The following is a 57,671-nucleotide window of genomic DNA, read 5'->3' as shown; positions in this document are numbered from 1 at the left end:
TGCGCGATTGGGCCGAAGGCAAGCACCAGATTACCGATGATGTTCCGTACGGCGGCGGCGAAGGGATGGTTCTAAAGCCGGAACCCGTTGCGCGGGCATTGCGAGACCTCCGGCAGCGGCGGCCGCACAGTCGCGTTCTGCTGATGACACCCCAGGGTAAGCCTTTCTGCCAGGAATCGGCACGGCAGCTTGCAGGTGAGGAGTCGCTTGTTTTTGTCTGCGGGCGCTACGAAGGCTTCGATGAGCGTATTCGCTCCATGGTTGACGACGAGTTCTCGCTCGGGGATTTCGTTCTGACCGGCGGTGAGCTGGCAGCTATGACGATTATCGATGCGGTGGGCCGTCTGGTGCCCGGCGTGCTCGGTAATCGTGACAGTGCAGCGAGCGATTCCTACAGTGACGGGTTGCTGGAGTACGCCCAATACACCCGGCCTGCAGAATTTGAGGGCATGAAGGTCCCTGATGTGCTGTTGTCCGGCAATCATGCCGCCATTGCGCGCTGGCGTCGACAGCAACAGCTGTTGCGTACCTGGCTTAGGCGTCCCGATCTTCTGGAGCGTGCCTGTCTTAGTGATGAAGATCGCCGCATGTTGCAGGAACTGCAGCGTCAAGCGGATAGCGGTGAACAGTAAATGAGTACGCCCGTGGCCGTTGCCTTGGTACATTACCCTATCGTGGATCGACGCGGCGATACGGTGAGTACGGCGGTTACCAATCTTGATCTGCACGATATCGCCCGTACCGCCAGAACGTATGGCGTCGATCGATTTTACGTTATTACGCCGGTCGTCGAACAGCAGACCCTGGTCCGGCGTATTCTTGCCCACTGGCACGAAGGACACGGCGCCGCATACAATCCTCACCGCGGCGAGGCGCTGTCCCTGATCAGGGTTGTCGCTTCCCTGGATGAGGCGCTTGCGGATTGGCGATCATTCGCCGGGCCAACCGCTGAGCCCGTGCTGACCGGCGCCTCGCGCACCGACGGGATCGGCGTGGACGCATGCAGGGCCTTGCTCGATAAGATTCCGCTGATGCTGGTGTTTGGTACCGGCTGGGGACTGGCACCGGAGCTTTTCGAGTGCGGCTGGAAGGTGCTCGAACCGATTCGGGGACGGGGCGTATATAACCATTTGCCGGTGCGTGCAGCCGCCGCGATCATACTTGATCGGCTGCTTGGCACGTCGGCCTAAAATCAAAATCACTGAATGCAAAGACTCGCTCTAGAGGAGGATGAGAATGAATATTATTGACCGTTTGGAAATGGAACAGATGAAGAAGGATATCCCTGCCTTCAAAGCCGGTGATACTCTCAGGGTCCACGTTAAAATCGTGGAAGGTGATAAGCGGCGTATCCAGGTTTTTCAAGGCGTTTGCATCAAGCGTCACAATAAAGGATTGGGTTCGACGTTTACCGTGCGCAAGATTTCCGATGGCATGGGTGTGGAGCGTGTTTTCCCTCTGCATTCACCCAATATCGACAAGATCGAAGTCATGATGGTCGGTCGTGTGCGTCGCGCCAAACTGTACTATCTGCGTAAACTGCAGGGCAAGGCTGCTCGTATTCGCGAGAAGCGTAGCCTCTAATCGTTTGTCATACCGCAAAAGCCCCGGTTGTTATGCCGGGGCTTTTGTTTTTTCGGCCCTGCCTGTTGCTCGATAGAGGGACCGTTATGCTCGAGCTTTTTCCTTCTGAAGATGTATCACCCCTGTACTTTGAACAACGCCTGAGCCGTCAGGGGTACCGCAGGATTGCCGGTATCGATGAAGCCGGTCGGGGTCCCTTGGCCGGGCCGGTGGTCGCCGCCGCTGTTGTTCTCCCGCCCGTATTCGATCTTCCCGGCCTGAACGATTCCAAAAAAATATCCGCCAAACTTCGCGAAAAGCTGTTTCCGCAGATCCGCCGACAGGCCCTCGATTACGGTATCGGACTCGCCAGTGCGCAGGAGGTTGATGGGCTCAACGTTCTGCAGGCGACTTTGTTGGCCATGCGGCGTGCCCTCGACCGCCTGGCCCAACCCGCCGATTATCTGCTGGTCGATGGCATTACCCCGGTGCCCTTGCCGCTACCGCAGAAAACCCTCAAGCAGGGGGATAGTCGATCCTTGTCTATCGCCGCCGCTTCGGTGCTGGCTAAAGTGGTGCGTGATCGTTTGATGACGACCTACGATGCGCGTTTTCCCGAATATGGATTTGCCGGACACAAGGGATATGGCAGTGCCGCGCACCGTGCAGCCATTGCGCGGTTGGGTCCCTGTCCGTTGCATCGCGCAACCTTTCGCGGCGTGCGAGAATACCTGTGACCTACCAACGCTTAAGCCTCGGACGTTGGGGCGAAGATATCGCTGCCGGGTATTTGCGGCGCCAGGGTATGAAGATTCTGGACCGCAACATACGTACCCCGGTCGGCGAGCTCGATATTGTTGCCCGGCACAAGCGCATGCTGATCTTCGTCGAAGTCAAAACTCGTCGCGGCATTTCCCACGGTTACCCGCAAGAAGCGGTCGGGGCCGCCAAACAACGTCAGATTCTGCGAGCCGCACAGTGGTATCTGGCCGAGCGTCGGTTGGATCGCCTGCAACCGCGTTTCGACGTGATTGCGGTGCGGAGACGGGGTGACGAGGCCGAGGTCGAACACTTTCCCGGTGCTTTTGATGTCGATGGCTGGTAGCCTGTATGTTCCGTCTGTGGGGAAACGGTTGGTTTTTTTCTCGTTAGGCGGTTAGAATGCCGGAGTTCGGAAAACTCAGCGATTTTCGGTGATACAGGGACTCTCTCTTGGAATGTAGAAAAGGATAGATTGTTATGGAAATTCGTATGGCATCCCATGGATTTGTCAGGATCGGCGTATGTACGCCGGCTACCAAGGTGGCGGATGTTGCCTATAACTGCGAACAAATCCGCAAGCTGGTCGCGGAGACTCCGGACTGTCGTTTCTTTCTGTTTCCCGAGTTGTGTCTTACCGCCTATACCTGTGCCGACCTCTTTTTTCAACCGCTGCTTGTGGATCAGGCGCGTAAGGCCATCGTTCAGTTGGCCGAGTTTACCGCTGAACATCGGGTGACCATGGTGGTCGGAGCGCCGATCGCTCATCGCGGCAGACTGTTCAATTGCGCGGTATTTCTGTCTGGGGGGCGGATTCTCGGGATTGTGCCTAAACGGTTTTTGCCCAATACCCAGGAGTTTTACGAAGAACGCTGGTTTTCCTCTGCTGCGGATCTGACCGCGACGGAGTTGATGTGGGACGGTGAATCTATTCCCTTTGGTAACGATCTGCTGTTTCGTGCCGAGGGACTGCCCGATTGTATGATCGGTATCGAAATTTGCGAGGATGTGTGGGTTGCCAATCCGCCCAGCGGGCAACTGGCTGTGGCTGGGGCCAATGTATTGTTGAATCTTTCGGCTAGCCCTGAATTGCTGGGCAAGATGGAATATCGTCGCGCCCTGGTGCAGAACCAGTCGGCACGTTGTCTTGCCGCTTATGTCTATGCTTCCTCCGGCCCCGGTGAATCAAGTACCGATCTGGTGTTTTCCGGACATTCACTGATCGCGGAGAACGGTACCATTTTGGCCGAAACGGAACGTTTCCGGTTTGACAGCCAGATCGCAGTGGCGGATGTCGATATTGAGCGGTTGGTCAACGAACGTTTCAAAAACAACAGTTACGGAGGGGCCCGGTCGGATGCCTCGTATCGGGTTATCGACTTTCTTCTGACCGATGTGACTACCGAGCGACTGCGGCGGCCTGTCGCCGCCACACCCTTTGTGCCGCCGGTCGAGGAAGAGCGGGCCCATCGTTGTCATGAAATTTTCGAGATTCAGACCACCGGGCTGGCCAAGCGCTTGCTGCACACCGGCGCCAAGCGTGTCGTTATCGGCATATCCGGCGGTCTCGATTCGACCCTGGCTTTGTTGGTGACGGTCAAAGCCTTCGATAAATTGGGCTATGACCGTTCGGGTATCGAGACCATTACCATGCCCGGTTTCGGAACCACGCAACGTACCCGCGGCAATGCCGAACGTCTGGCGGAATTGCTTGGGACCGGATTGCGGGTGATCTCCATCGATGCTGCGGTGCGCCAACACTTTGCCGATATCGGGCATGACGAGACGGTGCACGATATTACCTATGAAAACTCCCAGGCCCGCGAACGTACCCAGATCCTGATGAATGTCGCCAATCAGGTCGGAGGCCTGCTTATCGGCACCGGCGATCTGTCGGAACTGGCCCTGGGGTGGTGTACCTACAACGGCGATCATATGTCCATGTATGCAGTCAATACCGGCGTACCCAAGACCCTGGTGCGTTACCTGGTGGCCTGGTGTGCGGATGCGGAATTCTCCGGCGATATCTCCGCCATTCTGCACGATGTCTGCGATACCCCCGTGTCGCCGGAATTGCTGCCTCCGCATGAAAACGGTGAAATCAAGCAGCGTACCGAGGATAAGGTTGGCCCTTATCTGCTGCACGATTTCTACCTCTATCATGTGGTGCGCCTGCAGCATCGGCCGTCGAAAATTTTTTTCCTGGCTCGTCAGGCGTTTGGCGATCAGTTCACCGCCAGGGAAATTCTGCATTGGTTGCAGACCTTTTATCGGCGTTTTTTCTCCCAGCAGTTCAAACGCTCCTGTCTGCCCGATGGACCTAAGGTCGGTAGCGTCGTGCTTTCGCCGCGCGGTGACTGGCGTATGCCCAGTGATGCCAATGCAGCTGTGTGGCTTAACGATTTGAAGCAGCTTGAAGGAGTGGTGGGTGAAGAATGAAGCCGTGAATCCCGGGGTTCTTTATCTGGTGGCGACGCCCATCGGAAACCTGGAGGATCTGACCTTTAGAGCCTTACGCGTGCTGAAGGAAGTTGACCTGGTAGCTGCCGAGGATACGCGTCACAGCCGCAAGTTGTTCAGCCATTACGGCATAACCACCGCTCTGACGTCCTATTTCGCTCACAATGAGAGTGTCAAGGGGGAGCGCATTCTGGAAATGTTGCGGCAAGGAAAATCGGTAGCCTTGATTACCGATGCCGGAACGCCGGCCATTTCCGATCCCGGATTTTTGCTGGTGCGGGCCTGCCGCGACGAAGATCTGCCGGTCACCGCGGTGCCGGGGGCTTCCGCCGTGATCGCCGGTCTTTCCGTGGCCGGCCTGCCGACGGAGCGCTTTGCCTTTGAGGGGTTTATCCCACCCAAAAGCACGGCGCGACGCAAACTGTTCAAAACCCTGAGTGCGGAGAAGCGTACCCTTGTTTTTTATGAGGCGCCCCATCGTCTGGTGGCCTGTCTGGCCGACCTGATGGAGGAACTCGGCGACGAACGGGAGATCGCGGTGGTTCGCGAATTAACCAAGCTGCACGAAGAGGTTTTTCGCGGTACCGCCAGCGAAGCTCTTGCGCATTTCGCGCAGGGCAGGGTACGCGGCGAGATCGTGCTGCTGGTAGGGCCGGCTCCCGAGGAACAGCAGCAGGAGACGGTACAGGAGGCGTTGCTTCGATGGCGCAGGGATACCGACCTGCCCATGCGCCAGATTGTCAAGGAGGTGGCCCGGCAGTTCGGACTGCCTGGCAGTGACGTGTATAAGGAAAGCCTTAAGTTGCGAGATGAAGATCAGGCGTAACACCGCTTCTTACCCTTGGTGTTCCTCATTTTCGATATCCATCGAGACCTTTGTGTCCTTGCTGCTGAAAGCAGGAATGGTTATCTTGACCAGACCGCAGCAGGGACCGCGTTCAGAATCTTACCTCGAAGCGCTCGAAAACGCCTTCGACGATTTCCCGCTGAATGGTCAGCCCTGCAACCTTGCTGGCCGGGGGCCCTTTTTTGAGCGCAGCCAGCCATTCTTCCACCTGTTGTCGGGGGCCTTCCGCAACGGCCTCGACGCATCCATCCTCCAGGTTTCGCACCCAGCCGGTCAGCTCGAGGCTGATGGCTGTTTTGTAGGTGAAGTGGCGAAATCCGACCCCTTGCACGCGACCGTTTACTTTGACCTTTACCCGTATCGGTTTCATGCCTCCTCCAGTGTGTCGATCATCTGCAGGAACTCTTCTTCGCTGAGAATCTGGATGTTGAGTTGACGAGCCTTTTCCAGCTTGCTGCCAGCGGCTTCACCGGCAACCACGCAGTCAGTTTTTTTGCTGACGGAACCGCTGGCGCGTCCACCCAACCGTTCCACCATTTCCTGCGCCTGTTTGCGTGAGAAACGGGTCAGGCTACCGGTAAATACGAAGGACTTGCCAGTCAGGGGGCCGCCGCTGCGCTTCTCTTCCGCTTGCGGTGCAACCCCGGCGCGTTGCAGAGCAGCGAGAATCTCGCGGTTGCGCGATTTGGCAAAAAAATCGGTGACGCTGTCGGCGACCTGGGGACCGATCTCGTGTATGGCCAGCAGTTCCTCGCGGGTGGCGTGCGACAAGGCATCCAGAGAGCCGAACTGCCGGGCCAACAGACTGGCCAGGTGTTCCCCCACGTGGCGAATGCCCAGGGCAAAAAGGAAGCGACCCAAAGGGCGGGTTTTGCTTGCGGCGATGGCGGTCAACAGTTTTTCCGCCGATTTGTCCGCCAGGCGTTCGCAAAGCAACAGGTCTTCTTTGGTAAGATGGTAAAGATCCGCCACACTCTTGATGAGCTCCCGTTTCAGCAGTTGCTCGATGGTGCGTTCACCGAGGCCATCGATATCCATGGCGCGACGGGCGACGAAATGTTTAATCGATTCGCGCAGGCGCGCCGGGCAGGACATTTCCTGGCAACGCGGCACCACTTCACCTTCGAGCTTGACCACCGGTCCGCCGCAAGCCGGGCAGCTTTGCGGTAGGGGCACGCTGCGCTCTTGGCCGTTACGGTGTTCCGTCAGTACCTTGACGACATCGGGGATGACGTCGCCGGCGCGCTCGACAACCACCGTGTCGCCTATCAGAACGTCGAGGCGCGCGATTTCATCCCAGTTGTGCAGACTGGCGCGCGATACCGTGACACCGCTGACCTCAACGGGTTTCAGTTGCGCCACCGGCGTTATGGCACCGGTACGCCCGACTTGCAGCACGATATCTTCAACCACAGTAACCGCTTGACGGGGGGGGAACTTGCAGGCAATGGCCCAGCGGGGGGTACGGGTTTTTTCCCCCAATTCGCGTTGCAGGGCCAGATCGTCGACTTTGACCACCATGCCATCGATCTCGTAGGGGAGTTCGTCTCGGCGCTGTTGCAGCTGACGGAAATAGTCCGTGACTTGTTCGATGCCTTCAAGGGTGCGCGAGTGTTCCAGATTGACGCGCAGTCCCCACCGATGCATGCACTTCAGCAATGAGTGGTGGCTGGCGGGATGTTCTCCGGAAAGCTGGCCGATGCCGTAGCAGAATATTTTCAGTGGTCGCTTGGCGGTGACTGCGGAGTCGAGTTGGCGCAGACTGCCGGCGGCGGCGTTGCGCGGGTTGGCAAATACCTGTAAGCCTTCTTCCTCGCGCTCATGGTTAAGTTTTTGAAAGTCGTCCAGGTCGATATAGACCTCGCCGCGAACTTCCAGAAGCGCAGGCGCTTCGCCGCTCAGTACCAGAGGTATGGAGGGGATCGTGCGCAGGTTTTCGGTGATGCCCTCGCCGGTGGTCCCGTCGCCGCGGGTGGATCCGACGGAGAGGATTCCGTCTCTATAGACCAATTCGACCGCTACCCCATCCATTTTTAGCTCGCAAACGTACCGCACCGGTGCATCGCTGGCCAGAAGTTTCCGGATGCGGGCGTCGAAGTCATAAAGTTCATCTTCGGTCAGAGCGTTTTCCAGGGACAGCATGGGGCGGCTGTGGGGTACTGGCGTGAATTGCGACAGAGGCGAAGCGCCTACGCGCAGGGACGGCGAAGCGGCCGTCACCAGCTCGGGATACGCTTTTTCCAACTCAAGCAGTTCCCGAAACAGGCGGTCGTATTCCGCGTCGGTTATTTCAGGGCGATCATAGGTGTAGTAAAGCCTGCTGTGGCGATGCAGTTCGTCACACAGTTGTTGATAACGGCGGATTCGTTGTGCCTTGTCCATAAATACCTCGCAGGTGGCGTTGCTTGGCAGGTTTAACTGCAGAGCGCTTATAGCACAGCGCGAAGTGTATTTCAAACCTGTCAATTGTAATCCGGGCAGGCATGAGGTAGAATCGCAAAACTTTTTATGTACGAATATTCATAGTGTGGAAAGGTTATGAATGCAAGATTCAATTCTCTATGTCGGCGGCCTGACTTTGCTGTTATTCATGTCGGCTTTTTTCTCCGGTTCGGAAACAGCGCTGCTGTCTCTGGATTCTCTGCGGGTCAAATACCTGGTACACAAAAAGAAACGCGGTGCCAAGCAACTTGAACTGGTTCTCAGCCGGCCGGACAATCTGCTGGGCGCCATTCTGGTGGGAAATAATCTTGTCAATATCGCCGCGTCGGTGTTTGCCACGACCTTTTTCGTCAAGCTGTTCGGTGCGCGCGGCGAGCTCATGACCATCGTTATCCTTACGCCGCTGCTGCTGGTGGTATCCGAAGTCTGTCCCAAGACCTTCGCCGCACGCTATCCGGAACGGGTGTCGTTTTTAGTGTTGCGGCCGATCATGTTCATCATGATGCTTTTGCGTCCGGTGGTCTGGTTGGTGACCGGCTTTTCACGTTTGTTGACCCTGTTTGTCAAAAGTGAACCGCAACCGGTTATTTCCGAGGAGGAGATTCGCACTCTGATCACCGTCGGTGAGCAAAGCGGTGTGGTCGGCAAGGACAAACGAAAGATGCTGGACGGCATTTTCGACCTTTCGCAGATTTGTGTCCGGGATGTCATGATCCCTCGTACCGAGATAGCGGCACTGGATGTTTCATTTTCTTTTGCCGAGGTTTTGCGACTGGTGCAGCAGTCCAGTCATTCGCGATTCCCGATTTACGAAGGATCGCTCGATAATGTCATCGGGATCATTCATTCCAAAGATATTTTGCGTTATGTGCATATCTCAGAAGAATTTTCCCTGGAGAAGCTGGCCCGCAAGCCTTATTTCGTTCCCGAATCCAAGCGCATCAATACCCTGCTGCCGGCTTTTCAGCGGCGCCAGGTGCACATGGCGGTGGTGGTTGATGAATATGGCGGTGTTGAGGGGTTGGTGACGCTGGAGGATGTGGTCGAAGAGATCGTCGGCGAAATCCGGGATGAATACGATATCGATGAGGACATGGTTTGCGAGTTGCGGCCCGGACGTTATCTGCTGGACGCCAGCATTTCCCTGCGTGCGGTTAATCAACGTTTTGGCCTCGAATTGTCGGAGGAGCATGCCTCGACACTGGCCGGTTTTCTGCTGGGCGTGCTGGGCAGTATCCCGCGCGTCGGAGACAGTTGCGAGGTGGATAAAAGTCATTTTATCGTGCGCAAGGTCATTCACCATCGTATCGAGGAAATCGAATTGCTTCTGCCGCCCGATTCGCCCGATCCCTGAAACTGCTTCCGCTTTTTCGGCGCGTGCAAGTCGGGTTAACCCCCGGTTTTCTGAAGCATGTCGGGGCTGGCCGCCAAATGCCGGGTGCGCCGAGATTGCTTACGACATAGATCCGGGTTGAATCTTCCTACCACTGTTTACCACCTAAAATGCACAAACGCAGCAATATTTCTGTTTCAACTTTCTTAACCCTGAAAAAAGCCCCTCCAAAAGGGGCTTTTTTGTTGCAGCGGGGATGCCCTAAACCCTTAAAAAATTAGAATAAACGCCTTGACAAGGTGGGGGGTGCTCGTTATAGTTGGCCCAAAGTGTAAAATCGTGTCAAATCAGGCCTAGGGTAATCCATGCGATTCAAGGGTGAATTTTTTAATGCGATCGACGCCAAGGGCAGGGCGAGCATTCCGGCCAAGTTTCGGGAAACGCTGAGTTCTGTTTATGGCGACGAACGTCTGATCGTCACGCAAAGCGATGGCGGTCTGGCGGCATATCCCTACCAGGAATGGCACAAGATGTTGGAAAGAGTCGAGGCCTTACCGTCCAACGACTTGAAAGAAGCTATCAATCTGGCGATTATTTCTCCTGCTGTTGAGTGTTCGTTCGATAAGCAGGGCCGCATCCAGTTGCCCAAGGCGCAACGTTGCTATGCCGGTCTCGAATCGGAAATTCGTGAGATTGTGGTGGTCGGGGCCATCGACAAAATCATGATATGGAACCGTACCAAGCACATCGAGCGGCGTGAGCAGGCCGAAGCGTTTCTTCGGGCACAGTCGCAGGAACTCAAAAATCTCGGGTTTTAGACTATGACGCGTGAGGTGTTTCAACATAGCTCGGTAATGCCTGAAGAGGTGCTGGAGTGTTTGCGGCCACAGCCGGGCGAGGTGTTTGTCGATGGTACGGTCGGAGGGGGCGGACACGCTCGTCTGATTCTGGAGGCGACGGCTCCGGATGGATTGCTCGTAGGTCTTGATCGGGATCGGGAGGCCCTTGAAGAGGCGGGGCGACAGCTTGCATCCTTCGGCGAGCGGGTTCTGTTGCGTCACGGCAATTTCGCCGATGCCACCCGGATTCTGGCCGAACTGGACATTGCCACCGTGGATGGCATTCTGCTCGACCTTGGCGTCTCCTCCTTTCAACTCGATACGGCGCGAAGGGGATTCTCCTTCCAGTCCGATGCGCCCCTCGATATGCGCATGGATACCTCCGCAGGCATGACTGCCGCGGATGTGGTCAATGCTTTGTCCCCGGAGGAGTTGGCTCGGATTTTTAGGGAATATGGGGAGGAGCGTTATGCACGCCGCATTGCGCGCCGCATCGAAAAGGTGCGGGCCGACGAACCGTTGATGACCACCAGACAGTTGGCCGAACTGGTTCGCGATGCGGTTCCGGGAGGGCATGTGCCATCACGGATACATCCGGCCACGCGGGTTTTTCAGGCCCTGCGTATCCATGTCAATGCCGAGTTGGACAGCTTGCGGGAAGGTTTGCGGCGGTCGTTGGCATTGCTGAAGCCCGGCGGAAGAATGGCGGTGATCAGTTTTCATTCCCTGGAAGATCGTATCGTTAAACAGTTTTTTCGCAGTGAAGTCCAAACCTGTATCTGTCCGCCCGGTTTGCCGATCTGCGCTTGCAATCGTAAGCCTGGCGTGGCGTTGCTGACGCGCAAGGGTCTGAAGGCCTCCGAGTCTGAAATTGCGGCCAACCCCCGCGCACGAAGCGCGGTACTGCGGGCGATTCGACGTCTTTGAAATGTTGTTCCTCCGGGTGCCCCGGATGGGACAAGCTTTTTTATCTGGGAAATTGATGCTTATTAGCCGCATCTGCGGTTTGCTGAAATGGCTGGAGGTGTAAAATGTCCTTTTCTTCTCAACGGGCCCTGCCCGGCGTCGGTAGCGGAAGTGCGTTCTGGCAACGGTTCTCGGTAGGGCAATTCCTTTTATTTCTGGTCGCTCTGGTCGGCGCAGGGGTGTTCTACATCTGGTCCTGCAGTCAGCTTATCGAGTTGGGTTACGCTATTTCCAGTTGTGAGAGCCAGCTTCTGGAGCTGCAGCGCGAAGAGAACTGTTTGCGCTTGGAAGTCGCGACCCTTAAGAACCCGGCGCATCTCGAACGTGTGGCCAGTCGAACCCTCGATCTCCATTACCCCGAACCGCATCAGGTGATTATCGTCCGATGAAATTGTCGCCGGAAAAAAGCAGCAAAATCCGCATTGCTTTAATGGGGGTGGTGTTTACGCTCTTTTTTCTGGCGGTTGTAGGGCGGGGCTACTGGCTTCAGGTCATTCAAAACGAAGAAACCGTTGCCCGCGCCCGTCGGCAATACAAGAGGATCATTCCGCTTACACCGCGCCGTGGCGCCATCTATGATCGCAACGGGGCGGCGCTTGCCCGTAGCACCAGTGTCGATTCGATTTTTGCCGAGCCTTTTCGCGTCAGCGATGTCGATGCCAGTGCGCGCGTCCTGGCCAAGCCTCTCGGCATGACCCGCGCGGCGTTGCGCAAAAAACTGGCCTCCAAGCGCCGTTTCGTCTGGCTGCAACGCAAGGTGCAGCCGGATCAGAGCGCCATGGTCCGCAAGCTCAAGCTTCGTGGCATCGCTTTTACCAAGGAGCACCAACGATTTTACCCCAATGGCCAACTGGCCGCGCAATTGCTGGGATTCACCGGGCTCGACCCCAAGGGTCTGGAAGGACTGGAAAAATACTACGATAGCCAGTTGTTGGGGCAGGAAGGTTTTCTGGTGGCTGCGAAGGACGGTCGTCGCAAAGGTTTGGGAGCCAGCGATAAAGTCATTCAGGGCGGCAGTCACGGGAACAGCCTTTACCTTACCATCGACCGTAATCTCCAATACCTTGCCGAAAAGGAACTGGCCGTTGCGCTGAAAGATGCCAAGGCGCGAGCCGGCAGCGTGGTTATGCTCGATCCTGTCACCGGTGAGATTTTGGCCATGGCCAACCAACCGACTTATAACCCCAATGCCTACGGGCGGTTTCCGGCGGCATACCGGCGCAACCGCGCCGTGTGTGACGAGTTTGAGCCGGGCTCGACCCTTAAGGTGTTTTTGACGGCGGCTGCTTTGAATGAAAACCTGGTGCAGCCCCAGCGGTTGGTCGATTGTGAAAAGGGTGCCTTTCGGGTTGGCGGCATGACCATCCATGATCATCACCCCTATGAACAGCTGACCGTGACCGAAGTGTTGAGCAAAAGTTCCAATATCGGGTCAGCCAAGATCGGGAAGATCCTGGAGCGTCAACGATATTTCGACTATCTGACGCATTTCGGGTTCGGCGAAAAAACCGGCCTCGATTTTCCAGGCGAAGCTTCGGGGCAGTTGCGCAGACCGAACCAGTGGTTCGAGGGCGATCTGGCCGCTATATCTTTTGGCCAGGGCATGACCGTAACGGCTTTGCAGTTGGCGCGTGCCACCGCGGCTATTGCCAATGGTGGCGTGCTCATGGAGGCCGACCTGGTGAAGCAGGTGGTCGACGACCGGGGTGAAATTGTTGAACGGCGATCTCCCAAGGTTGCCCGACGCGTGGTTTCCCAAAAGGCGGCAGCACAGGTTCGGGCGATGATGGAGCTTGTTACGCAGGAGGGCGGCACCGGCACCCTGGCTGCCGTTCCGGGTTACCGCGTCGGCGGCAAGACAGGCACGGCCCAGAAGGTCGATCCGGTTACCGGCGGATATTCGGCGGACAAACGGGTGGCCTCCTTTGTCGGTTTTGCCCCGGCGAATCACCCAAGAATCGTTATCCTGGTGGTCATCGACGAGCCAAAGACCCAGGTCTACGGCGGTTTGGTTGCGGCACCGGTTTTTTCGCGATTGGCCGGGCAGGCTTTGCTCTATCTCGGTGTTCCGCCGACCGAAAGGGATATGGAGGCGCCATTGCCGCCGGAAACTCTGGAAACGGAAGTGGCGATATCGACCGGCGTTGCGCAACCCGAGCGTATCGGGAAGGGGGGGATTCCTTATATGCCCCATTGTCTTGGCATGAGTTGTCGGCAGGTGTTGCAGACGATGCAGGCGCAGGGAATCGATATCCGGATTAAAGGCTCCGGCAGGGTTGTGGAACAATCTCCGGCACCTGGACAGGCTATAAGCTTCGGCGATGAAGTCTGGGTGAAGTTGAAACCGCCGACATGAAAAATTCTCTTTGACTTTTTTTCCTCAGGGAAGGAAAATTGCCGGTTCTATGAACATTTCCGTCCTTTGCCAGATACTCGATCCGAGTGCCGTTAGCGGTTCGACCGACGGTGTCGTAAGTGGTTTGTATTATGACTCCCGGCGTGTCCAGCCGGGCGGGTTGTTTTTTGCCCTGCGGGGAGCCAGTGTGGATGGACACCGGTTTATCGAGGATGCTCTTGCGCGCGGTGCCGTGGCGGTTGTGATGGAGTCGCCCCATACCTTGCCGACCGGGGTAACCGGTATCCTGGTCAAAGATGGCCGACGGGCCATGGCCTTGGCGGCGGCGGCATATTTCGGCGATCCCAGCAAGGACATGTTGGTGGTCGGGATAACGGGAACCAACGGCAAAACCACCGTAAGCTATCTCGTCGAATCGATTCTGCTAGCCGCCGGTTATCGGCCGGCCGTGCTGGGAACCGTCGATTATCGGTTTGAAGGTGCGCATCTGCCGTCGAGTCATACCACCCCCGAGTCCGTCGATTTGATGGAAACCATCGCAGACTTCAGAGGTCGCGGTGCCGATGCGCTTGTTCTGGAGGTGTCTTCCCATTCCCTTGAGCAGCGTCGTGTTGACGGAGTGTGGTTTGACGTTGGCGTTTTTACCAACCTGACCCCGGAACATCTCGATTACCACGGTGACCTGGAAACCTATTTCGGTGCCAAGCTCAGGCTTTTTAACGGCCTCGGCGATCGGTCCCCCCGACAGGTGGTGGCCAATTCCGACGATAGCTGGGGCGCACGTCTGGGGGCGATGCTGCCCGCGGTCATTCGTTGCGGACATGCTTCCGAATGTGACGTCACTGCCGACGATGTGACGATTTCCGTCGCCGGCATTGCGGGCTCATTGCGTACCGCTCGCGGAACGGCTGCTCTGCAATCGCCACTGGTCGGGGACTACAATCTGCAAAATCTGTTGTGCGCCGCCGGGGTTGGGGCTGCGCTCGATATGGTGCCGGCAACCATCGCCAAGGCTTTGGCCCAAGCGCCGCAGGTGCCGGGACGACTGGAAAGCATAGCCAATGAACGGGGTGCTCTGGTGTTGGTCGATTATGCCCACACCGGCGATGCCCTGGAAAACGTGCTGGTAACATTGCGTCAGTTGCAGCCGCGTCGCCTGCTTTGCGTATTCGGCTGCGGTGGCGATCGCGATGCGGGTAAACGGCCGGTCATGGGTGAAATAGCCGCCCGTCTGGCCGACGTGGCTATTTTGACCTCCGATAATCCGCGTAGCGAGGATCCGTTGGCCATTATGCAACAGGTTGAAAGCGGGCTGCGCCGTATTCACGAGGAGCCCTGGTCGTTGCAACAGGCCCGACAGGCCGCCGGTAGAGGATACCTGAGTCTTAGCGACCGGCGCGAAGCGATATGTTTTGCGGTGAGTCTGCTGCAGCCGGACGATGTGCTGTTGGTTGCCGGTAAGGGGCATGAGGACTATCAGATCATTGGCAGGCAGCGTCTGCATTTCGATGATCGCGAAGAATTACGCAAGGCCCTGACGGCCGCCGCGGAGGAACCATGCGACTCGATCTGACCCAAATTATGACCATCACCGGTGGCGACCTGACACCCGAACGTGCCGACGGTGTCGTTACCGGAGTGTCCACCGACAGCCGCTCCCTGCGTGCCGGAGATCTGTTCGTGCCGTTGCGCGGTCCGCGTTTTGACGGTCACGATTTTATCGCGCAGGCCGTGCAAAGTGGCGCGGTTGCCTGCCTGAGCGAAGAAGTTATTGCAGGATTGCCGGTACCGGTGATCCGCGTGACCGATACCCTGCGGGCCCTTGGTGATCTGGCCGCTGCGGTGCGGCAGGCGTTTGATGGGCCGGTGGTGGCGGTAACCGGCTCCTCCGGTAAAACCACGACCAAGGAGATGCTGGCCGGTATCTTGGCTTTGCGGGGTGAAGGTCTCAAAACCGAAGGGAATTTCAATAATCTGATCGGTCTGCCTCATACGCTTTTTCGCCTTGAAGCCGACCATCATTGGGCGGTGCTCGAACTCGGCATGAGCGCCCGCGGTGAAATTGCCCGGCTGGCGGAAATCAGTCGGCCCGATATCGGCGTTATCACCAACGTGGGACCTGCTCATCTGGAGACTTTACACAACCTGCAGGGCGTGGCGCGCGCCAAAGGCGAACTGTTCGCCGCCCTGCCTGCCGGGGGTACGGCCGTGATCAACGGCGACGATCCTCGCGTTTTGCAGCTGCCGGTCGCCAACGGCGTGCGCCGGCTTATTTACGGTTGCGGTTCCGATGCCGAAGTACGTGCCGAAGACATTGCCGTGGATGGACACGGAACCCATTTTTGTCTGCTATTGGCCGGAGAAAGCTGGCCGGTTCATTTGTCGGTTCCCGGTCGATATAACGTGCACAATGCCTTGGCCGCTGCCGCCGCCGCCCATGCATTGAAGGTAGGCGGGGCGCAGATTGTCGAAGGGTTAGAGGCCTTTCGTTCTTGTGCCGGTCGTATGGCCGTGGCGGAGCTTGCCAGTGGGGCGACGTTGCTGGAGGACTTTTACAATGCCAATCCTCTGGCCGTTAAGGCGGCCCTGTCCGCACTGGACGAAATGCCCGGTAGTGGCCGCCGCATCGCTGTTTTGGGCGACATGCTGGAGCTGGGCGATGCCGCGTCGGAAATGCACCGTCAGACCGGCCTGGATGCTTCGAAGTGCGTCGATCTGTTGATTCTGCTCGGGGAACGGGCTGAGGATACGGCCGCCGGTGCACGGCAGGGCGGCATGCCGCCCCAGTCGGTGTGGGTGGTGAAAAGTCACGACGAGGCCGTGCAGTTGCTCGCGGGAATACTGCGACCCGGCGATCGCGTGTTGGTCAAAGGCTCTCGCGGCATGACCATGGAAAAAATCTGTAACGCCTTGCGCGCCAGTGATGGGCGGCCATCCGCCGGCCATTAGGAGAAGACTGGATGCTGTATCATTTACTTTATCCGCTGCATGAACAGTTTTCGGTGTTGTACATTTTTCGCTACATCACCTTCCGGGCTATTTATGCGACCATTACCGCCCTTATGATCGCCTTTATTCTCGGGCCCTGGCTTATCGACAAGTTGTCCCGGTTGCAGATCGGGCAAAGTATACGCAAGGACGGTCCGCAGTCCCATTTCAAGAAGGAAGGGACGCCCACCATGGGTGGTACCCTCATCCTGCTGGCCATCGTGTTGCCGACCCTGCTGTGGACGGATCTCACCAACGTCTATGTCTGGGTAACGTTGTTGGTGACCGTCGGGTTTGGTGCCGTCGGTTTCGTCGACGATTACCGGAAGGTAAAGCTGCGCAACAGCGCAGGGCTGTCTGCGCGACAAAAAATGCTATGGCTGATGCTTATCGCCGGCACCGCCGGAGTCATGTTGTATTCGTATCCGCCGTTTCAGACGACTTTGGCCTTTCCGTTTTTCAAGGGCTTGCGACCGGAGCTGGGATTGTTTTATATCCCCTTTGCGGTGCTCGTTATTGTCGGCGCAAGCAATGCGGTGAATCTCACCGACGGCCTGGACGGGCTGGCCATCGGGCCGACCATCATCGCCTCGGGCACCTACCTGCTGTTCGCTTATCTGGCCGGTAATGCGCGGCTGGCCGAGTATCTGCAGATCAGCAGCGTGCAGGGAGCCGGAGAACTGGCCGTCCTGTGCGGTGCCATGGTGGGTGCCGGGCTCGGATTCCTGTGGTTCAATACCTATCCCGCCCAGGTATTCATGGGGGATGTCGGCAGTCTTTCGCTCGGCGGCGCTTTGGGCACCATCGCGGTGATCACCAAGCAGGAGATCGTGCTGGTTATTGTCGGTGGGATTTTTGTGGTCGAGGCGCTGTCGGTTATCGTGCAGGTTTCGTCCTTCAAACTGCTCGGCAAGCGGATTTTTCGGATGGCGCCGATTCATCACCACTTCGAACTCAAAGGTTGGGCCGAGCCGAAGATCATTGTGCGTTTCTGGATTATCAGCATCATTCTGGCACTTGTGGCGTTGTCCACGTTGAAGCTGAGGTAGCCGATGGCCGAGTATAGCGGAAAACACGTGGTTGTTGTCGGTGCGGGATGCACCGGGCTGGGCCTGGCAAGGTTTTTTCTCGACCGCGGCGCCCTGGTGACCCTGTCCGACAGCCGCAGCCGCGAAGAACTCGTCGATGTGGCGGAACTGGCCGATCATGGTCTGCGCTTCGATTGCGGCGGCCACGATGCCGCATTGCTGGCCGGCGCCGATCTTATTGCCATCAGCCCCGGAATTCCGTTGACGGTGCCGGCGGTGGCGGGGGCCTTGCAGGCCGGAGTGCCGGTCCAAGGCGAGATCGAGATCGCCGCCAGGGAATTGAGTGCGCCGATGGTTGCCATAACCGGTACCAATGGCAAATCGACCACCACCTGTCTGATGGGGGAAATCATGCGCTGCTGGGGGCGCCGTGCATTTGTCGGCGGCAATCTCGGTACGCCTCTGATCGAGGCGACACGGAGCACCGACTGGGACTGGATTGTGGCCGAAATCTCGTCCTTTCAACTCGAGGCCATCGATACGTTTCGACCGCGCTACGGCATGTTGCTGAACCTCACTGCGGATCATCTCGATCGGTACGCCGGCATGGGCGAGTATGTGGCGGCCAAACTCCGGCTGTTTGAAAACATGACGGCCGAGGATGTGGCGGTGGTCAACGCCGATGATGCGCTGGTGGTGCGGTCCACAACCGATTTGCCCTGTCGCAAAATTCCGTTTTCCTCCAGTCGTGTGCTTGACGAAGGCATGGGATTCGATGGCCAGCACATCGTCTGGCGGCACGCGGGGCGGCAGGAACGTTTCGATGTCGCCGATCTGCAACTTAAAGGGCTGCATAATGTGGAGAACGTCATGGCGGCCTTGATTCCACCGTTAATGGAAGGATGCCCCACCGATATCGCATGGAAGGCGGTATGCGGTTTTAGCGGTCTCGATCACCGCATGGTCCTGGTCAGGGAAATCGACGGTGTGAGCTGGTACGACGATTCCAAGGGAACTAACGTCGGCAGCGTCGTAAAAAGCCTGGCGGGACTTCAGGGCCCCGTCACCCTGATTGCCGGCGGTAAGGACAAAGGCGGCGACTATGCGCCCTTAGCGGGCCTGATCGGGGAGAAGGTCGAACATCTGATCCTTATCGGCCAGGCGGCCGACCGGATGCAGGCTGCTTTTCAGGGCATGACGACGATTCTGCGGGCCGATTCCCTCGAAGCCGCGGTGCAGCAGGCCCAACAGGTGACGATGGCCGGCGGGACAGTGCTGCTGTCTCCCGGTTGTTCGAGTTTCGATATGTTTCGCAGCTATGCCGAGCGCGGCGAGGTGTTCTGCCGTGCGGTGCAGGCTTTGCAGGGGAATGGTTGATGCCATGACGGAGCGCGGCGGATACGATTATTGGCTTCTGGCAGTGACAGCGGTACTTACCGCTATCGGTGTGCTGATGGTCTATTCGTCCTCTTCCATCATGGCTGCAGAGCATTATAAAGACGGTTTTTACTTTTTGAAGCGTCAGGCCGGGTATGCCGTGTTCGGCATGCTGGTCCTGCTTGGCGCCATGCGTTTCGATTACCACCATTTGCGCAAGCTTGCGGCCCTGGGGTTGCTGGTGAGCGCTGTGCTGCTGGGTTTGGTCCTGGTGCCGGGCATCGGTTCCTCGGCCGGAGGCGCCGTTCGCTGGATACGGGTCGCCGGTTTTTCCCTGCAGCCTTCCGAGTTGGCCAAATTGGCCCTGGTGCTGTTCCTGGCGCACTCGCTGGCGCGTAAGTCGGAAAAAAGCCTTCGGACCTTCAAACTCGGAGTGCTGCCCTATCTGGTAATTCTCGGGCTCATGCTGGTGATGCTGATGCTGCAGCCCGACCTCGGCAGCGCCATGACCATGGGCGCCGTGGCCATGGGTATGATGCTGGTAGCCGGCAGTTGTTTCAAGCATTTACTGGTTTCGATATTGCCGGCTTTGCCCGCATTATATCTGGCCATCTGGCGGGTCGATTATCGTCGCCGCCGTATTATGGCTTTTATGGATCCCTGGAAATATTCCACGGATGAAGGGTTTCAGATCACCCAGAGTTTGATTGCTTTTGCCAATGGCGGCTGGAAGGGGCAGGGGTTGGGACAAAGCCAGCAAAAACTGTTTTTTCTACCGGAGGCGCACACCGACTTCATCTTCTCCGTGGTCGGTGAAGAGGCCGGCTTCATCGGTGTTTTGACCATTGCCGTATTGTTTCTGGTATTGGTCTGGCTCGGATTGCGTATTGCCTGGTCGGCCCCGGACGAATTCGGCAGATATCTGGCATTCGGTCTAATTCTGCTGCTTGGTCTGGAAGCCTTTACCAACATGGCCGTGGTCATGTCCCTGTTGCCGACGAAAGGGCTGGCTTTGCCGTTTCTCTCGTATGGCGGCAGCAGTCTGGTTGTTTCATTGTTAGCGGTGGGTATCTTGCTCAATGTTTCCAGTCAGATCGAGAGGAGGAAGGCATGAAGCTGTTGCTGGCAGGAGGAGGAACCGGTGGCCACCTGTTTCCCGCCGTGGCTTTGGCGCAGCGGCTTCTGGAACAGGATTCTGAGGCTCAGGTGCAGTTTGTCGGCACTGCCCGCGGTATCGAAGCCAGGGTTCTGCCGGAACAAGGATGGCCTTTGGAGCTCATCGATATACGTGGTTTCGTCAATCAGGGCCTGCTCGGCAAGTTGCGCATGATTCCCTGCCTGATAAGGAGTGTCTGGCAAGGGTTATGCATCCTGCGTAAGTTCCAGCCCGATGTGGTGCTGGGAGTGGGCGGATACGCTTCAGCGCCTATGCTGGTTGCGGCCAGGCTTAAAAGGATTCCGACCGTTATTCATGAGCAAAACGCCTGGCCCGGCCTGACAAATCGTCTGCTGGGGCCTTGGGCCCGTTGTGTATGCCTGTCGTTTTCCGAGGCCGAGCGGGCATTTCATCGCGCCGCCACCATCGTCACCGGCAACCCGCTGCGCAAGGGGATGGAAGGCTGCCCGCCGATGGATGGAGACGCTCCGGAATTGCTGGTATTTGGCGGCAGTCGCGGCGCCCGCGCCATCAACGATGCCATGCTTGAGGCCTTGCCCCGACTGGAGCCCTGGAAAGATCGTCTGCGCATCGTGCATCAGACCGGCGGCGACGATCTGCAGCGCATTCGTGAAGGCTATGCCCGGGCCGGATGGCCACAGGAATCCGTGGTGCCGTTTATTGACGACATGGCAGCCGCCTATGCCCGTGCTCACCTGGTCGTGTGTCGGGCCGGGGCGACAACCTTGGCGGAGCTGGCCGCTTGCGGGCGTGCGGCGATACTTATCCCTTATCCCCATGCGGCGGCGGACCACCAAACCGTCAATGCTCGCGCCATGGCGAAAAAGGGGGCGGGGCTGGTGTTGGCGCAGCAGAATCTGACGCCGGAAACCCTGGCCAGCCTGATCACCGATCTGCTGGAAAATCGGCCGCGACTGATCAGCATGTCGGCCGCCGCCAAATCGTTGGGCATTACCGGCGCTGCCGATCGTATTCTTCGCGTGTGTCGCAACGTGTGCGGACAGGATTGAGACTATTTCACAACACTGCTTGCGGCAGGGAAGGTTCATAGAATTTTATGTACGGAAAGATTCGCACCATACATTTTGTCGGCATAGGTGGCATCGGCATGAGCGGCATCGCCGAGGTGCTTCTCAATCTCGGATACCGCGTCAGCGGCTCGGATTTGCGAGTATCTGAAATTACTCAGCGCCTGTGTGATCTGGGTGGCATGATCGCCTACGGACATGCCGCCGAAAATCTCGGCGACGCCGATGTGGTGGTCACTTCGACGGCCGTTAAATCCGACAATCCCGAAGTGATAGAGGCACACCGTCGTTTGATCCCGGTGATCCCGCGTGCCGAAATGCTGGCCGAGCTGATGCGTATGAAATACGGTATCGCCGTGGCCGGAACCCATGGCAAAACCACCACCACCAGCATGGTGTCCACGGTTTTGTCCAAATCCGGGATCGATCCGACCGTGGTTATCGGCGGACGCCTCGATTCCATCGGTTCCAACGCCAAGCTTGGCCAGGGGAAATTCCTGGTAGCCGAGGCCGATGAGTCGGACGGTTCCTTTCTGAAACTGTCACCGATCATCGCCGTGGTGACCAACGTCGATGCGGATCATCTCGACTATTACAGTGACCTTGACGAGATCAAGCGGACGTTTGTCGATTTTATCAACAAGATTCCGTTTTATGGCGTGGCGATCCTGTGTCTTGACGATCCCAATGTTCAGGCCCTGATTCCGCAGGTCGGGAAGCGTTTTGTCACCTACGGCATGAGTACTCAGGCGGATTACAATGCCCAGGAGATCTCCTACCAGGAAGAACGCACGACCTTTACCGTTTGCTGGCAGGGCGAGCGTCTGGGCCAGTTGTCCATCCGCATGCCCGGTCAACATAACGTACTCAATGCCCTGGCGGCAGTGGCCGTGGCAAGAGAACTGGAAATACCTTTTGAACAGATTGCCGAGGCTTTTTGCGATTTTTGTGGAGTGCAACGTCGGTTTCAGCCCAAGTATCAGGGCCGGGACATTATGGTGGTGGATGATTACGGCCATCATCCGGCCGAGATCAAGGTCACCCTGGCGGCCGCATGTTCCGGATGGAATCGGCGGGTGGTGGCGGTCTTCCAGCCTCACCGCTACAGCCGTACCCAGGCCCTGTTCGATGAGTTTGTCACGGCTTTTTACCAGGCCGATCATCTCGTGGTGATGGATATCTATGCCGCGGGTGAAACGCCGATTCCCGGAGTGGAAGCGCGGCTTCTTGCTGAGGGAATCGCCGGTCACGGGCACCGCGATGTGCACTATTGTCCCGACGCCGAGGCGGTGGCCGCACATCTTCGCGAGGTCGTCCAGGCCGGTGACCTGGTATTGACCCTTGGTGCCGGAAATGTCTGGCAGATCGGGGAAGCCCTTGCCGAGTGGTTGCAGCAGCGAGACTGACATGCATGTTCTGGCCGCCCGCCTGGGCGAGATTTTGCATTCACCGGTGCAGCTCGGCGAGCCGCTAAGTCGGCACACCTCCTGGCGGATCGGTGGCCCGGCTGAAATCTTTCTGTCGCCTTGCGATACGAAGGAACTGGTGGCCAGTCTTGAGCTGTTGGCGCAGGTCGGTATGCCCTGGATAGCGCTTGGTGCCGGAACCAATGTGCTGGTACGCGACGGCGGTTTCCGCGGCGCAGTCATTCATACCGGCGGCTTGCAGGACATGGCTTTTGATGCCGACGGCAGGGCCAGAGTCGGAGGGGGGGTGCCTGTGATGCGCCTGATCCGTCACTGCGTTGAGCGCGGGTTGGCGGGGCTGGAGGATCTGGCCGGGCTGCCGGCCACCATCGGAGGTGCCGTGGTGATGAACGCCGGCGCCGGCAAGCAGGATCTTGCCGGGGTACTCGATGGGGCGTTTCTCGCTGGACCGTCGGGTGTGGAATACTGGCCCGCCGATCGCCTCGAACTGGGCTATCGGACTTCGGCCGTGCCGCCCGGACGCATCGTTACAGCTGCCTCGCTACGTTTTCGCAAGGCCAGTCCCGAGGTGCTCGAGACATACGTTCGGCAGCGGGTACAGCAACGCCGCAAAGCCCAAGGCGTCGGAAAACCGAATGCCGGCTCGGTGTTTAAAAATCCTCCGGGGCAGCAGGCCTGGCGCTTGATCGACAGCTGTGAACTGCGCGGTTTTGCTGTGGGCGGGGCCCAGGTTTCTGAAAAACATGCGAACTTTATTGTGAACCGCGGTGGCGCCAGGGCAGAGGATGTGCTGAGGTTGATTGCGGAGATTCAAAAAAAGGTAGAGAAGCGAACCGGCATTGTGCTGGAACCGGAAGTCAAAGTGGTCGGACAGGCTTGATGCAAGAGCCTTCGGTCCGGGGACCATGGAATAGCGGGAGTGTTATGCAGCGCCAGGAACTACAACAGAAGAAAATCGCCGTATTGATGGGAGGCCTTTCCGCCGAACGCGAGGTGTCTCTGCGTACGGGAAAAGCCATCAGTCAGGCCCTCACCCGCTGCGGGTATGAAGTGACCGATATCGATGCCGGCCGCGATCTGGCGCAACAGCTGGAAAAGACCGGTGTCGAGGTCGCATTCATCGCCCTGCACGGTCGCTTCGGCGAGGACGGCACGGTACAGGGGCTGTTGGAACTGGCGGATATCCCTTATACCGGTAGCGGTGTGCTGGCTTCCAGTCTTGCCATGGATAAAGTGGCGACCAAAAAGATGCTCTGTTACCACGGCATTGCCACTCCCGGATTCGCTGTTATGCGTCGCGGCCAGAAGATCTGCGGAACCTTGCCCGACTATCCGCTGGTAGTCAAACCCGCCAGAGAGGGATCGACCATCGGTATCAGCATTGTGCATGATGAGCAAGAGCTTGCCGCCGGACTCGAGGAGGCCTTTCGTCACGATGATCTGGTGCTGGTAGAGCAGTTCATCGCCGGGGCTGAAGTTACCGTCGGCGTATTGGATGGTCAGCCGTTGCCGATTATTCAGGTGGTTCCCAAAGGGGGCTTCTACGACTACCAGTCCAAATACACGCCCGGGCAGACCGAATACCTGTTGCCGGCGCCTTTGCCCGAGACCCTTTACGGTGCCCTGCAGGATTCTGCGGTCCGGGTTTTCGAAGCCATTGGATGTTGTGGTGCGGCGCGTGTCGATTTTATGGTGACCGATACCGGTTTTTATTGTCTGGAAGTCAACACCATCCCCGGAATGACCGAGACCAGTCTTCTGCCTAAAGCCGCCAATGCGGTCGGGATGTCTTTTGACGAACTCGTTGAGCGTATTCTTGCGGGCGCTTCTTTGCGCAAATAAACGACGGACGAGGCTTTTGATAACCGGGACGGGTGAAAGATCATGATAAATATCGGACCACCCAAAAAACGACGCCTGAGGCGCAAAGGCAACCGTTTCAAGAAAACGCGCAGGGTTATTCCCTGGAGGCGCTTGATGATTGGCGCCCTGTGGGGTACCATGGCGCTGGCAAGTCTAGGCATGGTGGTGGCTGTAGCCTGTTTTGCCGGACAGATGCTGTTCGCCTCCGACTATTTCAAGGTCGAGCGGATTCAGGTGGAAAATAATCGCCGTATCGGTCGAGAAGAAATTCTTGCCCTGTCGGATATCTGTCCGGGAACCAACATCTTTGAACTTGACCTGGAGCGGGTCAGCACCCGCATCGAGAAAAACCCCTGGATCGCCAGTGCCCGGGTGAGACGGATGTTCCCCGATCAACTGGTCATCCGTGTGGATGAGCGCATACCCAAGGCCATAGTGCGTCTCGACTTCATGTATTACCTCGATGCATCGGGACACGTTTTTAAACGACTGGAAAAGGGCGATCGCCTGGACTTCCCCGTGATTAGCGGTGTTGATCGGCAGGCGCTGCTGGAAGGCAACGAGGCCACCTTGAGCCAGATCGATAAAGCTCTGCGGTTGCTCGATAGGCTCGACGGGCGGAAAATATTTGCCATCGATGATGTTTCTGAACTAAGTCTGGACGACACGACCGGCATTACGCTTTATACTTGCATTGGTGGTGTGCCGGTGAGGATGGGACATGACGATTACAATTCCAAGTTGAACCGCCTCGAGAAAATCTTTCCGCAACTGAAGACACGGCTTGGCCTTATTGATTATATCGACACGAATGTGACGCGACGCATTATTGTCAAACTGGATGCCGGCGAGTTACGAGGCAAAGGTTAGATTCCAAGGGGGAAGGCACGAAGATGAGCAATAACAAAAACGATCTGATCGTGGGCCTGGATATCGGCACCACCAAGATTTGCGCCATTGTCGGCCACCAGAATGAAGATGGCCTGGATATCGTCGGTATCGGCACCAGCCCGTCCCGCGGGTTGCGCAAAGGGGTTGTCATCAACATCGAGAGTACCGTTGAGGCCATCCGCAAGGCGCTCACCGAAGCTGAGTTGATGGCGGACTGTAAAATCGACAGCGTTTATGCGGGGATCGCCGGGGGGCATATCCGGGGATTTAATTCCCAGGGCGTGATTGCCATCAAAACCCGTGAAGTTCTGCACGACGATATTCGCAGGGTGCTCGACGCCGCCAAGGCCATTGCCATCCCCATGGATCGGGAAGTGATCCATACCCTGCCTCAGGAATATATTATCGACGATCAGGATGGCATCCTCGATCCTCTCGGCATGTGCGGTGTGCGACTGGAGGCCAAAGTGCATATTGTCACAGCGGCTACCGCCAGTGCCCAGAACATCGTACGCAGTTGCTATAAGGCGGATGTCGAGGTGTCCGATATCGTTCTTGAACAGCTGGCGTCTTCCGAGGCGGTGTTGTCGACGGACGAGAAGGATCTGGGCGTGGCCCTTGTCGATATCGGCGGAGGTACCACGGACATCGCCATTTTCATCGATGGCGCCATTAAGCATACGTCGGTGTTGTCGCTAGGGGGCAACCATTTGACCAACGATATTGCCGTGGGATTACGCACCCCCATGGCCGAGGCGGAGGTTATCAAGCAGAAATACGGTTGTGCCATGACCTCCATGGTCGGCAAGGACGAGACCATTGAAGTCCCGTCTGTCGGCGGTCGTGAACCGCGTGTTTTATCGCGGCACCTGCTGGCTGAAATTCTCGAGCCCCGGGTGGAAGAGATCTTTACCCTGGTGCAGCGCGAAATCATCAAGAGCGGTTTTGAGGATCTGCTTGCCTCCGGCATCGTGCTGACCGGCGGTAGTTGCATCCTTCCGGGGATGCCGGAGATGGCCGAGCAGATATTCAATCTGCCGGTCCGACGTGGCCTGCCTCAGGGTATCGGCGGTTTGACGGATGTCGTCAATTCGCCCATTTATGCCACCGGCGTCGGTCTGGTCAAGTTCGGTGCGCGCTGCGGCGGCGCGACGAAGTTCAAAATGGGTTCGGATAATCTGTTTGACCGGGTCCTGCGCCGCATGAAGGAATGGTTTGTCGAATTTTTCTGATAGCGGCGGGGCGGCACAACTTATCAAACCAGACCCGGTTACGGAGAAACCGGGTCACTCAGGGAAGCGGAGGGAGTCATGAACGATAATATTGTGTTTGAGTTCGATGAAAATATCGATCAAACGGCAAAAATCAAAGTGATTGGTGTTGGCGGAGGGGGTAACAATGCTGTCAATACGATGATCATGTCGGCGTTGGATGGCGTCGATTTCGTAGCGGCGAATACCGATGCCCAGGCCCTGCGCAAAAGCCAGGCGCCGGTGAAGTTGCAGCTTGGCGGCAAATTGACCAAAGGACTCGGTGCCGGGGCCAACCCTGAAGTCGGCCGCGATGCGGCACAGGAAGATCGGGCCCGTCTGGGGGAGATCCTCGAAGGGGCCGATATGGTGTTTATCGCCGCCGGTCTGGGAGGCGGAACCGGTACCGGGGCCGCACCGATTATCGCCGAGGTGGCCAAGGAACAGGGTGCCCTGACGGTTGCCGTGGTGACCAAGCCGTTCAGCCGCGAAGGCAAACAGCGCATGAAAAAAGCGGTGCACGGGATCGATCACCTGAAGAATGTGGTCGATTCGCTGATTGTCATTCCCAACGATCGTCTGCTCGGTCTCTCCGGAAAAAACACCAGTATTCTCGATGCGTTTAAACCTTCTGACGACGTTTTGCGCCAGGCGGTTCAGGGTATTTCCGAGTTGATCACCACCAGCGGTCTGATCAACGTCGACTTTGCCGACGTCAAGGCGGTCATGAGCGAGCGTGGCATGGCCATGATGGGCATCGGCCTGGCCGAAGGTGAGCGCCGTGCCGCGGAAGCGGCCCAGAAGGCCATCAGCAGTCCGCTGCTTGAGGATATCGATATTTCCGGCGCCAAAGGGGTGCTGGTCAACATCACCGCCTCTTCCAGCATGACCATGGAGGAATTCGACGAAGCCTCCAGCATCATTCACGAAAAGGTGCACGAGGACGCCAACATCATCATCGGTCTGGTGATCAATGAAGATATCGGCGACAAAATCAAAATTACGGCGATTGCCACCGGTTTCGGCGATTCCTTCGAAAAAGGGCGCCGTAACGTCGAAGAATTGCGCAGCCGTGCAGGGGCCGGTCTGGAGAGTGTGAATCGCGACCTGCCGACCTTTATTCGCGACCGGCAAAAGGACGTTCCGAAGGGGCCCCGCTCGACTCTGGGAGAAGAGCATGAATACGATATTCCGACGTTCATGCGCAAGCGGGTTGATTGACAAGCCTTTTGCAGAGGTTATCCGCCTGGCGGATTGAGCCGGCTGGGAATAAAGATCTCCGCTTTTTTCCCATATGGCCGGTGTTCTGATGCGGGACTGCCGGAGGTTTCGGTAGGCCACAGGCACGATTTTCCAAAAATCACAGCACATCATGACTCCCGAAGCGAGGGGACCGCAGCGCGGTCCCCTCGCTTTCATTTTAGGTGCGCCAGTCAGGGCGCAGGGTTCAACAATCGCGGCGCGATTACGGGCGCTTATAAAGCGGCTGTCGCGTCTGCGCTGCCGGTGCAACGAATAAAGGCCCGGATCGGCGTAAAGAGGTTCTCTGGCGCTTTTCAAAAGGACGGTTGTCTTTGATCCCGGAGGTTGTTGCGGTAAGATGGGATCGGTACGTTTTTCACGATGATTTCGCATTATTCGGATTTTGTGAGCCAAGGCAAGGTGCAGCATCCATGCAGTATCGGGGGAAGATGGAGTTATGTCACGCAAGTTAATGGATAAAAGGCAGCGCCGTCTGGCTGCCGAAAGCGGGTTGCGGTCTCACGCATGGGGCGGTCGCCTGTCTGTGGCCCTGGTGTACCCCAATGTTTATCACCAGGCCATGAGCAACCTCGGGTTTCAAACCGTCTATGAGTTGCTCAACCGCCGCGAGGATACCCTTTGCGAACGTTTTTTTCTGCCCGACGCGGATGATTTGGAAGAACATCGCAAAACGGGTTATCCCCTGTTCTCCCTCGAAACGGGGCGATTTCTCGAAGACTTCGATATCATCGCTGTTTCCATCTCATTTGAAAATGACTACCTCAACCTGCCTGTGCTGTTCGAGCTGGCCCACATGCCGCTGATGGCCGGCGATCGCAAGGACGCCTATCCGTTGGTCCTGTGCGGCGGGGTGTGCGCCTTTCTCAACCCCGAGCCGCTGGCCGAGATTATGGATCTGTTTGCCATCGGAGAGGCCGAGCCGATATTGCCCGGGTTAGTCGAGGCCTTGGTAACCGCGCCGCCTGACAGGGACGCTGCGCTGAAGATGCTGGCCACCCTGCCGGGTGTCTATGTCCCGTCCCTGTATCGGGTAAGGTACACCGACAGCGGCACGGTGGCCTCCTACGAGCCCCAGCCGGAAGCGCCGGAGAAGGTGGCACGGCAGTGGGTAAGGCGGCTCGATGGCACGGCCAGCCGCTCCTGTGTGTTGACCGACGATACCGAGTTCGGCGATATGGCCTTGGTGGAGATTTCCCGCGGTTGTGCCCGCAAATGTCGCTTCTGCGCTGCCGGATATATCTATCTGCCGCCGCGGGAGCGTAGTGCTGCGGCTTTACAGGATGCCCTGGCCGATGGCCTGGCCCAGCGCCAGCGAGTCGGTCTGGTGAGCCCGGCGGTAGCGGACCACAGCCAGATCGGGCTTATCGGTCAACAGATTTTGCAGGCCGGAGGTCAGATTTCGGTGGCCAGCCTGCGTATCGATTCCCTCACGGCTCAGGAGGTTGAATCGATGGCGGCATCCGGTCACCGCACTGTCGCCATCGCTCCGGAAGCCGGCAGTCAGCGGTTGCGGGACTTTATAAATAAAGGCCTGGATGAACAGCAGATTCTAGCCGCCACACAGCTGATTGCCGACGGCGGTATCCCCAATTTGAAACTCTATTTTCTTATCGGTTTGCCTACGGAAACGCCTGAGGATATGGAAGAGCTTTTGACCCTGGCCGGAAAAATCCGTCAGGTATGGCTCGAAGCCGGACGTAAACGCGGTCGCTTGGGCAACCTGACGTTGTCCGTCAATCCTTTTATTCCCAAGCCGTTCACGCCGCTGCAATGGGCGGCCATGGAATCGACCTCTATCCTCAAAAAGAAAATTCAACGCCTCAGACGTCAGGTTGGCCGTATGCCCAACACCAGTTTGATCTGTGAATCCTTGAAGTCGGCCGAACTGCAGGCCCTGTTGTCTCGCGGGGACCGTCGGGTAGGACGTTTGCTGCCGCATCTTGCCGATGGGCAAAGCCTTGCCGTGAGCTGTCGTGAGGAAAGCCTCGGCTCTGATTTTTATCTAACGCGGGAACGGGATGAATACGAGACTTTTCCCTGGGAGATTATCGACCAGGGGGTGCCCCGCAGGTTTTTATGGCTGGAATACCAACGCGCTATGGCGGGCGAATCGACGCCGCCTTGCGGGCCCGGTTGCCATCGCTGCGGGCTGTGTTGAGTGGCTTCATCGATCACCTGGCGGGCGATACCGATAGAGGACGTCGTTGATATCGGGAATGTCAGCGTGCCAAGAAACATGTCGTAGATAAACCGAAACTCCCCGGGCTTTGCTGGTTCGGGGAGTTTTTTTATCTGCCGTGACGGCTATCCGTTTTTTTGTTCATTCCGTCTTACTGCTTCCCCCCCCCTTTTTTTTTCTGCTCATCCCGTCGTTGAAATCCCTGTTTCCTGTTTGGCAAGTGAAATGACAAAAATATTGACTCTAAAGTCGCTTGAGGCATCACGATGAGTCATCTTCTGTTTGTTCTTTATGGGAAATCCTAATTTTGATTTTAGAGTATTCTATAGCTGTCAGGTCCCGCATGATTCCTGACCTGTTTACGGAAAAGTTTTGGTTTCTTTTTTTGCCAATCCTTCAGAGCTTGTATGGGAGTTTTATGCCCCAACGCTCGCTGAGGAATATGCTGGTTGTATAGATAACCATAACGTAACAATGTCTGCTCCAAATTTTCGGCGGAATCGAACCGGGTTGTTGCCAAAACCTCGCTGATGCGACCGTTGAATCGCTCAACCATCCCGTTGGTCTGAGGGTGGCGTGGAGGAATAAGCCGATGTTCAATACCATGCTGAACGCAGGTTTTGTCGAATACATGATTCCCTGTTGGCTTTCTCTCTCCAGCAGTGGAAAATCGATCCGTGAATGCCTTGTCGTTGTCGGTGAGCAATTTTTTGATCACAAATGGCGCTTTGGCTACCAGGCGATTCAAAAAGCCCTTTGCGGCTTGGGCGGATTTGCTCTTGCACACTTCCAGGTAAACCCAGCGGGTAGCACGGTCGATGCCTACAAACAGGTAACGCCGAGAGGTTTCGTCCGGCATCTGTGGCAAATATTTGATATCGACATGAACGAACCCCGGATCGTAGTTTTTAAATGTTTTGGGCTTGTTGTTGGCCGTTTCCTCTTTCGGGATCAGGTCCGCCAATCGGGATACCCCATGTCGTCGCAAACAACGGTCAAGTCCCGCACGAGAGACGTCAGCATTGACAAATTCCCGAGTGACGACCAGGAGATCATCGAGAGACAACAACAAAGAGCGACGCAACTCGATGACAACAGCTTCCTGGGCTTCGGTCATCGTTGTATTCAGTCGGTGTGCCGTATGAGACCGATCGTGAACATCGTCACGTTTGCGCCAGCGACGTACCGTGTCAATGGATATGCCCAGTTCTTTAGCTAAAGCCTTGTGCGATTTTTCCGACTCTTGGATATATCGTCGGATTTTCGGGGTCGTTGTGGCATTAGCGTGTAACCGTATCGTCATGTCAGACTCCTTTAGATTTCACCGCAGAGAATATCAAAAAGCATATCCCGAGCTAAGAATAACGGGAAGCTTTTTCTGCTAATGGAATCATCCGGGACCCAACATATAGCCAGTATCGATGAATATAATTGTGAATTCAGTTACTTATAGAAAATGAATAAAAAAATAAAAAAAAGCCATTGACTCTGAAGCCACTTAAGACTCTAGTTTCATGATCGTTTTCAACTTGTGCAAAACACTTGTGTAGAACTGCCAGGTAAATATTAGCATGTGAAGAAGTATTGTAAATAAGAGACTTGAAATTTGGTCTGTTGCGCATTTTTTCAGTGTAACGCTATTGAACGTATTGAGTGTTGTTGAAGAGACTGTAATCCAGTTTTTATGTAGTGATTTAACTTAAGAGAAAATCCGATTAAAGTAAAACTTAAAAATATATATTTCATATTATGGTAAGACATTTTTGTGTTATCTGTTGTTGCGTAAATAGATCGTTGAATTTCAAGAATGTCGGCATTAAATACTTGGTTTAAGACATAGGTGACATTGGTGTCGTCGTAGAGGACGTAGTGGTCCAAGTGATCATTCGGTAAAGGTTGGCTTTATTTAAATGAGGAACTAATCTCTGGCTGCTTGGGAAGGGGTCCCAAAAAGACAAGTTCGTAGGTGCTGGTGTTAGAGGGGAGGGGGTTCCCTGGCTACTTGAAAATTATCGATCGCACGATTTTCGCGAAGAGCGTTGCGAAGCTCGGGTGTTGTGACGTTCAAGGTGAGATGCCTGGATCGCGGTGATTTGATAGTGTCGTTGTTCCATCAGTATTTTTCGGACTTTTCAGTCAGGCGAGGATATTGTAAACACAACCGCCTCTAGGGTAGCGAGGCAAGAAGGGATGTAGGTATGTTATTCACACCCATCAACATCAACAAACTGACTCTTCGCAACAGAATTATAATGCCTGCCATGGTAACAGGGCATGCCGCAATTAACGGTGAGGTATCCGATCGGTTGATTAATTACCATGCCGAGAGGGCCAAGGGTGGCGTCGCGCTTCAGATTGTCGAGGCGTGCTATGTGGAACTCGGCGGTAACTGTTACGCACGTGGTCTGGGTCTGTCCGACGACCTGATGATCAAAGGGTTCAAGAAGCTGACCGATGCCATTCATGCCAACGGTGGCAAGGCTGCATTGCAGCTCATGCACGGTGGTCGCATTGCCAATCCGCCGACATCGCTGCACCCCCGGCGTCTTGTGTCTTATGTTCCGGGCCTTACGCCTTACGACGATGTTCGCGTTATGGACATTGAAGAAATCGAATACATTATCGATTGTTTCAAAAAGGCTGCCGAGCGTGCCATCAAAGCTGGTTTCGACGCTATCGAAATCCACGGTGCCCACGGTTACCTGATTGCTCAGTTCATGTCGCCGTACACCAACAAGCGTGACGATATCTACGGCGGCTGTTTGGAAAATCGTATGCGCTTCCCCGTGGAGATCCTCAAAGCCATCCGCTCCGTGGCCGGCCCTGATTTCCCGATTCTGTTCCGCTACAGTATTAACGAATACGTGCCTAACGGCGTGACTCCCGAATTGGCGAAAGACATGGCCAAGATCATGGTCGAAAACGGCATCGATGCCTTGCATTTCAGCGCCGGTCTGGCCGAAAGCAACCAGTACACCATCCCTTCGGGTGCACTTGGCCGCGGCTGGAACGCCGACGGCGCCGAAGCGATCAAGGAAGCTATCGGTTCCAAGGTGCCGGTATCCGTTGCCGGTCGTATCAATAATCGCGAGACTGCTGAAGCCATTCTTGCTTCCGGTAAAGCTGATCTTGTGTCGATGGGGCGTGGGCTTCTTGCCGATCCCAATGCGCCGATCAAGATGCAAGAGAAAAAAGACGCCGAAATCCGCCCCTGCGTTGCCTGTAACGACGGTTGCGTCGGCAAGATGTCCGTTGGCTTTACCTGTGCGGTTAACCCGCGTACCGGTTATGAGGGTCGCTACCCCATGACCAAAGTCGATCGTCCCAAGCGGGTTGTGGTTGTCGGCGGCGGCCCCGCCGGTATGCAGGCGGCCCTTACCGCTGCTGAACGCGGTCATGAAGTCGCGCTTTACGATAAGAATGACGAGCTTGGCGGATTGGTGAATGTGGCCATGTTGCCGCCCAATAAAGATCCCTACACTCCTCTGATTGCTTATTATGCAGAGGTGCTGCCCAAGGCCGGTGTCAATGTCGTTCTCAATAGCGAAGTGACTCTGGACGATATCAAGGCCATGGCCCCCGATGCTACGCTGGTTGCAACCGGCAGTCTTCCGGTGGTGCCCCGTTTCTGCTCTGAAGCGCCGGTCATTACCGCCGAGGACGCTCTTAAAGGTACCGCGCCCGTAGGTAACAAAGTTCTGATCATGGGTGGTGGGCTTGTCGGTAGCGAGACGGCTGAATTCCTGGCCGAGCAGGGCAAGGATGTCACTATCCTGGAACTGCGTGAAGATATCGCCATGGATATGGAAGCCCGCAGCCGCAAATTCCTCATGCCGCGCCTCAAGGAACTCAATGTCAAGACTATTCTGGAGACCGAAGTGGCCGAGATCGGTTGCGATAAACGGGTCAAAATCCGGAATAAGTACAAAGAGGAAAGCTGGCTTGAAGGGTTTGATACGCTCGTTATCTCCTTGGGCTACAGAGCCTATAATCCTTTGTTGCAGGCACTGTATTCCGAAGAAATTCCGGCGACCCCGGTGGGTGACTGTATCAAGGCCGGTAAGGTTATGGATGCAATCCATCAGGGTTTCCTGGCAGGTTATGCCGTTTAATTCAGTAAAACCTGCCGCAGGGTAGGTGGTGTGACTGCCTACAATGTACGGAAGCGGTATTCACGGAACCCCGTCCTGTAGTCAAAGGACTGCAGGGCGGGGAACCAATAAAACTACATATGCGAATGTCGGGTGATAGATATAAGATTCGTAACAGATATATGTTTGTATTAACCTGTTTTCTTCCTCCCAAAGAAAATGTTATCGGTTGATTTCATCACCCTTTTTTTACAACAACGTCTCGAAGGTTTTCACGACGACAATCATATACAGCAAGTTAGCCATTTTTCCCTGGCGGTCCGATAGGCAGCTACGGAGTTCTTCCTCCCCTTGTGAGCTTAATCGACATGCGAACGAAAGTAGAGTCTTCAGCCTCTATGTCTCCTATCTCCTAAGCACCATCACAACCGTATCTGTTCGTCGGACCGCAATTTTTACTACCCAACGCCCCGAGGTTTCCTCGGGGCGTTTTTTTTGTTTTTATCCTGTGTTTTTCAGGATTTGTACCTGATTACAAATGTTCAAAATAGATGTGTAATTTTCTAAAAATAGATTTTAAAAAGCTGTTGACTCTCAAGGTGCTTAAGACTTTACCTTCAAGTCACTTGGGAGCAAAAGTTAAAGTTGCTTGGGACTGAAATAGAATAGCAGTTTGTTTTATGATTATTGATCTTATATTCAATGATTTAATTGAATTGAAGTTTGTTTTGTAAATACGCAGTAAATCAAGAACGTGGCAGGTACTTAAAAACAGTGATTGGTTCCTATGAAAGGAATCGTAAAAAGGAGGATTCGCCAAGGCAATCCCTCTCTTTGCCTTAGCGAATTCCTCGAAACACCCTAACCGTTTGGAGGTATATCATGAGTGCAACTACCACACCTAACCTGTATGGCATTGTCGGCTATCCCCTTGGGCATAGCCTCAGCCCGCTCCTGCATAACACCGCCTTCCAGGATCTGGATCTTCCCGGCGTCCTGCTCCCTATGGATACGGAACCTGAAAAACTGACCACCTTCATCGACGCTGTCCGTCTGCTGAACATCCGCGGCTGCTGCGTTACCATTCCTCACAAACAAGCCATCATTCCTCTTCTTGACAAAGTAACCGATCGAGTCAAAGCCCTTGGTGCATGCAACCTTATCTATTGGGACGGCGATGCTTTGTGCGGAGACAACACCGATGTTCTGGGCTTCATGTCCCCCCTGCAGGCCGACCCCCCCGCGCCCGAGATGAAAAAAGTGCTGCTTATGGGTGCCGGCGGCGCCGCTCGAGCCGCTGCGGCCGGACTTAAGACCCTGGGTTTCGATGATATTACGGTTACCGATATCGTCGACGACCTGCCCGCAGCTCTGGCCGAGACTTTTGATCTCAAAGTTGTGCCCTGGGAAGAGCGCACCAGCGTGCCGGCGGATATCGTCGTCAACGCTACCCCTCTGGGAATGAAACATAAGTATGAAGATGAAACCGGTTATCCTGCGGAGGCTTTCGCCGGTCGCAAAGGGATCGCTTACGACATTGTCTACACTCCCTTTGTCACACGCTTCCAGCGCGAAGCCGCTGCCGCCGGGTGGAGGACTATCGCCGGTCGGGAAATGTTCATTTCCCAGGCGGATGCTCAGTTTAAAACCTGGACCGAGAAGAACCTTCCCGAGGTTGCGAAACAAGCCGTATTCGATGCCTTGAATTCAAAGTAAACCGATGCTCTTTGACGCTTGTTCCGGTGGTGTGCAAGCGTCATGCAATGAAGCAGTCAGCCAGAACTAGGAGCAGGTTCCCGGAGAACCTGAATGTCCCAATTCCAAACCGTACTGAATCGGTCGAACAACCGTATTTAACAGGGTGCCGACAAGTGACGGCATTACGGTGAGGATGACCGTATCGGACAAGGATACGGATTGTTTTAATACCTAAATACCTTGAAGAAGGAAGGAGCACGACATGCAGAATCGTCCTATTGGCCTCGCAGCTCTCAGCGTATTGGATGTGTCGCCGGCCAACCAGGTTACCGTGGCAGCGGAAGCCGGTTTCAGCCATGTGGGATTGCGGCTGTTGCCCGCCACCCCTACGGAGCCCGTGTACAAGATGGTTGGGGATACTCCGATGGTGCGCGAGACGGAGCGTCGCCTGAAGGAAACAGGCGTAAAAGTGCTTGATATTGAAATTTTGCGTCTGAAGCCGGATACCCGCGCCATCAACTTCCTGCCTGTGCTGGAAACCGGCGCTCGCTTTGGTGCCAGCCAGGTGCTGATGGCCGGTAACGATCCGGATCCTTCGCGGTTGGCAGACAATTTCGCCGAACTGTGCGAAATGGCTGCACCGCTGGGTCTGGCCATCAACATGGAACCCATGCCCTGGACGGATGTCAAAAACCTCAAGGATGCAGCACAGCTGATGAATACGGTCAATCGTGACAACGCCGGCGTCATCATCGATCCGCTGCACTTCGATCGTGGCGGTAATACTCTGGAAGATATCAAGCTGCTGCCGGAAGGCTCTCTGAAATACATGCAGCTTTGCGACGGCACCAAAGAGAAGCCGACCGACATCGAAGGTCTTCTGTACCAGGCCCGCGGCTATCGCCTTGCGCCGGGCAAGGGCGGTATCGATCTGGTTTCGCTGCTCAAAGCGCTGCCGGCCGATTTGCCGCTCTCTCTGGAGTGTGTCAACGAGCAGGAGCAGTTGGCTCTGGCGCCGATTCCTCGCGCGAAGATGCTTTATGAAGCAACCCAGGAACTGCTCAAACGTGTAGCTGAAGCTTAAGCGGACAGACAGGATGTCAGGTTGCATGACGCCTGATGCTTTCGGGGGCTGATCGTTTGATCAGCCCCGGAAAGTCGCACTACAAGACCGGTTGTTTTATCTTTATCGATTTTGCCGGCAGACCTGGTCAGCGGGACAAGCGCAGCCAGGAAAACAACGAATCCGGGTTCGACGGGTGGCAGCCCGTTTCGAACGCGGCCTTGGAAACCTTGCTTCGGCAAGGAGACGAGTCCGGTAAAACGATAAAGCGCAACGAACCAGCGTTACTCTGTTAGGGATTTCCATCGCTTTCGAGAGACGGAAATCCCTAACAGAAATCCTCCAACTTGTAAAATTAACACAAAACGGGATGAATACAATGAAAAACAGATATATGCCTACGGCATTATCCCTTTATGTGAACTATTTCGTTCACGGCATGGGTGCGCTGATCCTGGCGCAGAGTATGGACTTTTTGTCGAATCAGATGAACACCGACGCCGCCGGCGTTGCTTTCGTTATTTCCGGTATGGGCATCGGGCGTCTTATCGTTCTGTTCGTTCTCGGAGCGCTGTCCGATAAATTCGGCCGCAAGCCTTTCGTTTTCCTGGGCATGGTCATTTATGCCTTCTTTTTCGTCGCTATCCTGTTCAGTCCCAATACCACCATCGGTTTCATCCTTGCCGTGCTGGCCGGTATTGCGAACTCTTCTTTGGACGCAGGTACCTATCCCGCGCTCATGGAATCGTTCCCCAAGCATCAGGGTATCGCAAACATCTTTACCAAGGCTTCCATTTCCTTCGGTCAGTTTGTTCTGCCCATGATTATGGCATTCGTTGTCGCCAACAACATGTACTTCGGCTGGGGTTTCATTATCTGCGCGGCCGTGCTGGCCATTAATGCCCTGGTTCTGATCAAGATGGTGTTCCCCGATCACAAGGCCATTGCCGCTGCCGATGCGGACAAGGCTGCCAACGCCGTTAATCAGGATGCCCCCAGCGTATTTCGCGAAAAACCGAAAATGGCCGTCGAAGGCGTGTGCCTTATCCTGATCGGTTATACCTCCACGGCTACTTTCTTCCTCTTTTCCATCTGGATGCCTAAATTCGCTACCAACGTGGCGGGTATGGCCGGCCCCGAAGCCCTGCGTCTGATCAGCCTTTACGCTATCGGTTCCCTCTGCAGTATCGGTCTTACCACGGTTTTCCTGCGTAAGTTCCCGCGTCCTGCTTATTTTGTTCTGATTTACCCCATTATTTCCACGATCTTCCTGTTCCTCCTGTACCTCAATCCCGGTCCCGCAATCTGCTACGTTTGTTCCTTCGTCGTCGGCTATGCCGGTGCGGGCGGCGTTCTGCAGCTGGCTCTTACTGCTATGGCGGAATTCTTCCCCGAGGGTAAAGGCAAGATCACCGGTATCGTTTACACCTGTTCCAGTGTCGCTACCTTCTCGATCCCCGTTATTACCGGGATTATCGCCAGAACCACAGGTATCCGCGACATCATGCTGTTCAATGCCGGCGTGACCTTTGTCGGTGTCGTTCTGGCTGCAGTCGTTGTTTATCGCTACCGCAAAGTCATGAACCTGGATGCCGTGGCTGCTTAAGTGTCGAACGGTAAGTGACTGCACCTTGTAGCAAAGAGGAAGCAATAAATGGCAACAGTAAAAGTGAGGGATGTGGTTTTTGGTGCAGGAGCACCCAAAATCTGCGTACCGATGGTTGGGCGCACCCTGGATCAACTCGTCAATGAAACCGAAGTACTGAAGGTGTTGGATTTTGATTTGGCAGAATGGCGCGTCGATTTCTTCGAGCATGTCGAGGATATCGAGGAGGTTAAGTCGGCCTTGTTCGAGATTCGCGCCCGGTTGGGCGAAAAACCGTTGCTTTTTACTTTCCGGTCCAAACGGGAAGGTGGGCAACGGGAGGTGTCGGATGATTATTACGGCGCCTTGAACAAGGCTCTGGCGCAAACCGGTGAGATCGATCTTGTGGATGTGGAACTGTTTCAGGAACAAAGCGTGGTTCGTGAACTGGTCGATACCGCACATGAGCATGGCGTGAAGGTCGTGATGTCGAGTCACGACTTCGCCCGGACACCGGTGAAAGAGGAGATCCTGATGCGGCTGTGCCGCATGCAGGAGCTTGGAGCCGACCTGCCGAAAATTGCCGTTATGCCGCAGAATGCTTCGGATGTTCTGGTGTTGCTCGATGCGACCAACACCATGCGAGAACACTTTGCTGATCGTCCGTTTATTACTATGTCCATGTCCGGGCTAGGAGGCGTCACCCGCCTGGCCGGCGAAGTGTTCGGCTCTGCGCTGACCTTCGGTTCTGCGGTGGAAGCATCTGCGCCCGGACAGATTAATGCTGCTGATTTACGCAACATACTTAATTTATTGCACATGCAGACATAGCCGCATCGAAAACAACCCGTGATGGTGGGATTGCCGTAACCCGGTTAGGCGGTTTTACCTCGCGGGCCAGCGTTGGATGCGCGTAGTGCGTGTGCGGTACATGACAGGAGGTACCGTTGAAAACAATCAATAAGGCCATCATCTTTCTGATGGTTCTGGCACTGACTGCCGTTGCGACGCCTTCCATGGCTATTGAGCATGAGTTCCACGGCATGTTCCGATTAGGCATGGTAGGGAGTAACTATTCCGGTTCCGAAGGGCCGGACTATTTTTCCTACAACGGCTCGGGGATGTTCGCCAATACTCCCGATACGGGTTCCAAACACCGCAGCACCGCATTTTATCTTGATCAGCGTACGCGAATTATGTACATCGCCAAGATCGACGAAGATCTCAAATTGGTAACCCAATTTGAGATGAACGCACGTTGGGGCGATACGGACTACAAAGGCAGCAGTATTTCCGGTGGTGGAGCTGTTGGTAGTGACTCGGTAAACCTGCGCACCAAGCATGTTTTCCTTGACTATACTTTCCACCCCTGGGACCTGGATATCAACGCCAAGCTCGGTCTTCAATATTTCGGCGACAATTACAAGGGCGTATTTTTCTCCAACGACGCCGCTGCCGCTATCTTTTCGACCAATATCGGCAAAACGTCCGTGAGATTGGCTTTCTCCCGGTTCGCCGACAACGGCAGTACCAATTATTCCGGGACGACCAACTACACCGGCGGATCTGTTAACCCTTACAACACCAACGGTCTGCTGTTCGGTTTTAACGGCACCGTGTTGGATGCGGACGAAGGCACTGTCGGTGCGGCTTACGGCGATGTGTCCGCTGACCTGTACATGCTTGACGCCAAGTATAAGGTCAACAAAGACCTGACCATCGGCGGTAGCTACTACTTCCTCTACAGCGACATCGCTCGCAAACTCTACGGTGTCACCGAATCAACTCTCAACGGTTATACCTATCACGTTAAATATCGGGCCAATGTGCATATGCTGGGTTTCAACGCCCAGGGTCGCCTCGGTCCGGTGGATGTCAACGGTTTCTTCCTCTACCAGTTCGGTAAAACGGTTTCCAAAAACATTTCGGCCTTTGCCGCCAACCTCGGCGCCAAGATGAAACTCGGCCCCGGTACCATCAAAGCGGAACTGTTGTATATGTCCGGTGACGACGGTAATCGCGACAACAAGACCAATGCCTTTGTGGCCATCGGCGGCGAGTGCGGTTATATGGTCACCGGCCTGCAATTCCTCGCTCGAGACAATCTGCTTATCTCGAACCGGAACAGCTCTTTGTTCTACGACAATAACGCAGGCCAGGGGATGATGCTGGGCTGGGTCGGTTACGATCTGCCGTTGACCAAAAAGCTGACCTTCTCCACCAATGTCGGCTACGGAGCTGTTGCCAAACAGAATCAGAATGTCGTCACTTCTTCCGGCCAGAATCTCGGGACCGAAGTGAATATCTCCTTCCCCTACAAAGCGCGCGAGAATTTCACCATTGCGCCGCGCTTCGCTTATGTGTTCCTTGGCGATTTCTTCAACGGTCTGGCCGAAAACGGCCAGGACCCTGACGATATCTACAGTGCAAGTCTGGTCATGCTCCTGAAATGGTAATGTGAATCAGGTAGCGCAAGGCAGGTGCCTGCCTTGCGCTGCATATACCTTCTCTCTACGATGGAAAGGACACACCTATGAAAAAAACGGCTCTGCTGCTGCTTGCGACATCCTGTCTGGTGTTCTGTACACCTGTTTTTTCACAGACCCGCCAGGATCAAAAGGATATGTGCCTTCTGTCCATGAAGTATTGCGCCAATCAGGCCGATACCATTCAACAGACCATCAAAAAATTAGAGAAAGAAATCGGTAAAGGCGAAAAGGTCTATTCCGAACAGGAATTGAAACAACTCGAACAGAAACTCAACGAAGTCAACGACATTCTTAAGAGTCTCGTCGGCGGCAGTAAGTAGCGCTCGAACGTTGAAAACATTCGTACGTTTTTCAGTCATTGATGCTGGTTCGCTATCGGTTTTCCGCACCCGGGCGATAATTGCCAGATTTTTGCCCGGGTGCCGGAAAACATGTGGATGCCGGCAGACTCTGCCCCTTGCGGCTATCTCCACATTATCCGGGTTGAACGGGCCTCCCCATTAAACGCTTTCGGAGGATTGACTCGTGAAAAAGATTTTGCTCACAATTGGTGCTGTACTTCTTGTCCTCGGCTGTGCCTGCGTCTGTGCGGCCGAGCCCCTCAAAGCCTTTGTCTCCCCATTTAATGTCGTGGGTGTCGCCAATGAAGACAAACTTCAGGTGGCATTACAGCATATGATGGCTTCCCGGCTTGATCCCGCCTATGTTCAGGTGGTGGATAGCGGGGAAAACGCCGATTTGCTGATAAACGGCAGCTTTACCCAGTTTGGGGAGATCTTCAGCTTCGATGTTTTGCTGACCCATGCTCAAGATGGCCACGTCAGCAAGGTTTTCGAACAGGGCGACAAGCAGGCCGACTTCTTTCTCGCCCTGGGTCGGGTGACCGATAAAATCAACCGGGACCTGGCAGCGAAACAGACCGCAGCTCCTTCCGATATATCGAGCCATGGTTATGCCATCGCGCCTTCGGCAACTTCCCCCCGTGTCAATCGTCAGCAGTCATCGACACCCGTAACCCCGGAAACCTACGTTATCCCTGCGCAGGACACCGGCAAAAGTGCCCGTGCTCTGCCCGGTCTGCAGATTGATGGCGTCATGCGGGGGCTTGCCCTGGGGCGAAAGTTGGCCTCCGGTGAGCGGGAAGTGTTTGTTGCCGGGGACAATGTACTGCGTATGTATCTGCTCGCCGATGCGTTGACGCCTCTGGACGAGGTGAGCATTCCCCTGCCGGGCACTATCGTCGCGCTCGATACCGCCGACCTGGATCATGACAATGTGCCTGAATTGTATGTCTCCATTCTCGATCGGGGGACCTTCACATCGAGTGTCTTCGATGTCGTCGACGGAAAACTCAAGGAAATCGCCACGGATCTGGAGTGGGCATTTCGGGGCGTAGGCATGGAGCTGGAATCCCGTACGGTTTACGCCCAGAAGCTGGGCACCGACGGGCAGTTCTATGGGGACGTCGCTGTGTTGAGCAAGTCCGGTAACCATTTCGAAGCCAAGCAGTCCATAGCCCTGCCGCGTTTTGGACATGTATTCAATTTCGCACGTATCGCAAGCCCTTCGGGAGACCCTCTTTATCTTGTGCTTGACGTCGACGGCCATCCCGTGGTCAGTACCCTCGACGGTAAGGAGATCTGGCAGGGGGAAGAGGTGTTGGGCGGTTCGGAGACCATCTTGAACAAGCCGGAGACGATTCCGGGCAACCTTGAGAATTACCGTTGGCTGTTTATGGAACAGCGGATAATGACGTTGCCCGACGGAACCATTCTGATCCCCCAAAACGAAGGTAAATTCAGCTTCGGCAACAACCGGGCTTATAATCGGCATACCATGTATGCCTTCGAATGGACCGGGAACTTCCTGGCGGAAAAATGGCACTCTCCCAAAATAAGCAGCTACCTGGCTGATTTTGCGATGGATTTTAACTCAAAAGAAATAATTTTGTTGGGGGTTGAGAAACGACCGAGCTTATTGTACAAAGGGCGCAGTTCAATCTCGACTAAAAGGATAAATTAAGTAAACATAATCGGCCCCGGGGTGACGTTTGCCCATATGTGGGGTCGGTGCATTGAAAAAGATTTTTTGCAACAAGACAGATTGAGGGTCTCTAGGGTTGTCTCAAGGGGAGTGATGCTTTCGGGGATTCGTCATCAATTTAGTGTTATCTGAAATTGGCAAACAAAAAAGGAACGGACTATATGAAAAACAGATATATGCCCACAGCCTTGCTTCTGTATCTTAGCTATGTTATCGGCGGTACAACATCTGTGCTTATCGCGCAGAATATGGATTATTTATCCCTTCAGCTCCATACGGATAATGCCGGTGTTGCTTACGTGCTATCCGGTATTGGTATCGGTCGACTGGCCGTGCTGCTGATTTCCGGCATTTTGTCCGACAAGTTCGGCCGCAAGCCTTTTGTGTTCATAGCTCTCGGCCTGTTTATCGTATCCTACGTCGGCATTCTCGTCAGTCCCAACGTGGCGATTGGTTTTATATGCGCCGTCATTGCGGGTATGGCGAACTCCTGTCTGGACGTCGGTAGTTACCCCGCCCTGATGGAGGCTTTCCCCTCCGCCCCGGGCACGGCCACGATTTTGATCAAAGCCTTTATTTCCGGAGGGTCGTTTGTCTTCCCGTTCGTCACCGGCTTTATCATTGCCAATAATATCTATTGGGGTTGGTCGTTCATCTTTTTCATCGTTTATCTTTTCGTGCTCGGCGTGGCTTTGCTCAGAATGCCGTTCCCCAATCATAAAATCGAAGCCAGCGACAGCAGTGCTGAGGATGCAACCGTCGCAGCGGAAAAGCGTTTCTTGAGCAAGCCGAATATCTGGATCGAGGGTGTCTGTCTGATTATGATCGGTTACACCTCCACGGCAACATTTTATGTCGTATCTATCTGGATGCCTAAGTTCGGCGCTCAGGTCGCCGGCATGGATTATTCGGTCGCCCTGCGTTTGATCAGTTATTACAGCATCGGTTCCCTGATCAGTGTGATCATTACCGGGTGGATGGTAAAGGCCCTCTATCGTCAGGTAACCTTTGTTTTCGTTTACCCGCTGATCTCCACCATTTGTCTGGTATTGATGTATTGTTATCCCACGCCGATCCTTTGCAAGGTGGCATCGTTTATCATTGGATTCACTGCCGCGGGCGGTGTGCTGCAGCTGGCGTTGACGACCATGGCGGAGTTTTTCCCTCGCGGAAAGGGCAAGATTACCGGTCTGGTTTATACCTTGTCGAGTCTGGCGACATTCTCCACCCCCCTGATTACCGGATATCTTTCCAAAACCGTTATCGCGGATATTATTCTGTTCAACGCAGTTGTCGATGCCTGCGGGGTGATTTTCGCGCTGATTGTCATGTTCCGGTATAAAACGGTCTTCGGCAAGACATACCGATTTGCCAAAAAAGCGGTGTCTTCTGCTCCCGAAGTTTCCGTTGCGGCAGTAGGTGCCGAATAGGTGAATCGCTGAAGCGATGCGGGAAGGTCCTCCACGGGCGCTGCATCCGTAGCTTTAATGCTACGGAGCAGCTCCTGTGGCGGGACAAGACCGGTGGTGGGGGGGGGCGACTATACCGTTATTCTTCGAAGGGCAGCCAGACCTGGTGGTAGTTGACATATTCGTCGGTTGTCTTGCGATAGTTGACAACCCGACTGATGATGTCGCCGGTTAATGACATGCCCTGCTCGCGCATATATGCAATGGCCGGTTGCAGGCGTTGCGGCGTAAGTCTTTTGCTCGGGCAGGATTGTATAACGGTATAAACGCAAGAACGGGAAGGCAGGTAAGTGATGTATGGGGGGAGGTCATCCGGTAAAAAATCAGCGAATTCCTCCTCGATGCACAGACCGAAGTAATGTTTTTTTCCTCCTTGTTCGTATTCTTCCTTGGTCCAACGCGCGCTTGTAAATACAAACGGTACATGCTCGATCCACCTGCAGGTTTCCTTTTTGATTTGAGGGTCTTTGATGAGCACGTATTGGTCTTCATTGTCCAGGCGGTACATAGCGGGTCTTTGCTCGATGCGGTATTTGCCGATAAAGGTTTCGGCATCGGCCATGATTTCCTGCATGTGGTGAATGCTTTTTACCAGGCTCAAGGCATAGGCGGCCTCTTTTTCAAGCTCGGTCGTTTTGTCTTGAAGTTTGCCGATGATGTCTTCAAGGTCGCAGTTGTTGATGAGGTCGGCCGTTTCCGAAAGAGTAAACCCGTATTGGCGATAGGAACGGGCGTGGAGCAGGGCATGCATATCCCAGACGCTGTAACTTCGGTAACCGCTGCTATCTGATTTAGAGGGTTTTATGATGTTCTGTTGCTCGTAATATCGGATGGCTTCGGGGGTGATCCCCAGCATTTTGGCAACTTCGCTGATTTTATATTTCATATGTCCCTCATCCCTATATTCGTACGGCGAAAAATCATATCATTTCAAACGGTTCTGTAGATCATTGTAACAGTCCCTGCAACGGGCTCAAGCCATTGCGGAACCACTGTTCGGTAGACAACGAACGATTCCCTCCTTATCGCAAAGATTATTGACTCCCCCATATCGAAATTTTAAGAAAACATAGGGTCAAACACCCTGTCAAGAATATGTTTAATCCAGGCAGGTTTCCGCATTGGGTTGATGGCTCGGTTCCCCACGGTTCGGGTCCGTTGGTGGCACCGGTTGTGGACGCAGATATAGGTTTCCGGGCACGAAGAGCGAGGCTTTATCGGCGGCTGGTAGAAGGGCGGGAAGAGAATGGCGTCAGGTCTTGCGTGGAGATACTGTGCCACGGAAACGCTCTTCATCCATAAGGCTGCTTGATGATAGCGGCTGGAGAGGTTTCCGTGGCAAGGTACAGGTGTAGCCGGTTACAACTGAGCGGGAACGTTACTCAAAGGGGAGCCATATCTGGTGGTAGTTGACATACTCCTTCGCCCCTTTGCGATAGTTGACCACCCTGCTGATAACATCACCGGTCAGTTGCATGCCTTGCGAATGCATATACTCGATGGCGGGGCTTAGACGCTGGGGCGTCAAGGCGATACTGGGGCGGGATTGAATCACCGTATAAACACATGGCTGGGATGGAATATAGGAGATATATGCGGGTTTTTCTTCGGGAAGAAAGTCCGCGTATTGTTCTTCGATGCAGAGACCGAAGTAGTGCGAGGAACCTTTTTGCTCACACTCTTCCCTGGTCCAACGGGCGCTGGTGAAAACGAAGGGGACGTGCTCGATCCATTTGCGGGTGACTTTCTTTATCTGGGGGTCTGCATTGAGTACATATTGTCCCTCGTTTTCCAGTCGATACATGGCCGGTCTCTGCTCGATACGAAATTTATCGAGACTTGCATCGGCGTCCGCATTGATCTGTTTCATCTGTTTGATGCTTGAAAGCAGATGCTGGTAAAAAATCATCTCTTTTTCGATTTGCGCCGTCTTTTCTTCGAGACTGTCGACGATGTCGCCGATTTCACTGTTGTTGATCAGGTCCGCGGTTTCCGAAAGAGAGTACCCGTAGCGGCGATAGGCTCTGGCCTGCAGCAGGGCATGAATATCCCAGACATTATAGTTGCGATAACCGCTGCTATCGGATTTCGAAGGTTTGATGATGTGCTGTTCTTCGTAGTATCTGATCGCTTCGGAGGTGATGCCGAACATTTTAGACACTTCACTGATTTTGTATTTCATGAATTATCCTTTCTTGCATGATGCCGTATATGTCAGGGCAACGATAACCGTTTTGAAGTCACAACATGGGCTCTGGTAACGGAGTCATCAGTTGTTGATGATCGAATAGCCGGGCGCGTTGAGACATGCCTGTCGGGGAAGGGCTGAACTGTGCACGATTCCCGTGTTACCGGATCGATGATGCACTGATCGCCGTAGTGCCGAATTTCCGGGTGATCAATTTGTAATAAAGCAATACGACGGCCAGCATCAACGGGCTTAGAAGCAGGTAGAGACGGGCGTAGCCAAGCAGCGGAATGAACACCCCCACAAGATAGGAGCCGATGCCCAGCCCGGAGTCTAAAAAGGTGAAATACGTAGCCGTCACAGCGCTGGTTCTATGCGCCGGGGACTTTTGAATCGCCAGGGTAAGCAGTCCGGGCACGGCTGCACCGTAGGCAAAGCCGATCAGGGCTGCGGCTGCAAGTATATGGAGCGAGGTTGCGGCACAACCCAGAATAGCCAAGCCCAGCGCCAGGATGGCAAAGGACGGGTAGATGATGACATCGGCACCGAAACGGTCATAAATATGTCCTGCGAACAGTCGCGATCCGATGGAGCAGGTTGCCAGAACGACAAAGAAATAAGTCGAGGCGGCAGGTAATTGTAGCTGGGTTGCGTAAACGGTCACAAAGGTAATGACGGCGGCGTAGGCGAAAGACAGTAAAAGGACGATGCTCGAAGCGGGTACTGCACGCGTTTCGATGAGATCCTTCAAAGCCTGAAAGCCTTTTGGTTGCGATGCAACGGGGGGCGCTTCTTCAATACTGATCATCATGGATAGAATAAAACCGACAAGTACAACGATGATGCAGAAAATAAAAACCCAGTCGAAGCCGTATGCTTTGGCCAGCTTCAAGCCGACATAGGGCCCGATGGCGCTGCCTGCGGTTACCACCATGGTCAGGTACCCAAGGCCCTCGCCTTTGCGTTTTAACGGCGCGATGCGGCTGCCCAGAGCCTGTATGCAGGTGTTGACGACGGCAAAGCATGCCCCGCTGAAAAATCGAATGGCCAGGATGACTGTCGTGCTGTCCGTTAGAAGAAACAGGCAGTTGGAAAGCATGAACAAAAATCCGCTGGCAAGCAGGACGAAGCGAACCCCGAATCTGTTTTCAAGACGGCTTGTCTGGGCACGGAACAAAACCGAAGCAAGCAGGAAAAAGGCGTTAACCAATCCCGCAGCAGCCAGGGAGCCGTGGAGTTTATCTATGACGTAAACCGGCAGGACGGGCAGGTAAAGCGAATACGGTATGAAGATCAGAAAAGAAGCCAGCAGCGTCAGGGTGAAGGGCTTTGTCCACAAAGCATCTTTTTTTACAGGTACGGTGTTCATGGTTTTTCCGTCAATGCAAGGAGATGAATAGATTTGCGGTCAGTAAACGCGGTGGTTCGAGAGTCATGAGGCGAAGGTCGCTTCCGATTGAACATGGCCGTCCCCGCATTTACCGCCATGCATGAAAAAGGGCAGGTGAAAATGTTGTGCTGCAACGCTTTGGGGTGGCGAGATACGTTTGCTCGGGTCTTTCAACGTTTGGGTATCTCTTCTATGTTATTCGCCAGGAAGGTTTCGGCGCTTAATCATGTCGGTGCGTATTTTACCTTTTTTTTCAATAAATCGCGAGTATTTTAACAATTAAAAAAGAAGAAAAACATGTATGTAACTCTAAAGTGGCTTTATAGATTTTTGAGACATTTGTTTAATAACTGAAAAAAGAATTAGTGGAAGTTTCCGGTATGAAAGGTTTCAATTGTTTATATTTTAAAATATAGTTCTTGAATGTAAGTATTTATACAAATAGTGATTGTAGTATCTTTAGTAATTTGCATAAAGAATTTGTGCTGGTTGAGAAAGTGGAAGCCTGTTTGTCGAATGACAGGGTTTGAATACAAGGAAAAAGTTTTTATCCTTGTCGTGGTACAATACGATCAAGCATCAGAGGTTGAAAACGGTCTTCGGGCGCAGTAAGCGGCAGACTTTTTGTATGGGGGCTTTTTAATGGATACCCGGCCGAAGCCGGGCATCCTCGTGTGGTGATCTGTATGTTAAATCTTATGCAGGATTATGGGGTGGGCCTGTTCTGATCCGCCAATTCTCGGGGGCATAACGACAGGGAAAACGCAACGTCCCGGTCAGATTTCCACCAGAATTTTAATTCGTCTGGGTAAGGCGAAGTTATCCAGTCCCTTTTGTACTTCTGACAAAGGCAGCCTATCGGAAACCATCAACTCCGTATCGATCTGGCCTTTTTGCAAAATTTCAATCGCCTGGGGAAATTCGTCGGTGTAGATCATGGAGCCTTTGATCTGCAGTTCTTTGCGCACAATGGTCTGGATGTTGAGCGAGGCTTCCTGGCTGGGCAAGCTGAATATGACGATTTTCCCTCCGGGGGCTGCAAGTTGCAGTGCCAACTCGAAGGCTGCGGGCGAGCCGCTGGTGTCGTAAATGACATCGAAGGTGTTGTGAAAAGCGTCCAGAGCGTCTCTTTCGCCCAGGGTTCTGGATGCTCCCAGTTTTTCCGCCAGATCCAAACGTGTTTGCTCCAGGTCGCAGGCCGTGATCTCCGCTCCGGAAATCCTGGCGACCTGGAGGGCCAGCAGCCCAACGATCCCCGCACCCATAACAAGAACCCGGTCGTCTTTGTTTGGGGGAAGCATATTTACACCATGCACGGCAACGGCAAGCGGCTCGGTAAAAACGGCAACCTCATCCGGCAAGTCTGCAGGCAAAGCCCAGACATAGCGCGACGGTGCGGTAACGTACTCGGCCAAAACGCCGTTGGTATCTATGCCCAAACGAATTTTGGACGGGCATATGTTGTCATGACCGCTTTTGCACAATGGACATACGCCACAGCCGAAGTTTGGCTGGATGGTTACGCGCTGACCAACGGAAACGTTGGTTACGCCTTCGCCAAGCTCTACGATGGTGCCGATGGCTTCGTGCCCCGGGATGACCGGCAAGGGCACATCGAACTTGCCGTGATAAACCGAATGGTCCGAGCCGCACAGACCTGCCACGGAAGTGCGAATTAAGACTTCGCCGGGTTTCGGTGAAGGGATCGGGGTTTCTTGGATAGTGATTTTTCCAGGTTCTACCAGTTGAGCTGCTTTCATTGGTATCTCCAAGGTTTCCTGTTGCACAGCCGTATGCCCGTAAATGTTGGGTCCCGGATGATTCCATTAGCAGAAAAAGCTTCCCGTTATTCTTAGCTCGGGATATGCTTTTTGATATTCTCTGCGGTGAAATCTAAAGGAGTCTGACATGACGATACGGTTACACGCTAATGCCACAACGACCCCGAAAATCCGACGATATATCCAAGAGTCGGAAAAATCGCACAAGGCTTTAGCTAAAGAACTGGGCATATCCATTGACACGGTACGTCGCTGGCGCAAACGTGACGATGTTCACGATCGGTCTCATACGGCACACCGACTGAATACAACGATGACCGAAGCCCAGGAAGCTGTTGTCATCGAGTTGCGTCGCTCTTTGTTGTTGTCTCTCGATGATCTCCTGGTCGTCACTCGGGAATTTGTCAATGCTGACGTCTCTCGTGCGGGACTTGACCGTTGTTTGCGACGACATGGGGTATCCCGATTGGCGGACCTGATCCCGAAAGAGGAAACGGCCAACAACAAGCCCAAAACATTTAAAAACTACGATCCGGGGTTCGTTCATGTCGATATCAAATATTTGCCACAGATGCCGGACGAAACCTCTCGGCGTTACCTGTTTGTAGGCATCGACCGTGCTACCCGCTGGGTTTACCTGGAAGTGTGCAAGAGCAAATCCGCCCAAGCCGCAAAGGGCTTTTTGAATCGCCTGGTAGCCAAAGCGCCATTTGTGATCAAAAAATTGCTCACCGACAACGACAAGGCATTCACGGATCGATTTTCCACTGCTGGAGAGAGAAAGCCAACAGGGAATCATGTATTCGACAAAACCTGCGTTCAGCATGGTATTGAACATCGGCTTATTCCTCCACGCCACCCTCAGACCAACGGGATGGTTGAGCGATTCAACGGTCGCATCAGCGAGGTTTTGGCAACAACCCGGTTCGATTCCGCCGAAAATTTGGAGCAGACATTGTTACGTTATGGTTATCTATACAACCAGCATATTCCTCAGCGAGCGTTGGGGCATAAAACTCCCATACAAGCTCTGAAGGATTGGCAAAAAAAGAAACCAAAACTTTTCCGTAAACAGGTCAGGAATCATGCGGGACCTGACACGTAAACGGGCCCCCTCGCCAAAAAACGACAGATCCCTGTTTCATGCGGACAAGGTCGGCTGCTTTTGAAAAAAGTATGCTATCAGTTTTCAACTTTGATCAGATTCGACGCGGCGATCAGTCCAAGATGATAGCTGTCGACGCCAAAGCCGCAGATCTGACCTTTGGCCAGGCCGGCAATGACGGAATGATGGCGGAACTCTTCCCGGGCATGAATATTGGACATGTGTACTTCGACGATCGGTGCCTTCAGGATAGCCAGGGCGTCGGCAATGCCATAGCTGTAATGGGTCCAGGCTCCGGCGTTGATGACGACGGCGTCGACGTTTTCTTCATGCGCCGCATGGATTCGAGAAGCCATTTCACCTTCATGGTTGGTCTGAAAGCATTCGACCTCGAAACCGAGCTCCGCAGCCCATTCAGAGATGCGGGCATCGATTTCTTTAAGGGTAGTGGTGCCGTAGTGGGCGGGGTCCCGTTTGCCGAACATATTGAGATTGATTCCGTGCAGGACAAGAACTTTTTTCATTTGGTCCTCCTGAATATGACCAACATCTGTGAAAAACAATGAGGCATCCTGTCGGAAGGAAAGGTCGGTGGGCAGGATGCACGGTTTCGTTTGAGAGCGGCGGCACACTCAAAGGCAACGGTTTTTGTCTTTGGTGAAGCGGCCGGTACACTGTTTATCGCTTTTCTGCCAGGTTACGTCAAGTTTGCATGGTGCGGTTTTGGGGAGTTGTCTCTGTGCAGACCTCCTGTCGAAAGATTCGTTCATGGTCAGCCTTAGGGTTTCCGCATCGGGGGGGAGCGCGGAAAAAGTCTCAAGGGTGTTTATACCAACGCAGCCCATATTCTGAAAAATATCGTTTTGGTCTTTGGCGTATATTGTATTGATATGCAGGGCGGGTGCGGTGTGTTCGGAGACTTTGTGAAAGATCCGCACCTTTTTCGTGGAATATAGCCCTGTGCAGATGTTGCATTGTCAGGTTGCGGGCAGACGATTACAGAAGGCTGGCCCCTGAATAAACAAGCAGCTGGCTTAACGCAACTTGTACATGGGACGGAATATAGGTATCCCGCAGGCGGATAATGACCGGGTGAATGCGAAACCCGGGGATATCCACGCGCCGCGTGGGATATTGAGCAAGTTGCAGGGAGGATATCTCCGAAGCCGGCAGCAGCGCTACCGCCGACATACCTCGCTCCATCAAAGAGACTATGATACGGCTGTCCGGGGAATCGATCATGATGTCGGGTCGCAGCCCCTGTTCCTGGAACGTTCTTTTAAGTAATTCGTAGCCACCGCCGCCATCTTCGCGTCGCAATAGCATTAAGGGCACCGAGGCCAGTTCCGCTACGCCGATGCGTTCCGTGTCCGGCGGTATAAGCCCCTCGCCGTAAACCGCCATATACTCTTGAATGGGCAATGGCGTCACTTCGACATGCGCATCGGCGATCGGTAAAAACACCAGCGCAAAATCGAGCAGTCGTTGTCTGATTTGCTCCTCCAGGGCCGGGTTTCCCGAGACGAAAATGCGAAATCGCAATTCGGGATAGGCCTCGTGGATTATGGGCAACGCCCCCTGAATCGTGGGCAGGTTGGGTGGCGCGACACCGATACGAACCAATCCCTTGACGCTTTTTCCGACCTGGCGTACTTCATCCGCCAATGCATCCATGTGCGACAGCACAGCCTGCGCTTTCTGATATAAAAACTCCCCCTCCTTGGTTACCTGCCAGTTGCCCCCGTTGCGAATGATGAGTTGAGCGCCGACTTCGTTTTCCAGCTCCTGCAGTCGTTGGCTCAGAGGAGGTTGGGACATGTGCAGAACCTGGGCGGCGCGACTGATCTGACCTTGCTCCACGATGGTACAAAAGTACCTCAGTCGTTTAATGTCCATTCTTGACTATCTCCTTTTGCGAGGTCCGGCAGGGGAAGTTAACCGCATCGGATGCCGTTTTTCTTCCTTCGCCCATGGGCAGAACCTCTGGGACGGCATCGCTGCTGATGGCTGACCATCATATATCATTCTGATATGCATTCAAGAGTAAAACGATATTTTTCAGAATATCAAGGGTGCGGTATAACGAAATCACCCTAGAGACATCGTCCGCATCCCCCGCTGCGGAAACCCATTAAAGGTCACCCCCATCGGACCAAACGACAGGAGGCTTACAATGAAAAACTATCCGAACATTTTTGAACCGCTGACCGTAAAGCGCATGACGATCAAAAATCGCATTGTGATGCCGCCCATCGGGACCAATCTGGCCGGCCTCGACGGCAAGTTCAACACGGAACATATTGCATATTACGTGCAACGTGCCAAAGGTGGCACCGGGCTGATCACGGTGGAAAACGCCTGTCTCGATTTTCCCCTGGGCACCAACGGTACCACTCAGTTGCGCATCGACAACGATCAGTACATTCCCGGGTTGTATAAACTGACCGAAGCGCTGCATGCGTACGGCGCCTGCGTATCCATTCAGCTCAACCATGCCGGGGCCTCCGCCTATCCTGGCCGCCTCAATGGTATGCAGCAGGTTTCTTCCTCCAATATTCCTTCCAAAACCGGAGGGTCGGTGCCGCGTTCGCTGACCAAGGATGAAATATATGCCATCGTCAGAAAATTTGGCGAGGCCGCCGGTCGTGCCCAGCGCGCCGAGTTCGATTGCGTTGAAATTCATGCCGGGCATTCGTATCTGCTCAGTCAGTTCCTGTCGCCGATTTATAACAAACGTACCGATGAGTTCGGCGGAAGCCCGGAAAATCGCGCCCGTTTTGCCCGCCTGGTTATTGACGAAGTGCGTTCGGTGGTTGGGCCTTTCTTCCCTATCGGTCTGCGTTTCAGTGCGGATGAATTCATGGAGGGTGGAAACACCCTGGAAGACACCCTGAGAAATCTGGAGTATCTGTCCGAGGGGGTCGACATTTTCAACGTGTCTGCCGCTCTGAATGACACTCTGCAGTTCCAGATCGACGAAATGAACCTGGCCGATGGTTGGCGTTCCTATATGGCAAAAGCGGTCAGGGAAAAGTTCGGCAAGGTGACCATCACCTCGGGCAATATCAGGGATCCGCGTGTTGCCGAAAAAATTCTGGCCGATGGCGAGGCCGATCTGATTGCCATGGGACGCGGATTGATTGCCGATCCGAACTGGGTCGAAAAGGTCGAGCACGGCCACGAACACCTGTTGCGCAAATGCATCTCCTGCAATATCGGCTGTGCCGATCATCGCATCGCCAAATCGGAGCCGATTCGCTGTACCATCAATCCCGATGTTGTTTCGGAAGATGCCTACAAGCAGAAGCAAGTCAAGCATCCCATGAATGTCGTCGTCATCGGCGGTGGCACCGCGGGGCTGGAGGCGGCATGCACCGCTGCGGAAGTCGGATGCGATGTCCATTTGTTTGAATCAAAAGATTACCTGGGCGGTCTGGCTCGCGAGATTGCCAGGCTTCCCGATAAGAATCGCATCAACGATTTTCCCGATTACCTGATTGAACGGGCCAAGACTCTGGATAATCTGCACATCGCCACCGGTACCAAAGCGGACGTAAAGACTATTGATGCCCTGCAGCCCGATATCGTCGTGAATGCCACCGGAGCTAAGCCTTTGTTGCCGCCGATTAAAGGGTTGCATGAAGAAATGGGCCGTGAAAACAGTAAGGTGTTTTCGATTTTCGACCTGCTTGGGGATATGGACAGGTGGAACGATATGGTGGGTAAAAACATCGCCGTTATCGGCGGTGGAGCCGTCGGCCTGGATGTCGTGGAGTTCTTCGTCAAACGGGGGGCCGCCAAGGTTTCCATCGTGGAAATGATGCCTATGCTCGGCAAGGACCTTGATCTGATCACCAGGCTCTCCATGATGAACATGGTGAAAGAGTATGGTGTCGAGGTCCACACCAACACGGCTTTGACGGAAATTGCGGCCGATCATTTCAAACTCAAACATGCCGGGGTGGATGCGGATATGCCTTTCGCCGGAGCAGAATTTGACCTTCCCTTCGATTACGGTTTTGTCTGCCTGGGCATGCGCGCCGATCAATCTCTCTGGCCGGATCTGCTGTCCTACAAGCGGGAAACCGGAGTGGAAGTCGTCAATATCGGCGATGGTAAAATCGCCAGAAGAATTATCAATGGAACCAAAGAAGGAAGGGATATTCTTACCACCATTGCCAAGGTCGATCAGGCAAAGGATAAATATACCCCACGCGCGGCCAATGATTGATCGAGCTTGAGGTGTCGGCGAAGATTAAAGCCTTTTCGAAAAGATGAGAGATAAATAGATTCGATTATTCAGCCTACCACCGCGTATGGAAAGAAGGTGTTAACGTTATGAGTAATTTTGTTGTACAGGCAAAATGACATTGCTGAGCAGGATAAAATTTTCTATACTGATGAACCCTTATATTATTGAAAATATTCTGTAACAGGGTTTGTTGAAAAGGTAGATATTCAAGATTTGTAAACAAACCCATTGCTTTTAGCTTGTAAATTAAGTCCCCCGGAATTTTATATGGAAAATTCAGGGTCAAATAAACTTGAAGCGAAAGGAATGACTAGGATGACTCAAACCATTTTCATGGTCGGTGCCCGTGCGGCAGGAAAAACAACGATTGGACAAGCCCTGGCAAACGCATTGAGTTACCCCTTTGTAGATACGGACCTGTACATGCTGGAAACGACCAATCTGACGGTGGCCGATGTCGTGGTCACGGAGGGATGGGAAGGTTTCCGGCGCCGGGAGAGTGAAGCGTTGCGTACCGTAACCAAGCCTGGCATCGTCGTCGCGACCGGCGGCGGGATGGTCCTGTCCGAGGAAAATCGTGACTTCATGCGCGCCAACGGTACGGTTTTTTACCTTTCCGCACCGGCAGAAGTTCTGGCCGCCCGTCTCGAAGCCTATCCCGATGCCGGCCAGCGGCCGACCCTTACCGGGCGCCCCATTGTTGAAGAGGTGAGCGAAGTTCTGGCTGCCCGCGAAAATCTCTATCGCAGTGCCGCGCATCATGTCCTGGATGCTTCCGTCGCTCCGGAAGCCGTACTGGTCCAGGCGCTGGAGCTTTTGAAAAAACAGGCCTAGGCCGCAGTCCTGCATAATATTGCAACAAAAGACCTCTCCGGATGCGCAACGCTGGAGAGGTCTTTTTACATGGTGCACGCGAATTATTGCCGAGACATCGGAAATGTGCCCGGCAACTACAGTTGATGCGATAAACCGGACGGCACTTCGGGGTTCAAGGCTGGGCGGTGGGGTTGTGCAGGGGGTCGCGTCCCGATTTGTGCAGGTAATAATCGTAATCGCCTTCGTAGGCTAGCATCCGGCCGTGGTCGACTTCCAGAACGCGGTTGACCAGACAACGCAGAAAGTGTCGGTCATGGCTGACCAGCACCACTGTGCCGGCAAATTCTTTCAGGGCATCGAGCAGAATTTCGCGGGAGACGATGTCCAGGTGGTTGGTCGGTTCGTCGAGAATTAAAAAATTGATCGGTCTGGCCAGAAGGGTTGCCAGCACAACGCGACTTTTTTCTCCCCCGGACAGGATGCCGATGCGTTTTTCGACATCGTCCCCCTGGAACAGAAACGCGGCGCAAAGGTTGCGCACCACGCCGACGGTGGCCATGGGCAGTGCTTCGCTGATCGTTTCGAATACGGTTTTTTGAGGGTCGAGGATGTCCATGGAGTGCTGGCTGAAATAGCCCGGATGTACGTTGGCGCCAATGGTTACCGTGCCCGAGGTGGGGTCGGTCTGTTCGGCCAGCACCTTGAGAAAGGTCGATTTGCCGGCACCGTTGACGCCCACCACGGCGACTTTTTCGCCACGCCGGATCAGTCCCGAAACGCCGCTGAAAACATGTTTTTCCCCGCCTTCCGGGGTTTTCCAGGTCTTGGCCAGATCCTGCATGGCCACCACGTCGTCACCGCTGCGCGGCGGTTCGGCGAATTCGAAACGCATGACTTTCTGCTCGGGCGGCAAGGTGATGCGTTCGATCTTTTCGAGTTTTTTGACCCGCGACTGCACCTGGGCCGCATGCGAGGCGCGGGCGGCAAAGCGGGCAATGAACTCTTCTTCCTTGGCCAGCATTTCCTGCTGGCGTCGGTAGCTGGCCATCAGTTGTTCGCGGCGGATCTGTCGCTCCCGCAGGTAAAAATCGTAATTGCCGCCGTAGGTGGTGACGGTCTGGTTGCCGACCTCAATGATGCGTGTCACCAGACGGTTCATGAAGTCGCGGTCATGGCTGGTCAACAGCACCGCCCCCTGGTAGTCCTCGGATAACCAGTTTTCCAGCCAGATGATGGATTCGACATCGAGGTGGTTGGTCGGTTCGTCGAGCAACAGCACGTCGGGGTTCAGGGTCAGGATTTTGGCCAGAGCGATACGCATCTTCCAACCGCCGCTGAAGGTTTCCACCGGGCGGGCCTGGGCCTCCGGGTCGATACCGAGACCCGTTAGAACCGCCTGGGCGCGGCTTTCGAGATCGTAACCGCCGCGATGCTCGAATTCTTCCTGGGCGTCGCCGTAACGTTCAAGAAGCGCAGCCAGTGCATCGTCCTCCATCGGTTCGCACATGGCGGCTTCCATATCGCGAATCTGCTCACCGAGTTCGATGGTGCGGGCCGAGGCGGACATGACCTCCGCAAGGGCCGAGCGGCCGGCCATTTCGCCGATATCCTGGGAAAAATAGCCGATGACGGTTTTTTTTGCGCAGGCAATATCGCCGCTGTCCG

47 protein-coding genes (2 of these 47 cut by a window edge) are annotated in these 57,671 nt (G+C 54.7%); 37 read left to right on the top strand and 10 right to left on the bottom strand.

The features are described from left to right. The 7 genes from trmD to rsmI form a co-directional block, all read left to right on the top strand. Positions 1-632, top strand: the 3' portion of a protein-coding gene (gene trmD, locus PCAR_RS12160) for a tRNA (guanosine(37)-N1)-methyltransferase TrmD (protein WP_011341975.1). The gene continues 112 nt to the left of window position 1, outside the view; the window shows 632 of its 744 coding nt (coding positions 113-744); its start codon lies off the left edge, out of view; it ends in the stop codon at positions 630-632. Further along, on the top strand, positions 633-1,190 hold the full coding sequence (locus tag PCAR_RS12155; protein ID WP_011341974.1) for an RNA methyltransferase: 558 nt from the start codon (positions 633-635) through the stop codon (positions 1,188-1,190). 46 nt (positions 1,191-1,236) lie between these two features. Continuing rightward, positions 1,237-1,584 carry a 50S ribosomal protein L19 gene (gene rplS / locus PCAR_RS12150; protein WP_011341973.1) on the top strand — a complete coding sequence of 116 codons (348 nt, stop codon included), beginning with the start codon at positions 1,237-1,239 and terminating at the stop codon, positions 1,582-1,584. An 86-nt stretch (positions 1,585-1,670) separates the two neighbouring features. Beyond that, positions 1,671-2,300 (top strand): ribonuclease HII, encoded by a 630-nt coding sequence (locus tag PCAR_RS12145; protein ID WP_011341972.1) that lies wholly within the window; start codon positions 1,671-1,673, stop codon positions 2,298-2,300. After that, positions 2,297-2,668 carry a YraN family protein gene (locus PCAR_RS12140; protein WP_011341971.1) on the top strand — a complete coding sequence of 124 codons (372 nt, stop codon included), beginning with the start codon at positions 2,297-2,299 and terminating at the stop codon, positions 2,666-2,668. Before PCAR_RS12145 ends, PCAR_RS12140 begins: the two co-directional genes overlap by 4 nt. Before the next feature lie 134 nt (positions 2,669-2,802). Next, positions 2,803-4,761 carry an NAD(+) synthase gene (locus tag PCAR_RS12135; protein WP_011341970.1) on the top strand — a complete coding sequence of 653 codons (1,959 nt, stop codon included), beginning with the start codon at positions 2,803-2,805 and terminating at the stop codon, positions 4,759-4,761. Then, positions 4,751-5,608, top strand: a complete 858-nt coding sequence (gene rsmI, locus PCAR_RS12130) for a 16S rRNA (cytidine(1402)-2'-O)-methyltransferase (protein ID WP_011341969.1) — start codon at positions 4,751-4,753, stop codon at positions 5,606-5,608. The genes PCAR_RS12135 and rsmI overlap by 11 nt, the downstream gene beginning before the upstream one ends. 112 nt (positions 5,609-5,720) lie before the next feature. On the opposite strand, the gene PCAR_RS12125 is transcribed toward rsmI, so the two are convergent. Then, on the bottom strand, positions 5,721-5,999 hold the full coding sequence (locus tag PCAR_RS12125) for an acylphosphatase (protein ID WP_011341968.1): 279 nt from the start codon (positions 5,997-5,999) through the stop codon (positions 5,721-5,723). Further along, positions 5,996-8,011 carry an NAD-dependent DNA ligase LigA gene (gene ligA / locus PCAR_RS12120; protein ID WP_011341967.1) on the bottom strand — a complete coding sequence of 672 codons (2,016 nt, stop codon included), beginning with the start codon at positions 8,009-8,011 and terminating at the stop codon, positions 5,996-5,998. The genes PCAR_RS12125 and ligA overlap by 4 nt, the downstream gene beginning before the upstream one ends. Before the next feature lie 160 nt (positions 8,012-8,171). On the opposite strand from ligA, the gene PCAR_RS12115 reads away from it, so the two are divergent. The 18 genes from PCAR_RS12115 (at position 8,172) to PCAR_RS12030 (ending at position 30,015) form a co-directional block, all read left to right on the top strand. Then, entirely contained in the window at positions 8,172-9,425 is a 1,254-nt protein-coding gene (locus tag PCAR_RS12115) for an HlyC/CorC family transporter (protein WP_011341966.1), read from the top strand. Between the two features lie 344 nt (positions 9,426-9,769). Next, positions 9,770-10,222 carry a division/cell wall cluster transcriptional repressor MraZ gene (locus tag PCAR_RS12110; RefSeq protein WP_011341965.1) on the top strand — a complete coding sequence of 151 codons (453 nt, stop codon included), beginning with the start codon at positions 9,770-9,772 and terminating at the stop codon, positions 10,220-10,222. A 3-nt stretch (positions 10,223-10,225) separates the two neighbouring features. Further along, positions 10,226-11,170: a 16S rRNA (cytosine(1402)-N(4))-methyltransferase RsmH gene (gene rsmH, locus PCAR_RS12105; RefSeq protein ID WP_011341964.1), complete on the top strand. Its 945-nt coding sequence runs from the start codon at positions 10,226-10,228 to the stop codon at positions 11,168-11,170. Positions 11,171-11,274: 104 nt separating this feature from the next. Continuing rightward, complete coding sequence (gene ftsL / locus PCAR_RS17940; protein WP_011341963.1) at positions 11,275-11,598, top strand: cell division protein FtsL; 324 nt, start codon at positions 11,275-11,277, stop codon at positions 11,596-11,598. Continuing rightward, a complete protein-coding gene (locus PCAR_RS12095) occupies positions 11,595-13,565 on the top strand; it encodes a penicillin-binding protein (protein ID WP_011341962.1) in 1,971 nt (656 codons plus the stop codon). The genes ftsL and PCAR_RS12095 overlap by 4 nt, the downstream gene beginning before the upstream one ends. A 49-nt stretch (positions 13,566-13,614) precedes the next feature. Further along, positions 13,615-15,138 carry a UDP-N-acetylmuramoyl-L-alanyl-D-glutamate--2,6-diaminopimelate ligase gene (locus PCAR_RS12090; protein WP_011341961.1) on the top strand — a complete coding sequence of 508 codons (1,524 nt, stop codon included), beginning with the start codon at positions 13,615-13,617 and terminating at the stop codon, positions 15,136-15,138. Continuing rightward, positions 15,123-16,514 carry a UDP-N-acetylmuramoyl-tripeptide--D-alanyl-D-alanine ligase gene (locus PCAR_RS12085; RefSeq protein WP_011341960.1) on the top strand — a complete coding sequence of 464 codons (1,392 nt, stop codon included), beginning with the start codon at positions 15,123-15,125 and terminating at the stop codon, positions 16,512-16,514. The genes PCAR_RS12090 and PCAR_RS12085 overlap by 16 nt, the downstream gene beginning before the upstream one ends. An 11-nt stretch (positions 16,515-16,525) precedes the next feature. Continuing rightward, positions 16,526-17,602 (top strand): phospho-N-acetylmuramoyl-pentapeptide-transferase, encoded by a 1,077-nt coding sequence (gene mraY / locus PCAR_RS12080; protein ID WP_011341959.1) that lies wholly within the window; start codon positions 16,526-16,528, stop codon positions 17,600-17,602. 3 nt (positions 17,603-17,605) lie between these two features. Then, the gene (gene murD, locus PCAR_RS12075; protein ID WP_011341958.1) at positions 17,606-18,958 is read left to right on the top strand and encodes a UDP-N-acetylmuramoyl-L-alanine--D-glutamate ligase; all 1,353 of its coding nucleotides are present in this window, start codon (positions 17,606-17,608) and stop codon (positions 18,956-18,958) included. A 4-nt stretch (positions 18,959-18,962) separates the two neighbouring features. Next, entirely contained in the window at positions 18,963-20,072 is a 1,110-nt protein-coding gene (gene ftsW, locus PCAR_RS12070; protein WP_011341957.1) for a putative lipid II flippase FtsW, read from the top strand. Continuing rightward, entirely contained in the window at positions 20,069-21,145 is a 1,077-nt protein-coding gene (gene murG, locus PCAR_RS12065) for an undecaprenyldiphospho-muramoylpentapeptide beta-N-acetylglucosaminyltransferase (protein WP_011341956.1), read from the top strand. The genes ftsW and murG overlap by 4 nt, the downstream gene beginning before the upstream one ends. A gap of 47 nt (positions 21,146-21,192) precedes the next feature. Further along, the gene (gene murC, locus PCAR_RS12060) at positions 21,193-22,569 is read left to right on the top strand and encodes a UDP-N-acetylmuramate--L-alanine ligase (protein ID WP_011341955.1); all 1,377 of its coding nucleotides are present in this window, start codon (positions 21,193-21,195) and stop codon (positions 22,567-22,569) included. 1 nt (position 22,570) lies between these two features. After that, on the top strand, positions 22,571-23,470 hold the full coding sequence (gene murB, locus PCAR_RS12055) for a UDP-N-acetylmuramate dehydrogenase (RefSeq protein WP_011341954.1): 900 nt from the start codon (positions 22,571-22,573) through the stop codon (positions 23,468-23,470). A gap of 44 nt (positions 23,471-23,514) precedes the next feature. Next, entirely contained in the window at positions 23,515-24,432 is a 918-nt protein-coding gene (locus tag PCAR_RS12050) for a D-alanine--D-alanine ligase (protein WP_011341953.1), read from the top strand. A gap of 42 nt (positions 24,433-24,474) precedes the next feature. Next, positions 24,475-25,323 carry a cell division protein FtsQ/DivIB gene (locus tag PCAR_RS12045; RefSeq protein WP_011341952.1) on the top strand — a complete coding sequence of 283 codons (849 nt, stop codon included), beginning with the start codon at positions 24,475-24,477 and terminating at the stop codon, positions 25,321-25,323. A 23-nt stretch (positions 25,324-25,346) separates the two neighbouring features. After that, entirely contained in the window at positions 25,347-26,576 is a 1,230-nt protein-coding gene (ftsA, locus tag PCAR_RS12040; RefSeq protein WP_011341951.1) for a cell division protein FtsA, read from the top strand. A gap of 93 nt (positions 26,577-26,669) precedes the next feature. Then, positions 26,670-27,815: a cell division protein FtsZ gene (gene ftsZ / locus PCAR_RS12035; protein WP_011341950.1), complete on the top strand. Its 1,146-nt coding sequence runs from the start codon at positions 26,670-26,672 to the stop codon at positions 27,813-27,815. Between the two features lie 478 nt (positions 27,816-28,293). Further along, positions 28,294-30,015: a radical SAM protein gene (locus PCAR_RS12030; protein ID WP_011341949.1), complete on the top strand. Its 1,722-nt coding sequence runs from the start codon at positions 28,294-28,296 to the stop codon at positions 30,013-30,015. Between the two features lie 334 nt (positions 30,016-30,349). On the opposite strand, the gene PCAR_RS12025 is transcribed toward PCAR_RS12030, so the two are convergent. After that, the gene (locus PCAR_RS12025; RefSeq protein WP_011341948.1) at positions 30,350-31,339 is read right to left on the bottom strand and encodes an IS481-like element ISPca3 family transposase; all 990 of its coding nucleotides are present in this window, start codon (positions 31,337-31,339) and stop codon (positions 30,350-30,352) included. 895 nt (positions 31,340-32,234) lie between these two features. Between PCAR_RS12025 and PCAR_RS12020 the strand changes: the two genes are divergently transcribed. The 9 genes from PCAR_RS12020 (at position 32,235) to PCAR_RS11970 (ending at position 44,435) form a co-directional block, all read left to right on the top strand. Further along, the gene (locus PCAR_RS12020) at positions 32,235-34,148 is read left to right on the top strand and encodes an FAD-dependent oxidoreductase (protein WP_011341946.1); all 1,914 of its coding nucleotides are present in this window, start codon (positions 32,235-32,237) and stop codon (positions 34,146-34,148) included. 861 nt (positions 34,149-35,009) lie between these two features. Then, on the top strand, positions 35,010-35,843 hold the full coding sequence (locus PCAR_RS12015; protein ID WP_011341945.1) for a shikimate dehydrogenase family protein: 834 nt from the start codon (positions 35,010-35,012) through the stop codon (positions 35,841-35,843). 244 nt (positions 35,844-36,087) lie between these two features. Then, positions 36,088-36,909 (top strand): sugar phosphate isomerase/epimerase family protein, encoded by an 822-nt coding sequence (locus PCAR_RS12010; RefSeq protein ID WP_011341944.1) that lies wholly within the window; start codon positions 36,088-36,090, stop codon positions 36,907-36,909. 358 nt (positions 36,910-37,267) lie between these two features. Continuing rightward, complete coding sequence (locus PCAR_RS12000) at positions 37,268-38,494, top strand: MFS transporter (protein WP_011341942.1); 1,227 nt, start codon at positions 37,268-37,270, stop codon at positions 38,492-38,494. A 48-nt stretch (positions 38,495-38,542) separates the two neighbouring features. Further along, on the top strand, positions 38,543-39,304 hold the full coding sequence (aroD, locus tag PCAR_RS11995) for a type I 3-dehydroquinate dehydratase (RefSeq protein ID WP_011341941.1): 762 nt from the start codon (positions 38,543-38,545) through the stop codon (positions 39,302-39,304). 116 nt (positions 39,305-39,420) lie between these two features. Continuing rightward, the gene (locus PCAR_RS17935) at positions 39,421-40,929 is read left to right on the top strand and encodes an outer membrane channel OmpJ-like protein (RefSeq protein WP_011341940.1); all 1,509 of its coding nucleotides are present in this window, start codon (positions 39,421-39,423) and stop codon (positions 40,927-40,929) included. A gap of 77 nt (positions 40,930-41,006) precedes the next feature. Continuing rightward, entirely contained in the window at positions 41,007-41,282 is a 276-nt protein-coding gene (locus tag PCAR_RS11980) for a hypothetical protein (RefSeq protein ID WP_011341939.1), read from the top strand. A 205-nt stretch (positions 41,283-41,487) separates the two neighbouring features. Next, positions 41,488-42,984, top strand: coding sequence for an FG-GAP repeat domain-containing protein (locus PCAR_RS11975; RefSeq protein WP_011341938.1), 1,497 nt, complete (start codon positions 41,488-41,490; stop codon positions 42,982-42,984). 182 nt (positions 42,985-43,166) lie between these two features. Then, the gene (locus tag PCAR_RS11970; protein ID WP_011341937.1) at positions 43,167-44,435 is read left to right on the top strand and encodes an MFS transporter; all 1,269 of its coding nucleotides are present in this window, start codon (positions 43,167-43,169) and stop codon (positions 44,433-44,435) included. 118 nt (positions 44,436-44,553) lie between these two features. On the opposite strand, the gene PCAR_RS11965 is transcribed toward PCAR_RS11970, so the two are convergent. The 4 genes from PCAR_RS11965 to PCAR_RS11945 form a co-directional block, all read right to left on the bottom strand. Continuing rightward, a complete protein-coding gene (locus PCAR_RS11965) occupies positions 44,554-45,360 on the bottom strand; it encodes a MerR family transcriptional regulator (RefSeq protein ID WP_011341936.1) in 807 nt (268 codons plus the stop codon). A 492-nt stretch (positions 45,361-45,852) separates the two neighbouring features. Continuing rightward, positions 45,853-46,656: a MerR family transcriptional regulator gene (locus PCAR_RS11960; RefSeq protein ID WP_011341935.1), complete on the bottom strand. Its 804-nt coding sequence runs from the start codon at positions 46,654-46,656 to the stop codon at positions 45,853-45,855. Between the two features lie 166 nt (positions 46,657-46,822). Then, complete coding sequence (locus PCAR_RS11955; RefSeq protein WP_011341934.1) at positions 46,823-48,031, bottom strand: MFS transporter; 1,209 nt, start codon at positions 48,029-48,031, stop codon at positions 46,823-46,825. Between the two features lie 797 nt (positions 48,032-48,828). Continuing rightward, positions 48,829-49,812, bottom strand: coding sequence for a zinc-dependent alcohol dehydrogenase (locus tag PCAR_RS11945; RefSeq protein ID WP_011341932.1), 984 nt, complete (start codon positions 49,810-49,812; stop codon positions 48,829-48,831). A 148-nt stretch (positions 49,813-49,960) separates the two neighbouring features. On the opposite strand from PCAR_RS11945, the gene PCAR_RS11940 reads away from it, so the two are divergent. Then, on the top strand, positions 49,961-50,938 hold the full coding sequence (locus PCAR_RS11940) for an IS481-like element ISPca3 family transposase (RefSeq protein WP_011341931.1): 978 nt from the start codon (positions 49,961-49,963) through the stop codon (positions 50,936-50,938). A 77-nt stretch (positions 50,939-51,015) separates the two neighbouring features. On the opposite strand, the gene aroQ is transcribed toward PCAR_RS11940, so the two are convergent. Further along, on the bottom strand, positions 51,016-51,462 hold the full coding sequence (aroQ, locus tag PCAR_RS11935) for a type II 3-dehydroquinate dehydratase (protein ID WP_011341930.1): 447 nt from the start codon (positions 51,460-51,462) through the stop codon (positions 51,016-51,018). Between the two features lie 472 nt (positions 51,463-51,934). Beyond that, on the bottom strand, positions 51,935-52,834 hold the full coding sequence (locus tag PCAR_RS11925) for a LysR family transcriptional regulator (protein ID WP_011341928.1): 900 nt from the start codon (positions 52,832-52,834) through the stop codon (positions 51,935-51,937). 277 nt (positions 52,835-53,111) lie between these two features. Here PCAR_RS11925 and PCAR_RS11920 point away from each other — a divergent pair, with 277 nt between their 5' ends. Then, on the top strand, positions 53,112-55,169 hold the full coding sequence (locus PCAR_RS11920; protein ID WP_011341927.1) for an NAD(P)/FAD-dependent oxidoreductase: 2,058 nt from the start codon (positions 53,112-53,114) through the stop codon (positions 55,167-55,169). A gap of 336 nt (positions 55,170-55,505) precedes the next feature. Further along, positions 55,506-56,024 (top strand): shikimate kinase AroL, encoded by a 519-nt coding sequence (aroL, locus tag PCAR_RS11915; protein WP_011341926.1) that lies wholly within the window; start codon positions 55,506-55,508, stop codon positions 56,022-56,024. 154 nt (positions 56,025-56,178) lie between these two features. Here aroL and PCAR_RS11910 read toward each other — a convergent pair whose 3' ends face one another. Further along, positions 56,179-57,671 carry the 3' portion of an ABC-F family ATP-binding cassette domain-containing protein gene (locus tag PCAR_RS11910; RefSeq protein WP_011341925.1) on the bottom strand. Its footprint extends 157 nt past the window's final position, so the window shows 1,493 of its 1,650 coding nt (coding positions 158-1,650); the start codon falls outside the window, past its right edge; the stop codon is at positions 56,179-56,181.

It is taken from the genome of Syntrophotalea carbinolica DSM 2380 (genome assembly GCF_000012885.1).
In the GTDB taxonomy this organism is placed as follows: Bacteria; Desulfobacterota; Desulfuromonadia; order Desulfuromonadales; family Syntrophotaleaceae; genus Syntrophotalea; species Syntrophotalea carbinolica.
Note: the sequence above shows the minus strand (reverse complement) of the source record. Positions and strands in the feature narration are given on the sequence as shown.

What these genes read in the sequence shown, in the direction of transcription:
- PCAR_RS12155 (WP_011341974.1), top strand. Translation starts at nt 633, where the DNA reads ATGAGTACGCCCGTGGCCGTTGCCTTGGTACATTACCCTATCGTGGAT.
- rplS (WP_011341973.1), top strand. Translation starts at nt 1,237, where the DNA reads ATGAATATTATTGACCGTTTGGAAATGGAACAGATGAAGAAGGATATC.
- PCAR_RS12145 (WP_011341972.1), top strand. Translation starts at nt 1,671, where the DNA reads ATGCTCGAGCTTTTTCCTTCTGAAGATGTATCACCCCTGTACTTTGAA.
- PCAR_RS12135 (WP_011341970.1), top strand. Translation starts at nt 2,803, where the DNA reads ATGGAAATTCGTATGGCATCCCATGGATTTGTCAGGATCGGCGTATGT.
- PCAR_RS12125 (WP_011341968.1), bottom strand. Translation starts at nt 5,999, where the DNA reads ATGAAACCGATACGGGTAAAGGTCAAAGTAAACGGTCGCGTGCAAGGG.
- ligA (WP_011341967.1), bottom strand. Translation starts at nt 8,011, where the DNA reads ATGGACAAGGCACAACGAATCCGCCGTTATCAACAACTGTGTGACGAA.
- PCAR_RS12115 (WP_011341966.1), top strand. Translation starts at nt 8,172, where the DNA reads ATGCAAGATTCAATTCTCTATGTCGGCGGCCTGACTTTGCTGTTATTC.
- PCAR_RS12110 (WP_011341965.1), top strand. Translation starts at nt 9,770, where the DNA reads ATGCGATTCAAGGGTGAATTTTTTAATGCGATCGACGCCAAGGGCAGG.
- rsmH (WP_011341964.1), top strand. Translation starts at nt 10,226, where the DNA reads ATGACGCGTGAGGTGTTTCAACATAGCTCGGTAATGCCTGAAGAGGTG.
- ftsL (WP_011341963.1), top strand. Translation starts at nt 11,275, where the DNA reads ATGTCCTTTTCTTCTCAACGGGCCCTGCCCGGCGTCGGTAGCGGAAGT.
- PCAR_RS12095 (WP_011341962.1), top strand. Translation starts at nt 11,595, where the DNA reads ATGAAATTGTCGCCGGAAAAAAGCAGCAAAATCCGCATTGCTTTAATG.
- PCAR_RS12090 (WP_011341961.1), top strand. Translation starts at nt 13,615, where the DNA reads ATGAACATTTCCGTCCTTTGCCAGATACTCGATCCGAGTGCCGTTAGC.
- PCAR_RS12085 (WP_011341960.1), top strand. Translation starts at nt 15,123, where the DNA reads ATGCGACTCGATCTGACCCAAATTATGACCATCACCGGTGGCGACCTG.
- mraY (WP_011341959.1), top strand. Translation starts at nt 16,526, where the DNA reads ATGCTGTATCATTTACTTTATCCGCTGCATGAACAGTTTTCGGTGTTG.
- murD (WP_011341958.1), top strand. Translation starts at nt 17,606, where the DNA reads ATGGCCGAGTATAGCGGAAAACACGTGGTTGTTGTCGGTGCGGGATGC.
- ftsW (WP_011341957.1), top strand. Translation starts at nt 18,963, where the DNA reads ATGACGGAGCGCGGCGGATACGATTATTGGCTTCTGGCAGTGACAGCG.
- murG (WP_011341956.1), top strand. Translation starts at nt 20,069, where the DNA reads ATGAAGCTGTTGCTGGCAGGAGGAGGAACCGGTGGCCACCTGTTTCCC.
- murC (WP_011341955.1), top strand. Translation starts at nt 21,193, where the DNA reads ATGTACGGAAAGATTCGCACCATACATTTTGTCGGCATAGGTGGCATC.
- murB (WP_011341954.1), top strand. Translation starts at nt 22,571, where the DNA reads ATGCATGTTCTGGCCGCCCGCCTGGGCGAGATTTTGCATTCACCGGTG.
- PCAR_RS12050 (WP_011341953.1), top strand. Translation starts at nt 23,515, where the DNA reads ATGCAGCGCCAGGAACTACAACAGAAGAAAATCGCCGTATTGATGGGA.
- PCAR_RS12045 (WP_011341952.1), top strand. Translation starts at nt 24,475, where the DNA reads ATGATAAATATCGGACCACCCAAAAAACGACGCCTGAGGCGCAAAGGC.
- ftsA (WP_011341951.1), top strand. Translation starts at nt 25,347, where the DNA reads ATGAGCAATAACAAAAACGATCTGATCGTGGGCCTGGATATCGGCACC.
- PCAR_RS12030 (WP_011341949.1), top strand. Translation starts at nt 28,294, where the DNA reads ATGTCACGCAAGTTAATGGATAAAAGGCAGCGCCGTCTGGCTGCCGAA.
- PCAR_RS12025 (WP_011341948.1), bottom strand. Translation starts at nt 31,339, where the DNA reads ATGACGATACGGTTACACGCTAATGCCACAACGACCCCGAAAATCCGA.
- PCAR_RS12020 (WP_011341946.1), top strand. Translation starts at nt 32,235, where the DNA reads ATGTTATTCACACCCATCAACATCAACAAACTGACTCTTCGCAACAGA.
- PCAR_RS12015 (WP_011341945.1), top strand. Translation starts at nt 35,010, where the DNA reads ATGAGTGCAACTACCACACCTAACCTGTATGGCATTGTCGGCTATCCC.
- PCAR_RS12010 (WP_011341944.1), top strand. Translation starts at nt 36,088, where the DNA reads ATGCAGAATCGTCCTATTGGCCTCGCAGCTCTCAGCGTATTGGATGTG.
- PCAR_RS12000 (WP_011341942.1), top strand. Translation starts at nt 37,268, where the DNA reads ATGAAAAACAGATATATGCCTACGGCATTATCCCTTTATGTGAACTAT.
- aroD (WP_011341941.1), top strand. Translation starts at nt 38,543, where the DNA reads ATGGCAACAGTAAAAGTGAGGGATGTGGTTTTTGGTGCAGGAGCACCC.
- PCAR_RS11980 (WP_011341939.1), top strand. Translation starts at nt 41,007, where the DNA reads ATGAAAAAAACGGCTCTGCTGCTGCTTGCGACATCCTGTCTGGTGTTC.
- PCAR_RS11970 (WP_011341937.1), top strand. Translation starts at nt 43,167, where the DNA reads ATGAAAAACAGATATATGCCCACAGCCTTGCTTCTGTATCTTAGCTAT.
- PCAR_RS11965 (WP_011341936.1), bottom strand. Translation starts at nt 45,360, where the DNA reads ATGAAATATAAAATCAGCGAAGTTGCCAAAATGCTGGGGATCACCCCC.
- PCAR_RS11960 (WP_011341935.1), bottom strand. Translation starts at nt 46,656, where the DNA reads ATGAAATACAAAATCAGTGAAGTGTCTAAAATGTTCGGCATCACCTCC.
- PCAR_RS11955 (WP_011341934.1), bottom strand. Translation starts at nt 48,031, where the DNA reads ATGAACACCGTACCTGTAAAAAAAGATGCTTTGTGGACAAAGCCCTTC.
- PCAR_RS11945 (WP_011341932.1), bottom strand. Translation starts at nt 49,812, where the DNA reads ATGAAAGCAGCTCAACTGGTAGAACCTGGAAAAATCACTATCCAAGAA.
- PCAR_RS11940 (WP_011341931.1), top strand. Translation starts at nt 49,961, where the DNA reads ATGACGATACGGTTACACGCTAATGCCACAACGACCCCGAAAATCCGA.
- aroQ (WP_011341930.1), bottom strand. Translation starts at nt 51,462, where the DNA reads ATGAAAAAAGTTCTTGTCCTGCACGGAATCAATCTCAATATGTTCGGC.
- PCAR_RS11925 (WP_011341928.1), bottom strand. Translation starts at nt 52,834, where the DNA reads ATGGACATTAAACGACTGAGGTACTTTTGTACCATCGTGGAGCAAGGT.
- PCAR_RS11920 (WP_011341927.1), top strand. Translation starts at nt 53,112, where the DNA reads ATGAAAAACTATCCGAACATTTTTGAACCGCTGACCGTAAAGCGCATG.
- aroL (WP_011341926.1), top strand. Translation starts at nt 55,506, where the DNA reads ATGACTCAAACCATTTTCATGGTCGGTGCCCGTGCGGCAGGAAAAACA.